General features: G+C 72.9%; 48 protein-coding genes and 2 pseudogenes (1 of these 50 cut by a window edge). 14 read left to right on the top strand and 36 right to left on the bottom strand.

Annotation, left to right across the window (positions count from 1 at the left end; all coding sequences use genetic code 11):
* Positions 1-413: 413 nt before the first annotated feature.
* From CRP52_RS27990 to CRP52_RS27970, 5 genes are all read right to left on the bottom strand, one after another.
* Entirely contained in the window at positions 414-1262 is an 849-nt protein-coding gene (locus CRP52_RS27990; RefSeq protein WP_097238925.1) for a helix-turn-helix domain-containing protein, read from the bottom strand.
* Between the two features lie 9 nt (positions 1263-1271).
* Positions 1272-1784 (bottom strand): DUF6879 family protein, encoded by a 513-nt coding sequence (locus CRP52_RS27985; RefSeq protein ID WP_097238924.1) that lies wholly within the window; start codon positions 1782-1784, stop codon positions 1272-1274.
* Between the two features lies 1 nt (position 1785).
* The gene (locus CRP52_RS27980) at positions 1786-2109 is read right to left on the bottom strand and encodes a hypothetical protein (RefSeq protein ID WP_097238923.1); all 324 of its coding nucleotides are present in this window, start codon (positions 2107-2109) and stop codon (positions 1786-1788) included.
* A gap of 80 nt (positions 2110-2189) precedes the next feature.
* Entirely contained in the window at positions 2190-3041 is an 852-nt protein-coding gene (locus CRP52_RS27975; protein WP_097238922.1) for a polysaccharide deacetylase family protein, read from the bottom strand.
* Positions 3042-3207: 166 nt separating this feature from the next.
* Entirely contained in the window at positions 3208-3810 is a 603-nt protein-coding gene (locus CRP52_RS27970; RefSeq protein ID WP_097238921.1) for a superoxide dismutase, read from the bottom strand.
* A 260-nt stretch (positions 3811-4070) separates the two neighbouring features.
* On the opposite strand from CRP52_RS27970, the gene CRP52_RS27965 reads away from it, so the two are divergent.
* A complete protein-coding gene (locus tag CRP52_RS27965; protein WP_097238920.1) occupies positions 4071-6329 on the top strand; it encodes a M9 family metallopeptidase in 2259 nt (752 codons plus the stop codon).
* A gap of 94 nt (positions 6330-6423) precedes the next feature.
* Here CRP52_RS27965 and CRP52_RS27960 read toward each other — a convergent pair whose 3' ends face one another.
* Positions 6424-8421, bottom strand: a complete 1998-nt coding sequence (locus CRP52_RS27960; protein ID WP_257032887.1) for an ATP-binding cassette domain-containing protein — start codon at positions 8419-8421, stop codon at positions 6424-6426.
* A gap of 344 nt (positions 8422-8765) precedes the next feature.
* On the opposite strand from CRP52_RS27960, the gene CRP52_RS38530 reads away from it, so the two are divergent.
* Entirely contained in the window at positions 8766-9314 is a 549-nt protein-coding gene (locus CRP52_RS38530; protein WP_097238919.1) for a hypothetical protein, read from the top strand.
* 60 nt (positions 9315-9374) lie between these two features.
* On the opposite strand, the gene CRP52_RS27950 is transcribed toward CRP52_RS38530, so the two are convergent.
* Both CRP52_RS27950 and CRP52_RS27945 read right to left on the bottom strand, forming a co-directional pair.
* Entirely contained in the window at positions 9375-11765 is a 2391-nt protein-coding gene (locus CRP52_RS27950; protein WP_097238918.1) for an ABC transporter permease, read from the bottom strand.
* The gene (locus CRP52_RS27945; RefSeq protein ID WP_097238917.1) at positions 11762-12496 is read right to left on the bottom strand and encodes an ABC transporter ATP-binding protein; all 735 of its coding nucleotides are present in this window, start codon (positions 12494-12496) and stop codon (positions 11762-11764) included. The genes CRP52_RS27950 and CRP52_RS27945 overlap by 4 nt, the downstream gene beginning before the upstream one ends.
* A gap of 224 nt (positions 12497-12720) precedes the next feature.
* Here CRP52_RS27945 and CRP52_RS27940 point away from each other — a divergent pair, with 224 nt between their 5' ends.
* Both CRP52_RS27940 and CRP52_RS27935 read left to right on the top strand, forming a co-directional pair.
* Complete coding sequence (locus CRP52_RS27940) at positions 12721-13965, top strand: sensor histidine kinase (RefSeq protein ID WP_097238916.1); 1245 nt, start codon at positions 12721-12723, stop codon at positions 13963-13965.
* Complete coding sequence (locus CRP52_RS27935; RefSeq protein WP_097238915.1) at positions 13962-14699, top strand: response regulator; 738 nt, start codon at positions 13962-13964, stop codon at positions 14697-14699. Before CRP52_RS27940 ends, CRP52_RS27935 begins: the two co-directional genes overlap by 4 nt.
* A gap of 61 nt (positions 14700-14760) precedes the next feature.
* Here CRP52_RS27935 and katG read toward each other — a convergent pair whose 3' ends face one another.
* On the bottom strand, positions 14761-16977 hold the full coding sequence (gene katG, locus CRP52_RS27930; RefSeq protein ID WP_097238914.1) for a catalase/peroxidase HPI: 2217 nt from the start codon (positions 16975-16977) through the stop codon (positions 14761-14763).
* A 213-nt stretch (positions 16978-17190) separates the two neighbouring features.
* Here katG and CRP52_RS27925 point away from each other — a divergent pair, with 213 nt between their 5' ends.
* On the top strand, positions 17191-17604 hold the full coding sequence (locus CRP52_RS27925) for a Fur family transcriptional regulator (RefSeq protein ID WP_097238913.1): 414 nt from the start codon (positions 17191-17193) through the stop codon (positions 17602-17604).
* 15 nt (positions 17605-17619) lie between these two features.
* Here CRP52_RS27925 and CRP52_RS27920 read toward each other — a convergent pair whose 3' ends face one another.
* The 6 genes from CRP52_RS27920 to stsA form a co-directional block, all read right to left on the bottom strand.
* On the bottom strand, positions 17620-18501 hold the full coding sequence (locus tag CRP52_RS27920) for an ABC transporter permease (protein WP_257032886.1): 882 nt from the start codon (positions 18499-18501) through the stop codon (positions 17620-17622).
* Complete coding sequence (locus CRP52_RS27915) at positions 18491-19435, bottom strand: ABC transporter ATP-binding protein (protein WP_097238912.1); 945 nt, start codon at positions 19433-19435, stop codon at positions 18491-18493. The genes CRP52_RS27920 and CRP52_RS27915 overlap by 11 nt, the downstream gene beginning before the upstream one ends.
* On the bottom strand, positions 19432-20379 hold the full coding sequence (locus CRP52_RS27910) for a S24/S26 family peptidase (protein ID WP_097238911.1): 948 nt from the start codon (positions 20377-20379) through the stop codon (positions 19432-19434). The genes CRP52_RS27915 and CRP52_RS27910 overlap by 4 nt, the downstream gene beginning before the upstream one ends.
* On the bottom strand, positions 20363-20653 hold the full coding sequence (locus tag CRP52_RS27905; protein ID WP_097238910.1) for a PqqD family protein: 291 nt from the start codon (positions 20651-20653) through the stop codon (positions 20363-20365). The genes CRP52_RS27910 and CRP52_RS27905 overlap by 17 nt, the downstream gene beginning before the upstream one ends.
* 12 nt (positions 20654-20665) lie before the next feature.
* On the bottom strand, positions 20666-22087 hold the full coding sequence (stsB, locus tag CRP52_RS27900; RefSeq protein WP_097238909.1) for a StsB family radical SAM/SPASM domain sactipeptide maturase: 1422 nt from the start codon (positions 22085-22087) through the stop codon (positions 20666-20668).
* Between the two features lie 199 nt (positions 22088-22286).
* Positions 22287-22406: a StsA family sactipeptide RiPP gene (stsA, locus tag CRP52_RS40900; RefSeq protein ID WP_373560528.1), complete on the bottom strand. Its 120-nt coding sequence runs from the start codon at positions 22404-22406 to the stop codon at positions 22287-22289.
* A 296-nt stretch (positions 22407-22702) separates the two neighbouring features.
* On the opposite strand from stsA, the gene CRP52_RS27895 reads away from it, so the two are divergent.
* The 3 genes from CRP52_RS27895 (at position 22703) to CRP52_RS27885 (ending at position 25116) form a co-directional block, all read left to right on the top strand.
* Positions 22703-23134: a helix-turn-helix domain-containing protein gene (locus tag CRP52_RS27895; RefSeq protein WP_097238908.1), complete on the top strand. Its 432-nt coding sequence runs from the start codon at positions 22703-22705 to the stop codon at positions 23132-23134.
* A 357-nt stretch (positions 23135-23491) separates the two neighbouring features.
* Positions 23492-23884 (top strand): hypothetical protein, encoded by a 393-nt coding sequence (locus tag CRP52_RS38525; protein ID WP_179852940.1) that lies wholly within the window; start codon positions 23492-23494, stop codon positions 23882-23884.
* Positions 23881-25116 (top strand): MAB_1171c family putative transporter, encoded by a 1236-nt coding sequence (locus CRP52_RS27885; protein ID WP_097238907.1) that lies wholly within the window; start codon positions 23881-23883, stop codon positions 25114-25116. Before CRP52_RS38525 ends, CRP52_RS27885 begins: the two co-directional genes overlap by 4 nt.
* A 4-nt stretch (positions 25117-25120) precedes the next feature.
* On the opposite strand, the gene CRP52_RS27880 is transcribed toward CRP52_RS27885, so the two are convergent.
* Complete coding sequence (locus tag CRP52_RS27880) at positions 25121-26431, bottom strand: cytochrome P450 (RefSeq protein ID WP_257032885.1); 1311 nt, start codon at positions 26429-26431, stop codon at positions 25121-25123.
* Positions 26432-26519: 88 nt separating this feature from the next.
* On the opposite strand from CRP52_RS27880, the gene CRP52_RS27875 reads away from it, so the two are divergent.
* Positions 26520-29342: a tetratricopeptide repeat protein gene (locus tag CRP52_RS27875; protein ID WP_143685838.1), complete on the top strand. Its 2823-nt coding sequence runs from the start codon at positions 26520-26522 to the stop codon at positions 29340-29342.
* A 9-nt stretch (positions 29343-29351) separates the two neighbouring features.
* On the opposite strand, the gene CRP52_RS27870 is transcribed toward CRP52_RS27875, so the two are convergent.
* A complete protein-coding gene (locus CRP52_RS27870) occupies positions 29352-30191 on the bottom strand; it encodes a helix-turn-helix transcriptional regulator (RefSeq protein ID WP_097238904.1) in 840 nt (279 codons plus the stop codon).
* A gap of 82 nt (positions 30192-30273) precedes the next feature.
* On the bottom strand, positions 30274-31053 hold the full coding sequence (locus CRP52_RS27865) for an SDR family NAD(P)-dependent oxidoreductase (RefSeq protein ID WP_097238903.1): 780 nt from the start codon (positions 31051-31053) through the stop codon (positions 30274-30276).
* On the opposite strand from CRP52_RS27865, the gene CRP52_RS27860 reads away from it, so the two are divergent.
* Positions 30938-31909 (top strand): NADPH-dependent F420 reductase, encoded by a 972-nt coding sequence (locus CRP52_RS27860; protein WP_306458893.1) that lies wholly within the window; start codon positions 30938-30940, stop codon positions 31907-31909. The genes CRP52_RS27865 and CRP52_RS27860 overlap by 116 nt on opposite strands.
* 70 nt (positions 31910-31979) lie before the next feature.
* Here CRP52_RS27860 and galK read toward each other — a convergent pair whose 3' ends face one another.
* Positions 31980-33170 carry a galactokinase gene (gene galK / locus CRP52_RS27855; protein ID WP_097238901.1) on the bottom strand — a complete coding sequence of 397 codons (1191 nt, stop codon included), beginning with the start codon at positions 33168-33170 and terminating at the stop codon, positions 31980-31982.
* On the bottom strand, positions 33167-34297 hold the full coding sequence (gene galT / locus CRP52_RS27850; RefSeq protein ID WP_097238900.1) for a galactose-1-phosphate uridylyltransferase: 1131 nt from the start codon (positions 34295-34297) through the stop codon (positions 33167-33169). The genes galK and galT overlap by 4 nt, the downstream gene beginning before the upstream one ends.
* A gap of 138 nt (positions 34298-34435) precedes the next feature.
* Here galT and CRP52_RS27845 point away from each other — a divergent pair, with 138 nt between their 5' ends.
* Complete coding sequence (locus CRP52_RS27845) at positions 34436-35245, top strand: DeoR/GlpR family DNA-binding transcription regulator (protein WP_097238899.1); 810 nt, start codon at positions 34436-34438, stop codon at positions 35243-35245.
* On the opposite strand, the gene CRP52_RS27840 is transcribed toward CRP52_RS27845, so the two are convergent.
* The 7 genes and pseudogenes from CRP52_RS27840 to CRP52_RS39910 form a co-directional block, all read right to left on the bottom strand.
* Positions 35231-36412: a LacI family DNA-binding transcriptional regulator gene (locus CRP52_RS27840; protein WP_097238898.1), complete on the bottom strand. Its 1182-nt coding sequence runs from the start codon at positions 36410-36412 to the stop codon at positions 35231-35233. The two genes, CRP52_RS27845 and CRP52_RS27840, sit on opposite strands and share 15 nt — an antisense overlap.
* Before the next feature lie 85 nt (positions 36413-36497).
* Positions 36498-38270 (bottom strand): glycoside hydrolase family 36 protein, encoded by a 1773-nt coding sequence (locus CRP52_RS27835; protein WP_097240387.1) that lies wholly within the window; start codon positions 38268-38270, stop codon positions 36498-36500.
* Positions 38271-38275: 5 nt separating this feature from the next.
* Positions 38276-39103, bottom strand: coding sequence for a carbohydrate ABC transporter permease (locus CRP52_RS27830; protein ID WP_097238897.1), 828 nt, complete (start codon positions 39101-39103; stop codon positions 38276-38278).
* On the bottom strand, positions 39100-40071 hold the full coding sequence (locus CRP52_RS27825; RefSeq protein ID WP_097238896.1) for a carbohydrate ABC transporter permease: 972 nt from the start codon (positions 40069-40071) through the stop codon (positions 39100-39102). The genes CRP52_RS27830 and CRP52_RS27825 overlap by 4 nt, the downstream gene beginning before the upstream one ends.
* Positions 40068-41411: an extracellular solute-binding protein gene (locus CRP52_RS27820; RefSeq protein WP_097238895.1), complete on the bottom strand. Its 1344-nt coding sequence runs from the start codon at positions 41409-41411 to the stop codon at positions 40068-40070. Before CRP52_RS27820 ends, CRP52_RS27825 begins: the two co-directional genes overlap by 4 nt.
* Before the next feature lie 354 nt (positions 41412-41765).
* Positions 41766-42119: a S41 family peptidase gene (locus tag CRP52_RS39915; protein ID WP_257032884.1), complete on the bottom strand. Its 354-nt coding sequence runs from the start codon at positions 42117-42119 to the stop codon at positions 41766-41768.
* A gap of 373 nt (positions 42120-42492) precedes the next feature.
* Positions 42493-42675: pseudogene (locus CRP52_RS39910) on the bottom strand (S41 family peptidase); the annotation flags it as partial.
* Positions 42676-42732: 57 nt separating this feature from the next.
* Here CRP52_RS39910 and CRP52_RS27810 point away from each other — a divergent pair.
* A complete protein-coding gene (locus CRP52_RS27810; RefSeq protein ID WP_257032883.1) occupies positions 42733-43239 on the top strand; it encodes an ArsR/SmtB family transcription factor in 507 nt (168 codons plus the stop codon).
* A 60-nt stretch (positions 43240-43299) separates the two neighbouring features.
* Here the strand turns inward: CRP52_RS27810 and CRP52_RS27805 are convergent.
* The 3 genes and pseudogenes from CRP52_RS27805 to CRP52_RS27795 all read right to left on the bottom strand — a co-directional run.
* Positions 43300-43719: pseudogene (locus CRP52_RS27805) on the bottom strand (ABC transporter substrate-binding protein); the annotation flags it as partial.
* A gap of 23 nt (positions 43720-43742) precedes the next feature.
* Positions 43743-45116: a diaminopimelate decarboxylase gene (gene lysA / locus CRP52_RS27800; RefSeq protein ID WP_097238893.1), complete on the bottom strand. Its 1374-nt coding sequence runs from the start codon at positions 45114-45116 to the stop codon at positions 43743-43745.
* Positions 45117-45153: 37 nt separating this feature from the next.
* Positions 45154-45348 (bottom strand): hypothetical protein, encoded by a 195-nt coding sequence (locus CRP52_RS27795; RefSeq protein WP_097238892.1) that lies wholly within the window; start codon positions 45346-45348, stop codon positions 45154-45156.
* A 464-nt stretch (positions 45349-45812) separates the two neighbouring features.
* Here CRP52_RS27795 and CRP52_RS27790 point away from each other — a divergent pair, with 464 nt between their 5' ends.
* Both CRP52_RS27790 and CRP52_RS38520 read left to right on the top strand, forming a co-directional pair.
* On the top strand, positions 45813-46298 hold the full coding sequence (locus CRP52_RS27790; RefSeq protein ID WP_097238891.1) for a universal stress protein: 486 nt from the start codon (positions 45813-45815) through the stop codon (positions 46296-46298).
* Positions 46299-46716: 418 nt separating this feature from the next.
* Positions 46717-47193: a hypothetical protein gene (locus CRP52_RS38520; protein WP_097238890.1), complete on the top strand. Its 477-nt coding sequence runs from the start codon at positions 46717-46719 to the stop codon at positions 47191-47193.
* A 58-nt stretch (positions 47194-47251) separates the two neighbouring features.
* Here CRP52_RS38520 and CRP52_RS27780 read toward each other — a convergent pair whose 3' ends face one another.
* From CRP52_RS27780 to CRP52_RS27755, 6 genes are all read right to left on the bottom strand, one after another.
* Positions 47252-51070 carry an HD domain-containing protein gene (locus CRP52_RS27780; protein WP_097238889.1) on the bottom strand — a complete coding sequence of 1273 codons (3819 nt, stop codon included), beginning with the start codon at positions 51068-51070 and terminating at the stop codon, positions 47252-47254.
* Between the two features lie 51 nt (positions 51071-51121).
* Positions 51122-51571, bottom strand: a complete 450-nt coding sequence (locus tag CRP52_RS27775; RefSeq protein ID WP_097238888.1) for a hypothetical protein — start codon at positions 51569-51571, stop codon at positions 51122-51124.
* Positions 51572-51722: 151 nt separating this feature from the next.
* Entirely contained in the window at positions 51723-53060 is a 1338-nt protein-coding gene (locus tag CRP52_RS27770) for a nitrate/nitrite transporter (protein ID WP_097238887.1), read from the bottom strand.
* On the bottom strand, positions 53057-53416 hold the full coding sequence (gene nirD / locus CRP52_RS27765; protein ID WP_097238886.1) for a nitrite reductase small subunit NirD: 360 nt from the start codon (positions 53414-53416) through the stop codon (positions 53057-53059). The genes CRP52_RS27770 and nirD overlap by 4 nt, the downstream gene beginning before the upstream one ends.
* Positions 53413-55968 (bottom strand): nitrite reductase large subunit NirB, encoded by a 2556-nt coding sequence (nirB, locus tag CRP52_RS27760; protein ID WP_097240386.1) that lies wholly within the window; start codon positions 55966-55968, stop codon positions 53413-53415. Before nirB ends, nirD begins: the two co-directional genes overlap by 4 nt.
* A gap of 47 nt (positions 55969-56015) precedes the next feature.
* Positions 56016-56852, bottom strand: partial view of an NAD(P)/FAD-dependent oxidoreductase gene (locus CRP52_RS27755; RefSeq protein WP_097238885.1) — the 3' portion only. It continues 408 nt past the right edge of the window; only the last 837 of its 1245 coding nucleotides appear in the window; its start codon lies beyond the right edge, outside the window; the stop codon is at positions 56016-56018.

Here is a 56852-nt window from a genome sequence, read left to right as displayed (position 1 = left end):
GCGCCCGCAGATGCCCTAGGGCCTGTCCGGCGGATCTTGTCGGATCAGCGCGCGGCTCCCCCAGCCTTCGGCCGGGAGGTACCCCCACTTCGCGCCCGTCTGGGCGTGCGCCCGAATCGCCCTCGTACTGGGTGTACTTGGACGATTCGGGCGTGCGTCCAGGCGGGATGATCCGGCGTCGTGCGCCCGGCAAGATCCGCCGGACAGGCCCTAGCCCCAGGTGTCGTCGGCAGACGACTGGGACTCGTACGCCGTGGCTCGGCTCAACTCGGCCTTGCTCGGACCGATGACGACTTGGGGGTGCGTCTCGCCATCGGTCTGTCCTCCTTCGCCGTGGCGGTGGCGGGTGCGTGATAGACCGTAGGAGTTTCAGTCAGACGCTCTCCAGCAAGTTGCACGCAGTTGCACAGCAGTCACCCGAGAGAGTCAATCGCCTCTGTGATCAGGGCACGAGCGGCAGCGCCGTGCACGGCATCTGCGGCCAGTTCCCCGAACCGGCTGACGTACATGGCTACCTCGGAGGGCTGCGTGATCTGGAGGTAGCCGGAGACGAGTTCGACGTTGGCCTGGGCCGAGTCGTAGAGCGAGAACGCTTCGACCTGCATCGAGTGACGCGAATAGCCCCGAGGAACGATTCCCAGGCTCACGTTCGCCAGGGATGCGACAGCGACCAGGTGGGCGAGTTGGTCGGCGGCTACCTCCGTGCCGCCAAGGCCGTGGTACAGGCATGCCTCTTCGATGATGAAGGCGAAGGTCTTCCCGTGGTCTCTCAGGATCTCTTGTCGCTCCATGCGCACCTGCACGGCCGCTTCCACGTCGTCCACGGCAACACGACGGCGTTGGGTGGCTTGGAGTACCGAGCGGGTGTAGTCCCGGGTCTGGAGAAGACCGTGCAGGATGCCAGGTGTGTACGCCCGGAACCGTGTGGTCCGCTCGTACAACGGCAGGACAATCTCTTGGGCGCGCTTGAGCCCGCTCCGCTCCATTCGTCGCCACTCGGTGAACATGGTCTCTACTGAGCGGAGGGAAGCCACCAGGTCCGCGGCTTGGTCGTCGGCTCCGCAGGCGCGGCACCAATCCCTGACATCCTGCTCGGACGGTGCGGTGATCGCGTTCTCGATGCGGGAGCACTTCGACTTGCTCCAGCCGCAGGCGAGGGCGAGAGCAGGCCCGGTGAGCCCGGAGTCCTTGCGGATCTCCTTGAGCCGTTCGGCTAGGGCTTTCCGGGCCTGCTGAACGCTCGATGAGCGAGAGGTACGCATCTCGTTCGGTTACTTGAGCACGTAGTCCTCGTGTGGAGTCGCCCTGTGCCACACGGTCTCGAAGGCGTTCTTCACGAGCTGAACGACGGCAGGTTCGGTCGTCCACTCCCGGTCCACCACGTCCCCGTCGCCCGAGAAGAAGGTGAACATGATCTTGGAGTCATCGAACATCCACAGGTCGGTCCCGGGCAGAGCAATGTCTGCCGCCAACCGGCGCGGAAGCCACCGAACCTGCTCGCCGATGGCCACGTTCAGGAATGTCACGTGGTGCTCGTAGCGGATGTACTCAGTGACCGGCTCGGAGACGATCCGAGCCCGGCGCATGGCCACGCCACGGTCAATCGCCTCTCCAGCGAAGTTGGTCCAGTAGTGGAACCACTCCGGCCGGTCGTTCGGGTCGTAGCGGAGACCCTCCCGATAGCGCCGGAACTGCGGGTCGTTCGGCGTGTAGTTGTCGCGCATCTCCAGGTGCACGGCGGAGAACTTGGCCTCTGCCATGGCCGTGGCGATCGGGTTGGCCACGCTACTCCTTCTCGTCCACTTGAGTGGCCAGCCTGGCGGCGAGGTCCACGATGAACTTGATCATTTCTTCCGGGAGGCGGATCACGGTCTCGTGGTCAGGCACGTCAGTCGAATGCCCGGGGACCGAACCAACCTCCTTGCAGCGGCTCAAGTCCTCTTCGCTGGCCTTGTAGGACTGGATGAGCAGATCGCCGTTCGCCGGGTCACGCCAGATCGTCGGCGAGTCAACCTCTGGCGTGTTGGAGATGATCCCGATGAACTGTAGAGGCTCCACGATGCTCCCTGTGACTCTGGGTCCGCGCAGTTGCACAACCGGTGGGCTCATCCTGGCGCGTGCACGATCGACCTGTCAGGCGTTTCCATGTCTGATGAACTGCCAGCTCGGCGGGGGCCGGGGCCGGCGCGTCAGGGGGTGGTCTGGACGGGGAAGCCGGTGGGGCGGCCTTGGGACTTCAGCCAGGTGAGGACCTGGTCGAGGGCTTCGACCGTCTGTTGGCGGTCGCCGCCGCCGTCGTGGAAGAGGATGGTCGGGCCGAGGTGCATTTCCTTCTTGACCGTGTCCACGATGGCGGCGGTGCCGGGCTTGTTGAAGTCCTTGGAGTCGACGTTCCAGCCGAGCGGGCGCATGCCGTTCGCCGCGGCGATGCGGCGGCTGTCGGGGGTGAAGGAGCCGCCGGGGGCCCGGTAGTAGAGGACCTTGGCGCCGCCCGCGGCGTCCTCGATCATCTTCTTGGCGTCCAGGATCTCCTTCTCCTGGTAGGCGACGGGCTTCTTGTCCATCGAGGTGTCGTGGTGCACGGAGTGGTCGCAGAGCCGGTGGCCGGCCGCGACGACCTGCTTGACCAGGTCGGGGTGGGCCTTGGCCTGCGGTCCGATCATGCAGAAGGTCGCCGTCACGCCGTGGCGCTTGAGGACGTCGAGGACCCTCGGGGTCCAGGTGGGGTCGGGGCCGTCGTCGATGGTGATGTTGACGGCGTTGCCTCCGCTCTCGGAGGCGTGGGCTATGCCGTCGGGTATCCCGCTCGGCTGCTGCGTGCCGCCGTCGCCGGCGCCGTCGGAGCCGTCGCCGCCCTTGCTGCCGTCGCCGCCACTGCCGTCGGAGGACGTGTCGTGCTCCTGCGCGACGTTCTGCTGCGGAGTGCCGTCCGAGTCGGTCAGGGCCGCCACTCCCCAGGCGCTCGCCGTCAGGACGACGGCCGCCACCGCGAGCGCCACCCGGCTGCCGGCCAGATTCTTCACACGTGCGTTGAGGTCCATCGGCTGTCTGCTCCCCCAGCTGTCTTCGAGCGTTCCGAGGTTCATGACGTGAACCGGCTCGAACGGGTTCCCGGATTCCCGCGTTCTTGCAGGTGGGGACGAGGGTGGGCAGGGGGCAGGCCCCGGACCGCCCGACCGGGCCGGGGCCTGCTGCACCTGACGGCTGTCAGGCGGTGGTGGCGGCCGCGAAGCGGGCCGAGACGTCCTGCCAGTTGACGACGTCCCACAGGCGGGTGACGTAGTCGGGGCGGACGTTGCGGTACTGGAGGTAGTAGGCGTGCTCCCAGGCGTCGAAGGCGAGGAGCGGGGTGGTGCCCTGGCCGACGTTGCCGTGGTGGTCGTAGACCTGCTCGACGATCAGACGCTTGCCGAGCGGCTCCCAGGAGAGGATGCCCCAGCCGGAGCCCTGGACGCCGGTGGTGGCGGTCGTGAGCTGCTTCTTGAAGGCCTCGAAGCTGCCGAAGTGCTCGGTGATGGCGTCGGCCAGCTCGCCCTCGGGGCGGTCGCCGCCCTCCGGGGAGAGGTTCTGCCAGAACAGCGAGTGCAGCACGTGGCCGGACAGGTGGAAGGCGAAGGTCTTCTGCAGGCCGACCAGGCCGCCGAACTGCTCCTTGTCGCGCGCCTCGGCGAGCTGCTCCAGGGTGTCGTTCGCGCCCTTGACGTAGGCGGCGTGGTGCTTGGAGTGGTGCAGCTCCAGGATCTCGGCGGACATGGCCCGCTCAAGCGCGGAGTAGTCGTACGGGAGGTCGGGAAGCGAGTAGGTGCCCATCAGGACACGGCCCCTTTCGGCGGGTTGAACGATGCTGATCGTGCCGGGACAACACTATTGCGTATGAGTTGCAGGAACGACCCATGGGCTCCTGCTTATTCCGCACGTCACACACATCTCGTCAGGTGATGACTTTTTCGCTCCCGGGGGCTTCCCGCGCTTGACCTTGGTGTGACATTTTACATGTCACACATTGGAGCGGCCGTGTCCCCAACCACACGGCCACTACCGGCCCCTAACGGCCCGGAGGCCCCCACCTCATGCGTCCCTTCCGGATAGCGAAGGCGCACGCGCGCAGAGTCCCTGCGCTCGGCGCCGCCTTCTTCCTCGCCCTCGGCCTCTTCGCGCCGCAGGCGCACGCGGCCGACACCCCGTCAGCCCCCGCCGCCAAGACCGTGAACACGACCGCGCCCCGGGCGATCCCCGTGCCCAAGTCGCCGGACACGCCCAAGGACGCCCGCCCGCTCGCCGCGGACCACCAGGCCAAGCCCGCCGCCCCGACGGGGGGCAGCTCCGTCGGCGCCGCCAGGACGGCGAAGCAACTCACCGCCGCCGCCTGCACCGTGTCCGCCTTCACCGGCAACTCCGGTGCCGCGCTGGTCCAGCAGGTCAAGTCGGCCGGCCTCGACTGCGTCAACTCGCTGTTCACGCTCACCGGCAACGACGCCAAGGGCGCCTTCAACGAGGCGCAGATGGTCACCGTCGCCAACGCACTGCGCGACGTCTCCGCCGCGTACCCCGGCGACGACTCCACCTCGGCCGGCCAACTGGTGCTCTTCCTGCGCGCCGGCTACTACGTCCAGTGGAACAACAAGGACGTCGTCGGCCCGTACGGCACCGCCCTGCAGACCGCCATCCGCGGTGCGCTGGACGCCTTCTACGTCGCCCCGCACAGCAGCGACGTCACCGAGGCCAACGGCGCCACCCTCGCCGAGGCCGTCACCCTGATCGACAGCGCCCAGGAGAACGCCCGCTACACCGGCGTCGTCAAGCGGCTGCTGGACGGCTACACCAGCGCCTGGACCGGCTCGATGGCCACCGCCGTCGCCAACACCGAGACCGTCATCGAGCGCGGCTACGACCTGCCGGCCTTCACCGCCGCCCTGCAGGCCGACCCGTCCTTCGCCACCAGCATGGCGGGCTTCGTCACCCGCAACAGCTCCCAGCTCACCGGCTCGGACCCGGTGACGAGCATCGGCATCCAGATCGGCAACCTGCTCGCCAACGACGCGCTGCGCGCCCAGGGCCGCCCGATCGTCAAGGACCTGATCAACCGCTACCCGCTGGTCGGCAACACCGCCCCGCTCACCATGAACCTGGTCTGGTTCGCGGAGAACAAGGACAGCGGCAACTGCGCCTACTACGGCACCTGCGACCTGCCCACCCGGCTCGTCCCGCTCGTGCTCACCGTCGACCACACCTGCAGCGCCACCCTGCGCATCCGCGCCCAGGACATGACCGCGCAGCAGCTCGCCGACACCTGCACCAGCCTGATCAACCAGGACGCGTACTTCCACCGGGTGGTCAAGGACAACGGCCCGGTCGCCGACGACGACAACACCAGCCTGGAGGTCGTCGTCTTCGACGACTACTACAACTACAGCCTCTACGCCTGGGAGATGTACCACATCGCCGTCGACAACGGCGGCATGTACGAGGAGGGCAAGCCGAACGCGGCCGGCAACCAGGCCCGCTTCATCGCCCACGAGGCCTCCTGGCTGCGCCCCCAGTTCCAGATCTGGAACCTCAACCACGAGTACACCCACTACCTCGACGGCCGCTACGACTTCTACGGCGACTTCGACGCCGGCATGACCACCCCGACCGTCTGGTGGGTCGAGGGCCTGGCCGAGTACATCTCGTACAGCTACCGCGGCGTCCACTACGACGACGCGGTCGCCCAGGCCGGCAAGGGCACGTACGCGCTGAGCACCCTGTTCGACAGCACCTACGCCAACGCCGACTCCACCCGGATCTACAACTGGGGCTACCTGGCCGTCCGTTACATGCTCCAGTCGCGCCCGCAGGACGTCGACGCGCTGCTCGCCAAGTACCGCGTGGGCGACTGGAACGGCGCCCGCGCCCTGCTGAAGAACACCATCGGCACCGCGTACGACGCCGACTTCGCCACCTGGCTCAAGGCCTGCGCCGCCGACAACTGCGGCTCGCTGCCCGCCACCCAGGCCCCGCTGTGCACCGCCGCCGACACCCGGCAGTACGACAAGAACTGCCGCCGCGACGGCGTGGCCGCCACCACCGGGAACTACAGCTACGCCTTCCTGTACCTGCCGGCCGGCGTGAAGCAGCTGACCGTCACCGCCGGCGGCGGCACCGGCAACGCCGACCTGTACTACAACGGCGGCGCCTGGGCCACCACCGGCTCGTACCTCGCCAAGTCCACCAACGGCGGCAACGGCGAGACGCTCACCATCGCCAACCCGCCGTCCGGCTGGGTGTACTTCAGCCTCTACGCCCAGCAGGGCTTCGGCGGCGTCACGGTCACCACGACCTACAACTGACCACCGGCCACTGCCCGTTCCCTCGGAGGGCCCCGCGATCCTGCGGGGCCCTCCGCCGTTCCGCCGTCGCGACAAGGCCCCGCTCAGTCCCGGGTCAGCTCTCCTCCCCCGCCGCGCGCTGGGCCGGGACGGTACGGTCGCGCTGCAGGTCGAGCAGTTCGCGGAACAGGCCGTCGGGCCGTTCCGCCAGCTCGGCCCAGGTGCCGGTCTGCACGATCCGACCCTTGTCCATCACGATCACCCGGTCCGCCACCGCCGCGTTGGCGATGTTGTGGGTGACCAGGAGGGTGATGCGCCCCGGGGCGAGGGCGCGCAGGGCGTGCAGGATGCGGTGTTCGGCGCGCGGGTCGAGGTCGGAGGTCGGCTCGTCCAGGATCAGCAGGCCCGGGCAGCGAGCCGTGCGGTACAGCGCCCGGGCGACGGCCGCGCGCTGCCAGCCGCCGCCGGACAGTTCGGCGCCACCCCACCAGCCCTGGGCGAGCAGGGTGCGCCAGCCGGAGCGCAGCCGGTCCACGATCTCGTCGAAGCCGGTCCGGGCGGCCGCCCGCTCGACGTCGGCCATCACCTGGTCGGTGAGGTGGCCGAGGTGGATGTTCTCGGCGGCGCCGAGCGGCCAGCGGGCGAACTCCTGCGGCACCCGGGCGACCCGGGACCACATGCCCTCGGCGTCCAGTTCCTCCACCGGCACGCCGTCCCAGGTGATCCGGCCGGACTGCGGCAGGTAGAGGCCGGAGAGCAGCTTGAGCAGGGTCGACTTGCCGCTGCCGTTCTGCCCGATCACGGCCACCACCTCGCCCTCCCGCAGGCTCATGCTCACCCCGCGCAGGGCGGGCTCCTGCTGCTCGCCGGGGTAGGCGTGGACCAGGTCGGTCACCTCGACCAGCCGCGGGGCGGCGGGGATCCGGTGGCCCCGACGGATCCGGTGGCCGCCGGCCTCGTCGAGGAAGGTGAAGTAGTCGTCCAGGTAGAGGCCCATCCGGTACAGCCGGGCGCCGTTGCCGACCAGGCCCTGCAGGCCGGAGGAGGCGGTGCGCAGCGCGAAGGTGGCGGTGCCGGCCGCGGCGAGGTCGATCCGGCCGCTCGCCACCAGGTAGAGCAGGGTGCCCCAGATCAGGGCGCTGCCGGCGCCGGTGCCGAGCGCGGCCAGCAGGGACACCTTCGCCGCCTCCCGGGTCGCCCGGTCGGTGGCGGCGACGATCTTGGCTTCGGCGCGGCGGTACTTGGCCATCAGGAAGGGCGTGACCTGGTCCGAACGGACCTGGTCGGCGCGGGTCTTGTCGATCAGGAACCAGCGGTACACGCGCAACGCCCCGCGGTCCTCGTTGGTGGTGACGGCCGCCAGGTAGTGGATCCGGGCGGTCCGGACGGCGGCCACCGCGGTCGGCACCGAGCCGAGCAGCAGCAGCGGTACGAGCCAGGGGTGCAGAGCCGCCAGGACGCCCGCGGCGGCGGCGAGCGAGACGGTGGAGGCGATCACGTCCTGGGCGTTGGAGAGCAGGTCGGGCGTGGTCGAGGCGCCCCGGTCGGCGGCCTCCCACTGCTCGTTGTAGGTGGGCTCGTCGTACGCCTTCAGCTCGGCGGCGCACCCGGCCGCGATCAGCGCCAGCTCCGCCTCCCGGGTGATCCGCGGCGACACCCGGCCGGACAGGCCGACCACGGCGATGCCCAGGACGGCGCGCAGGGCGGCCGAGAGGGTCAGCAGGAGCAGCGAGGGCGCGGCGGTGCGCAGGTGCTCGGTGACCGGGCCGGGGACCAGCAGCGCGGCCAGCGTGCCGGTGGTGGCGTACAGCGCGAGCGCCCCGAACACCCCCGCCAGCGCCTGGCAGACCAGCAGCAGCACGGTGGAGGTCCGGTCCGCCGCCCAGGCCAGCGTCATCGCCCGGCGCACCAGGTGGGGCAGGCGGCGCAGCATGGCACTCGCGGACATCGACGCGCCGGCCTGGGCGCGGCGGTCGCCGGGGAAGCGGAGCCGCAGTTCCTCGTCGTGCTCCTGCTCGGGGTGCTCGTCGTACTGCTCGCGGTGCTCCCGCTCGGGGTGCTCGTCGTCGGGGGTGGTGGCGGGTTTCCCGGGTTCCACGACCTGCTCGGACACAGTGCTCCCTGTTCCCTGGTAGGGCGGCCCCGCGGCCGCGGTGGTTCCGCGCCCGGGCAGCCCTCGACGCCGGGTGGGCGTGCGGGGTCGACAGCGGTGCCTGCGGACCCTGCGCGGGGTCGGCCTGCCGGTGCGGACCCCGATCCTGGCAGCGGCCCGCGGGGCTCTCCGGCGTGTCCCGGCGGGTCTCACTCGATCCGGGCAATTCCGTGTCGGCGACGGCGAGTTGGTGGCGAACGATCACCGCGGGAGTACGCGATGTCCGGTTCTCCTGTGGCAGTGCCCTGCGGCGCGGGTCAGGATGAAAGCCCGGCCGACGCCGGTCCCGGCCCGATCGGAGTGCGATGAGCGAGCAGCACAACGCCGTCCTGCTGACCTTTCCCGGCCCCGCCGGCTGGCGCCCCGCCTTCGACGAGGCGGAGCACCTGCCGGGTCTGCGGGTGGCGGCCGCGCTGGAGCGCGGCACGGACGGCGTGCTGGAGGTCAAGGACACCTTCACCCGGGGCGCGGGCGTGGCCACCGTCGGCTCCGGCGTGCTCGGCGGACTGGTCGGGCTGGTCGGCGGGCCGATCGGCGTCCTGCTGGGCTTCACCGCGGGGGCGGCCCTCGGCAACGCGGCGGAGGAGCGCTTCGCGAGCGAGGCCGGCGCCGCGCTGATCGTGCTCTCGGCCCGGGTGCCGGACGGCGGCGCGCTGATCGCCCTGGACGTCCGGGAGGCCTCCCCCGACCCGGCCGACGAGCTGGCCGCCCGGCACGGCGCGACGGTCGAGCGGATCGACGCGCACACCTTCACCGAGCAGGTCCGGGCGGCGGAGAAGAAGGCCGAGGAGCGCACGGGCGAGGAGCCGACCGCGGCGGAGCGGATGGCCGCGGGGCCGGACGGCGAGGCCTGAGCCGCGTCGTCCGGCCCCGCGCGGAACCCCCGCGCCGCAGCCCCCGCCCTCACTCCGCCGTCACTCCGCCCGCAGGGCGTCCACCGTCCGCGAGCGCGCCGCCCGTACGGCCGGGAGGAGCGCGCCGAGGACCGCGATCAGCACCCCGCCGAGCCCGAGCAACACCAGCGCCGGGGTGCCGAGGACGTCCACCGCCGGGGCGGGGAAGTGCAGCCCTGCGGCCCGGCCCATCGCGGGCACCGTCGCCCGGTGCAGCAGCACCCCCACCGGCAGTCCGGCCGCGCCGCCGGCCGCACCGACCAGCAGGACGGAGGCGAGCACCACGCCGACCGACTGCGCCGGGGTCATGCCGATCGCCTTGGCGACGCCGGTGTCCCGCCGCCGCTCGCGGATCTCCAGGACGACGGTGTTGAGCACCCCCAGCCCGGCGACCGCCACCAGCAGCCCGGTCAGCGTCGCGGTGAGCGACCGCAGCGCGAGGATCGTGCCGCTGCTGCCCTGCGGCTCGGCGGACCGGGCGATCAGGTGTGCCGGGGCGAGCGCGGCACCGAGGGCGGCGGTGTAGCCGGTGCGGTCGGTGCCGGGCTTCAGCCTGACGGTCCAGGAGTCCGGCCGCGGGGCCGTGCCGGGCGGGTAGCCGGCGGCGTCGGTGAGGAGTTCATTGGTCTGCACGTGCGGGTCGAAGACCTCGCCGACGATCCGGACGGTGACCTCCTGCCCGTGGCTGGTGAAGGTCACCCGGTCACCGACCGCGATCGAGGCTTCGGTCAGGAAGGTGGCGGGGGCGACGGCCTCGCCCGGGCCCCGGTACCAGCGCCCGGAGACCATCCGGTAGCCCGCCCAGGAGGAGTCGCCGTCGAAGGCGGTCACCGTGGTGCTCCCGGACACTCCGGGGACGGTGACCTCCTCGGTGCCGGTGCCGAAGTACGCGGCGGTGCCCGGCTGCGCGTCCAGCGCGGCGGTCACCTCGGCCCGGTCGGCCCGGTCGGCCCGGTCGGGCCCGGCCGCGGGGCCCGCCGGGGGCGGGCCGTCCGGGCGCGCCGGGTGCACCACGACGTCCCCGGCCCGGTGGGCCTTGGCCTCCTGCGCCCAGGTCATCGTCCCGCCGATGCCGACCGCGAAGACCGCCGCCGCCGTGCCGAACAGCACCGCCGCGAACATGCCGGCGGCCCGGGCCGGGCGGGCGAAGGGCTGGGCGAGGCCGAGGCTCAGCGGCCGGGGCAGCGGCAGCCGGGCGGCCAGGGCGGCGGCGCGGGCGGCGAGGGCGTCCCGCCGGGTGGTGCCGGCCGTGCGGCCGACGGCCAGCGCGTCCACGGTGCGCAGCCGTCCGGCGCGGGCGGCGGCCGCCCACGCGACCAGGGCGACGGCGGCCGGCGTGCCGCCGGCCACCGCGACGTCCACCCAGGGTGCGAGGCCGGAACTGCTGGTGCCGTAGAGCTGCCCGGTGGTGGCGAGCACGGGGACGGTCAGCAGGTTACCGACGAGCACGCCGAGCAGGGTGCCGGCGGTGGCCGGGATCAGCGCCTGGGCGACGTACGCCCGCATCACCTGGGCGGGGGTGCACCCGAGCGCCTTGAGCACGCCGATCCGCCGGGTCGCGGTGCCGACCGCGCCGGCCACGACGGTCCCGGTGACCAGGACCGACAGCGCGATGCCGAGCAGTCCGAAGGCGACCAGGAAGGGCAGGAACAGCGCGGTGTTGCGGTCCGAACCCTGCTCGGCGGTGAGCCAGGACTGGACACCGGTCAGCGCGTCGGCCGGGACGGCGGCGGCCAGGGCGGCCCGGTCGGCGGCCACCTCGTCGGCGCTGCCGGCCCGGGCGAAGCGGTAGAGCATCCGGTAGCCGGGGGTGCTCCCGGGCGCGGTGAGGGCGTCGATGGCGTCGGGCGTCACCCAGGCGTCGGAGGTACGGCTGACGGACCGGGCGGAGCCGACGACCTTCAGCGTCGGCGCTCCCGGCAGACCGGGCAGGCGCAGGGCGCCGCCGACCCCCACCTCCTGGTCGTGGTAGCCGGAGTCGAGCACCACCTCGTCCGGGTGGGCCGGCCAGCTCCCCCGCAGCAGTTCGACGGCGTCGACGCCATCGGCGGCCGGTACGCGCCCGGTGACGGTCATCGGCGCCATGGTCACCCCGGCCGGGGCGTCCGAGCCCGGGCCCGGCTCCGGGTCGACGGTGACGGTCCGGAACGGTCCGGCGGCCGCCGTCACGCCCGGGAGGTGCGCGGTGGCGGCGAGCCGGTCGGCGCTCGCCCGGGTGCCGTCGTAGCGCGCCGTCAGGTGTGCGCCGTGCTGCCGGGCGAAGGCCTGGTCGAAGGGCGCCCGGGAGGCGACCAGGAGCGACCCGCCGAGGACGGAACAGGTGGTGGCCACCAGCGCGGCCAGCCCGATCGCGACCGACTGCGTCCGGCGCCTGCGGACGCCTGCCCGTACCACGCTTCCGAGCGAGGTCATGCCGCCACCGCCGAGTCCGCCTCGATCCGGCCGTCCCGCATCCGGACCGTGCGGGTGGCGCAGTCCTCGGCCAGCCGCAGGTCGTGGGTGACGATCAGGACGGTCTGGCCGTCCCGGTGCAGCTCCCGGAACAGCTCCTTGACGTCCTCGCCGGAGGCCGAGTCCAGCGCACCGGTCGGCTCGTCGGCCAGCAGCAATGTCGGCCGGTTCATCAACGCCCGTGCCACGGCTACACGTTGACGCTCGCCGCCGGAGAGCCGGCCGGGGTGGGCACGGGCGTGCCGGTCGATGCCGAGCGCCGCCAGCAGCTCGGCGGCCCGCCGCCGGGCCTCGGCGCGCGGGGCTCCGGCCAACTCCCCCGCCAGCACCACGTTGTCGACCACGGTGAGGTCGTCCAGCAGGTTGAAGAACTGGAACACCATGCCGATCGTGCCGCGCCGGTAGCGGGCCGAGCCCGCCTCACCGAGCCGGTCCACCCGCACCCCGGCCACGGTGACCGTCCCCTCGCTCGGCCGGTCCAGCCCGGCCACCAGGTTCAGCAGTGTGGACTTCCCGCTGCCGGAAGGGCCGAGCACGGCCACCGACTCCCCCGTCCGCACGCTCAGCGTCACCCCGTCCAGCGCCGCCCGGGCGCCCTCGTAGCGGCGGCTCACCCCGCTCAGCTCGACCACCGGTTCTCCGCCCGTCCCCGCGCCGTTCGTTCCCGCGCTGTCGATCCCCGCGATGCTCATCCCCGCTCCTCGCGCCTCGTCGGCCGTTCCCGACCGCCCCCGTCTGGTGGACGGCACGACGGTACGGACGGGCCGCGTGCCCCGGCGTCCGCCGCCCGCGGCAACTTCCGTACCGCGCCGGGAGGACGGCCGTCGGCGTCATCCTTCCGAGGTAGTCGCCGGGTGTACCGGCCGCCGCCGCCCGCGGGCTGTCCCGCCGGGCGGCTGGGCCCCACAATGTCCCGGTGATCAACCATCCGACGGTGCGTCGGCTTCGCGCGGCGGCGACCCGGCCGGGCGCGGGGCCCGACGCCGCTCCCCCGTCCCGGCCGACCCGGCGCGGCCAGGCCTTCGACCTGGCATTGGCCCTTCTCCTGGCCTTCGTCTGCGGCCGCTACGCCACCCTCGCCGACACCCTCGACACTTCCGCCCCGCACGGGCTGTTGCCGCTCGTCCCGCTCGTCCCGCTGCCGCTGGCGCTGCGCCGCCGCCACCCGCTGGCGGTGCTGTGGACGGTGCTGCCGGCCGCGCTGCTGGTCCGGCACCTGTCGCAGGACATCGCGTACGGGGCCGGCGTGGCGGTGGTCGTCGCCGCGTACAGCGCGGCCGCGTACGGGCGGCGGCCGCGGGCCGTACTGCTGAGCCTGCCGGCCGCGACCGCCGCGCTGGTGCTGCTGTTCACCGAGGCGAAGCTGCCGCACTTCCCCAACGGGGTGATCGCCGTGCTGGTCCTGGTGCCGGTGTTCGCGGTCGCCTACGAGCTGCGGATGTGGCGCCGCCGGGTGGACGAGGGCCGCGAGCGGCTCTCCGCCCTGGAGCGGGAGCAGCTGGCCGCGCTCGACCGCGCGGTGGAGCTCGAACGGGCCCGCATCGCCCGGGAGCTGCACGACGTCGTGACCCACAACGTGAGCATGATGACGATCCAGGCCGGGGCCGCCCGCAAGATCCTGGACACCGCCCCGGACAAGGCCCGCGAGGCGATGGCCGCGGTGGAGTCCGGCGGGCGCGCGGCGATGACCGAACTGCGGCACGTCATGGGCCTGTTGACCATCGACTCGGAGAGCGGCGAGGACCCGGCCGGCGGGGCCGACCTCAGTCCGCAGCCCGGCCTCGGCCGGCTGGACGCGCTGGTCGAGGGCGTGCGGCGGGCCGGACTGCCGGTCGAACTGAGCGTCCGCGGTGAACGCCGGGCCGTGCCGCCGGGGGTCGAGCTGGCCGCCTACCGGGTCGTCCAGGAGGCGCTCACCAACACCGTCAAGCACGCGGGCGGCGCCGACGCCGCGGTGACCGTCGAGTACGCCCCGGACCACCTGCGGGTGGACGTCACCGACACCGGCGGGCGCCCCACCGGCGCCGCCGCCACCGGCGACGGACGCGGGCTGCTCGGCCTGCGCGAGCGCCTGGCCGTCTACGGCGGCACCCTGCAGACCGGCCCCCGGCCGCGCGGCGGCTACCGCGTCACGGCCCTGATACCGCTGGAGAGTTCATGAACGCGCAGCCCGTGCGGGTGGTGGTCGCCGACGACCAGGCCCTGGTCCGCACCGGGTTCCGGCTGATCCTGGAGTCCGAGGGAATCGAGGTGGTCGCCGAGGCGGAGGACGGCGAGCAGGCCGTCGCCGCCGTCCGCCGGACGGTGCCGGACGTCGTCCTGATGGACATCCGGATGCCCGGTCTGGACGGGCTGGAGGCGGCCCGCCGGATCCTCGCCGCCGACCCGACGCCGCAGGCGCAGTCGCCGTCGCCGCCGCCGCCGTCGCAGCCGCAGCCGCAGCGGCCGCGGATCATCATGCTGACCACCTTCGACCTCGACCACTACGTCTACGCGGCGATGGCCGCCGGGGCGAGCGGCTTCCTGCTGAAGGACGTCACGCCGGAGCACCTGGCCGCCGCCGTCCGGCTGGTCCGCACCGGGGACGCGCTGCTCGCGCCCGCCATCACCCGCCGCCTGGTCGAGCGCTTCGCCCGCCCGGACGCGCCCTCGGCGGCGGCGCCGCACCGCGAGCTGGGCACGCTCACCCCGCGCGAGCTGGAGGTGATGGCGTTGCTCGCCCGCGGGCTCAGCAACGCCGAACTCGCCGCCCGGCTGGGGCTGTCCGAGGCGACCGTGAAGACGCACGTGGCCCGGATCCTCGGCAAGCTGGGCCTGCGGGACCGGGCCCAGGTGGTGGTCGCGGCGTACGAGACCGGGCTGGTCAGCGTGGGGTCCACCCCTCAGGTGCCGTGACGACTGGCGGGAGCCCGGGGGTTGACGCCCCCGGGCTCCCGCTCTCACCAGCAGATACGGATCAGACCAGGTCGAAGCGGTCCGCGTTCATGACCTTGACCCAGGCCGCGACGAAGTCCGTCACGAACTTCTCCTTGGCGTCGTCGCTCGCGTACACCTCGGCGACGGCCCGCAGTTCGGCGTTGGAGCCGAAGACCAGGTCGGCCCGGGTGCCGGTCCAGGTGACCTTGCCGGCGGCGTCCCGCGCCTCGAAGGTGTGCGAGTCCTCCGAGGTGGGCGCCCAACGGGTGTCCAGGTCCAGCAGGTTGACGAAGAAGTCGTTCGTCAGCACGCCGGGGGTCGCGGTGAGCACGCCGTGCGTGGACCCGCCGTGGTTGGCGCCGAGCACGCGCAGGCCGCCGACCAGGACGGTCAGCTCGGGGGCGCTCAGGCCCAGCAGGTTCGCCTTGTCGAGCAGCAGGTACTCGGCCGGCAGCCGGTTGCCCTTGCCGACCCAGTTGCGGAAGCCGTCGGCCTTCGGCTCCAGCGCGGCGAAGGACTCGGTGTCGGTCTGCTCCTGCGAGGCGTCCACCCGGCCGGGCGCGAACGGCACCTCGACGGCGAGGCCGGCCGCCTTGGCCGCCTGCTCGACGCCGACGCCGCCGGCCAGCACCACGAGGTCGGCCAGCGAGACCTGCTTGCCACCGCCCTGCGCGTTGAAGTCCTTCTGCACGCCCTCCAGGGTGCGCAGCACCGAGGCGAGCCGGTCGGGCTCGTTGACCTCCCAGCCGATCTGCGGCTGCAGCCGGATGCGGCCGCCGTTGGCGCCGCCGCGCTTGTCGCTGGAGCGGAAGGAGGAGGCCGCCGCCCAGGCGGTGGAGACCAGTTCGGCCACCGACAGGCCGGTGGCGCTGATCCGCCGCTTGAGGTCGGCGACGTCGGCCGCCTCGACCTGCTGGTAGGAGGCCTGCGGCAGCGGGTCCTGCCAGAGAAGGTGCTCGCTCGGGACCTCGGGGCCGAGGTAGCGGACGACCGGGCCCATGTCGCGGTGGGTGAGCTTGTACCAGGCGCGGGCGAAGGCGTCCGCGAACTGGTCCGGGTTCTCCAGGAAGCGCCGGGAGATCGGCTCGTAGACCGGGTCGAACCGCAGCGACAGGTCGGTGGTCAGCATGATCGGGACGTGCCGCTTGCTCGGGTCGTGGGCGTCCGGGACGGTGCCCTCGCCGGCGCCGTCCTTCGGCTTCCACTGGTGGGCACCGGCCGGGCTCTTGGTGAGCTCCCACTCGTAGCCGAACAGGGTCTCGAAGAAGCTGTTGTCCCAGGTGACCGGGGTGGGCGTCCAGGCGCCCTCCAGGCCGCTGGTGATCGCGTCGACACCGACGCCGGTGCCGAAGGCGCTCTTCCAGCCGAGGCCCTGCTGCTCGATCGGGGCGGCCTCCGGGTCCGGGCCGACGTTGTCGGCCGGGCCGGCGCCGTGGGTCTTGCCGAACGTGTGGCCGCCGGCGATCAGCGCGACGGTCTCCTCGTCGTTCATCGCCATCCGGTAGAAGGTCTCGCGGATGTCGCGGGCGGCGGCGATCGGGTCCGGGTTGCCGTTGGGGCCCTCGGGGTTGACGTAGATGAGGCCCATCTGGACGGCGGCGAGCGGGTTCTCCAGCTCGCGGTCGCCGGTGTAGCGCTCGTCGCCGAGCCAGGTGGTCTCCGGGCCCCAGTAGACGTCCTCGTCGGGCTCCCACTCGTCGACCCGGCCGCCGCCGAACCCGAAGGTCCGGAAGCCCATGCCCTCCAGGGCGACGTTGCCGGCGAGGATCATCAGGTCGGCCCAGGAGAGGCTGCGGCCGTACTTCTTCTTCACCGGCCACAGCAGGCGGCGGGCCTTGTCCAGGCTGGCGTTGTCGGGCCAGCTGTTCAGCGGGGCGAAGCGCTGCTGGCCGCCGCCGGCGCCGCCGCGGCCGTCGCTGATCCGGTAGGTGCCGGCACTGTGCCAGGCCATCCGGATCATGAACGGGCCGTAGTTGCCGTAGTCGGCCGGCCACCAGTCCTGGGAGCTGGTGAGGACCTCCTGGATGTCCCGCTTGACGGCGGGGAGGTCGAGCGCGCTGAAGGCCGCCGCGTAGTCGAAGTCCGCACCGAGCGGATTGGCCACGGCGGGGTTCTTGGCAAGGATCTTCAGGTTGAGCCGTTCCGGCCACCACTGGCGGTTCCCGCCGCCCTGGGTGGGGTGCGGCGCACGCCCGTGGTTCACCGGGCAGCCCTCCGCCTTCGCCTCTACGCCAGTTGCATCGTGGATGTCAGACATGGGAATCCTTCCCTCACAAGGCGGATCACGGTGTCTTCTGTGCTACCTACGGCATGTCGTGCTGGTACCTAGGCTAGCGCCGGAGCCGATCCTACGATGGACCGAATCCAAGTCAAGAAAGACACCAAACCCATATCCGATCGGGATCCGGATACCTCAGGATGTGTATTGGTAAACTCCGGTCTTCCCCTTGACCTGAATAGGTGAACCGATATGAGTGACCTGCTGGAGCGGCTGCGCGGGCGCGGCTGGCGCCTCACGTCCCAGCGGCGTGTCGTGGCCGAGGTCCTGGACGGCGAGCACGTGCACCTGACCGCGGACGAGGTGCACGCCCGGGCGGCCGAGCGCCTCCCGGAGATCTCCCGGGCGACGGTCTACAACACCCTCGGCGAGCTGGTCACGCTCGGCGAGGTCATCGAGGTCTCCACCGACGGCCGCGCCAAGCGCTACGACCCCAACGCCCACCGCCCGCACCAGCACCTGATCTGCACCGGCTGCGGCGCCATCCGGGACGTCCACCCGCTCGGCAACCCGCTCGCCGACCTCCCGGCGGAGCAGCGCTTCGGATTCACCGTCTCGCAGGCCGAGGTCACCTACCGGGGGCTCTGCCCGCGCTGCGCGGGCTGACCGCGGGGGCCGGAGTCAGAGGCGGCGGGCCTGCCGCACCATCGAACGGGTGATCAGCGCACCGGTGGCCAGCGCGATGCCGGCCAGCACCAGCATCCACGGCCAGGCCGTCCCGAACCCGAACAGGGCCGCGTCCCGCAGGCAGCGGATGCCGTAGGTGACCGGGTCGGCCCAGGACAGCCAGCGCAGCAGCGGGGCCATCTGTTCCACCGGGTAGAACGACGGGGCGGCGAAGAGCAGGACGGGCGCCAGGACGTTGATGGTGACCGTGAACCGCTGGAAGTCCTTGAAGGCCGTCGCCAGCAGGAGGTAGAGACCGTTGAAGGCGACCGAGGCCAGCACGGTCGCCAGCAGCAGCGCCGCCCAGTGGTCGGCCGGCCAGCGGAAGGAGAACAGGACACCGGCCAGGGCCAGCGCCGCCAGGGTCTGGGCCAGGACGAGCACGGCTCCGGCCGTGAGTTTGGCCGTGATGTAGCTGCCGCGCCGCAGCGGGTACGACCACAGCTCGACGTCCATGTTCCCCATCCGCTCCTGGAACAGCGAGGCACCGGCCGTGGTCGCCGCGGCCAGCATCGAGGAGAGCAGCAGGGCCGGGACGGTGAACTCGGCGTAGCCGAAGGGCCGCCCCTGGTACCGGACGTCGCCGATCAGCCGCGACAGCGAGGTGGCGAACAGCAGCAGGTAGACGGCGCTGGGGGTGATGGCGAGGAGCAGGTTGGTCCGGTTGCGGGTGAGCAGGCAGTACTCCCGGTAGAGCACCGCGAGGACGTCGTGCTGCCAGGTCCTCCGCCCCGCCTCGGCCTGCCGTGCTACGGCGGTGGCGGGAGCGTCCTTGGTGGTCGCAGCAGCGTCAGGGGTCTCGGCGGTCTCGGCGGTCTCAGGGATCTCAACGGTCACGGCGGTTCTCCACGAGCTCCAGGAAGGCGTCTTCCAGCGACGGTGTGCGGAACTCCACCGGGGCGCTCCGGCCCTCCGGCGAACCGAGCCGGGCCATGACACCCGGCAGCAGGTCGCGGACCCCGCGCCCGGTGATCCGCACCGCGCCGTCCGCGGCGACGGCCCTGAGTCCGGCCTGTTCGGCCAGGCCGGCCAGGCGCGCCGAGTCCTCCGGATCGACGGGCCGCACCAGGGCCGTCTGGTGGCCGAAGCGCTCGGCGAGGTCCGCCGGTGAGCCGTGCTCCAGCAGTCGGCCACGGTCGACGATCAGCACCCGGGCGCAGTTGCGCTCCAGTTCCTCGACGTAGTGGCTGGTCCACAGCACGGTCGTGCCGTCCTGCTCCCGCAGTTCGCGCAGCAGTTCCCAGATCCGGCGGCGGCCGCTGACGTCCAGTCCGGCGGAGGGTTCGTCGAGCAGCAGCAGCCGGGGGCGGCCGAGCAGGGCCCGGACGACCTGGAGCCGGCGCTTCTCTCCGCCGGAGAGGGTGAAGACCAGCTGGGAGAGCGCGTCCTTGAGGCCGAGGGCGTCGAGCAGTTCGTAGCAGGCCGGTCGGGCGTTGCGCCAGCGAACGCCCTTGAGGACGGCGGCGATCCGCAGGTTGTCCAGGACGGTCAGCATCATGTCGAAGGGCGCGGACTGGTGGACGACCCCGATGTCGAGCTTGGCCCGCCCGCCGTGCGCCGAGGGCCCGGCACCGAACACGGTGATCCGGCCCCCGGTGGGGACGGCGGCGCCGCAGAGCAGCTTGGTGAGCGTGGTCTTCCCCGCGCCGTTCGGTCCGAGGAGTCCGACGACCTCCCCCGGTTCGATGCTGAAGGAGAGTCCGTCGACGGCGTTGCGCTGCATGCCCTCGTACCGCTTGACGAGGTTCTCGGCGTGTACGGCGGCGGTCATCGGGGGCACCCTCCGTGGGTGTCGGTCAGCGGGGTGGCGGCGGCCAGCGCGGCAGCGGCGGTCCGGGCGGCCGAGGCCAGCGCGGCGGCGACCGGCGGGGCGGCGACCGGCGGCGTGGTCGCGGCCGGCCGGGCGACGGCAGGCGGGGCGACGGCAGGCGGGGTGGGCCGCAGGGCGCGGACGCGGTCGGCCGCGAAGTCCAGCGTGGCGGCCAGGCCGGGCGGGTCGAGCGGGCTGCCGAAGCGGACGTGCAGGTCGGCGCTGTCGGGCGGCAGCAGCGGCCGTCCGCCGTCGGCCGCCTGCGGGTAGCCGAAGGAGTACCCCACCAGGAGGGTGAGGTCGCGCCCTCCGGCGGCGCGCAGCACGGTGTCCAGCGCCTCGGGCGGCAGGGCGCCGAACGGGGAGATCCCGATCACCGGCCCGGCGAGGCACCCGGGGCGCTCGGGGCGCTCGGGGCGCTCGCACTGTCGGACGTCCAGGCCCGTCGACCGGTGTCCGGCCACCGGGCCGGGGACCAACAGCCGGGTACGGCCCGGGCCGTCGTCGTGCTGGTGGTCGCGGTGGTGGTCGCGCGGAGGCGGCCCGAGCGCCGAGAGGTCGGGCTGCCGCGGCGGCACCGCGGCGCGGTACTCGGGCACCACGCCCAGGTAGCCGTCCGGCCCCACCACGGGGTCGAGCAGCGGAAGGTTGTCGCCCGCGGTCAGCAGGACGTCCGGGGCGGTCGCCACCACCCGGTGCACGATGATCCGTGCGCCGACGGCGGCGGCGACCACGTCGCCCGGGACGACCCGGGGCAGCGGCAGGGCTTCCACGGTGACGACCGTCCCCGGCACGATGGCCGGCAGCATGCTCTCGCCGCGGGTCCGCAGTCTCGCCCTCCCGGCGGCGGCGAGCACGGCGCGCAGCACGATCGCCTCCGACGGTCCCTCAGGCGTGTGCCGCACCGGACTCCTCCTGGACCAGCCCCTCCGCGACCAGCCGGCCCACGAACTCCTGGATGTCACGGGTGATCAGTGCCTGCTGCGCGGGGCTGGTGGCGCCGTACCGCCGGATGAGTTCGGCGGTGGCATCCTCCGCCGAGCGGTCCTCGGAGAGCAGGATCCAGATCTCGGCGGCAGTGCTGTTGAGGGTCTGGAACTCGCCGATCCGGGCGGAGTAGAGCCGCACTTCGCCGTCGGAGGGGGTCCACACGACCTCGGGGTCGATCCGGTAACGCATCGGTCGGTCCTCTCAGTTGGCGAGCGGCAGCAGGCGGCGCTCTGCGGTCTTCCAGTCGTCGTGCACGGGGTGGACGGAGTCGTCCAGGACCAGCCGGGGGGTCATCATCGTTTCCTGCTCGGCCTTCAGCCGTGCTCCGGGGACGCCGGTGGACTCCCAGATGCTGGCGATCATGGACCGGCGCAGGATCCGGCAGAGGTGGCGGCCGTTGCGGTGGATGTCCCCGGTCTCCGCCATGTGGTACGCGCGGCAGCCGCCGCCGCAGGCGCCCCGGATGTAGCAGCGGCGGCAGTCCTGGAGGTTCTCGCCCGCGTAGACGCTGTTGCGCCGCAGGTCGGCGAGGACGGGCGCCGCGAAGATCTCCGCGAGCGGCTTGCGGCGGACGTTGCCGGCCAGGTGCTGCTTCTCGGTGACGAGCTTGCAGGGGTACACGTTGCCCAGCGAGTTGATGTAGATCTCGTTGCCGCCCATGCCGCAGTTGCCCCTGATCGAGCAGGGCTTGCTCGCCTTCGGGCCCTCCGGCAGCAGGTTCTTGGTGAGCGGGTTGGTCCACATGAAGTCGAGGATCTTCTGGTACTCGCCCCAGCCGAAGTCGTAGCCGTCGGTCGCGGCCCGGCCGAGGTCGGAGTGGTTCATCAGCCGTACCCGGGCGATGTCGAGGCCGCCGACGAACTCGGCGAGCCGGTCGAGCAGGTCGACGTTCTCCGGGGTGACCACGTGGTTGATCACCGGCACGACACCGGCTTCGTTCAGCAGCCGCAGTCCGTTGGCGGTGCGGGCGAACGTGCCCTTCCCGCGGGTGCGTTCGTGCATCTCCGCGGTGCCGCCGTCGACGCTGACGGTGACCAGGTTGAAGAGCTCGGCGATCTGCCGGGCGGTCTCCGGGCGGCGGATGACCGTCCCGTTGGTGATCATGTTGACGGCCAGCCCGCGGTCCCGCGCGTGGCGGGCGATCTGGAACAGGTCCTTGCGCAGCATCGGCTCGCCGCCGGTGAAGATCAGGTGCCCGACCTTCATGTCGGCGATCTGGTCGACCAGATCGAGCGACTCGGCGGTGTCGAGCTCCCCGGGCAGCGCCTTCTCGGAGGAGGCGTAGCAGTAGGGGCAGCGCAGGTTGCAGCCGTCCGTGATGGCGTAGTACACGGTGGTCAGCGGCGGCTCGGGCTCGCGGATCGCGGGCCGTCTGCCGGGGAGGTAGACCAGCCAGTTGAGCACCAGCTTGGCCAGGGCCCGTTCCGCCGCGTCGGTGTCCTCGGTGGCCGGCGCGGGCCGGGGCCGGCGGCGGGCCAGCGCCTGGAGCACCCGGGTCTCCAGCTCGGAGAGGATGCACCAGGCCGCCAGCTCGGGGTTGGTGACCAACCGGTCCCCGTCGTTCGCGAAGTACACCAGGTCGTCGGGGACGAGGAGGTCGTCCCACAGGTCCAGCAGCTTCATCCTTGACCTCGCCAGTGAGTGAGGGGTGGTGCCCGAGCAGGAGCCCCGGGCACCACCTGGTGTTCTGATGGCGGAGCAGCCGGCGGCGGACCCCGGCGTTCAGGCCTCGGCCGGCTGCGGACCCCGGCGTTCAGGCCTCGGCCGGTGGCGGACCCCGGCGTTCAGGCCTCGGCCGGTGGCGGACCCGGCCGGCCGGCGGTCAGGAGTCGGACTGGCCGCTGCCGGAACCGGCCAGGGCGCCGCAGGCGCAGGCGCAGCCCATCTCCGCGTCGAAGTCGACCGGGGCGATCTCCGGCTTGATCCAGGCGCTCTCGTGCATGGTGCTTCCCTTCTGTCGGTGGAACGCGGACACAACCGGGACGAAGGACGGGGGGTCATTCATCTCAGCTGATGCGGAGGAATCTATCTCAACTGAAATGCATGTCAATGGAATGCGCGGAACGCCCAGGCCGCGCGAGGACACCCCGCGGGCGTCGCCGTGGTCATCGCCGTGGTCATCGCCGTGGACGTCGCCGTGGACGTCGCCGAAGCTTCCGGGCCGGACCGGGCCCGCCGTCACCGCCCCGTCCGGCGCACTACGATGGCCGTCCACGACATTCCGACCGAGGAGGCGCAGTGGCACCCGAGCCGGGCGCACCCGCACCGACGCTCGCCGAACGGATCGACCGGCTGTTCCAGACCATCCGCCGGCCCAGCCACGAGCCGTACAGCAACGAAGAGGTCGCGCGGGCCTGCCGGGAGGCCAGCGGGGAGAGCTTTTCGGCCACCTACCTGTGGCAGCTGCGCACCGGGCGGCGGGACAACCCGACCAAGCGTCATCTCGAAGCGCTGGCACAGTTCTTCCAGGTCCCGCCCGCGTACTTCTTCGACGACGGGCTGAGCGAGCAGATCGCGGAGGAGCTGGCGCTGCTCGGCGCGCTCCGCGACGCCGGGGTGCGCGAGGTCGCGCTGCGGGCCGTCACGCTGTCGCCCGAAGGGCTCGGCACGATCAGCGACATGATCGAGGCGATCGCACGCAGAGAGGCCAGATCCCAGCGTTCTGACTGATTCCGCCGGCGTGCCGCGCCCCTCTACGATCTAGCGATCAACAGCGGACCGGACGGCGGATCCGGCGGACGAGGGGGCAGCGCTCGTGGTTGTTGGCTGGCAGCGCACGGTCGGTGGCCGACAGCAGCGGGAGCTGTGGCGGCGATGTCGCAGCATCGCGGCCACCCTGCCCGTCCGGGAGACCTTCGACCCGGACGCCCTCGCGGCCGACCTGTCGGCCCGGCTCGGACGGCCGGTGGAACTCCTGCCGCTGGCCTGGCCCCCCACCTCCGGGCCCTGCGGGCTGCTGGTGAGCACCGACCGGGCGGACTACATCGGCTACCCCCGCGACACCACCCCCTGCACCAGCGGCACATCGTGCTGCACGAGGTCGGGCACCTGCTCTGCGGCCACCGCGGCGGGCCGGACGGGCTCGCCGGGGCGACCGCCGAAACCCTGCTGCCGAGCCTGTCGGGCGAGCTGATCAGACGGGTGCTCGGCAGGACGGGGTACACCGAGACCGAGGAACGCGAGGCAGAACTGTTCGCGTCCCTGGTGCTCCACCGGGCGGCCCGGCAGGAGCGGGCACCCTCGGCCGCCGCCGGTGGTCCGGAGGCCTCGGAGACCGCCGCCCGGCTCGGTTCCGTCTTCGGCGCCACCGCAGCGGGGAACGCTCCGGCGGCAGGGAACGCCCCCGCGGCCGGGAGCTCCGTGGCAGACCGTGCGGCACCGACAAGACCCGTGGCCGCCCCCGGGCGCGGCCCCCGGTGACCGAGCTCGTGGCCTACCTGGCCGGCGCGGTCGCCCTCCTCAGCGCGGGCCACCGGATCCGGCTGATCTGGGGACACCGGGCGGATGCCGGGGCCCGGTACCTGATCGGCCTCGGACTCAGCGTCGGCCTGTCCCTGGTCCTCCTCTCGCGCTCGGCCTCCCAGGCGGTCCGGCCGCCGCTGACCGACCTGCTCCCCCTGCTCGGCGGAGAGGCGAAGCTCGCCGCCGCGTACTTCCTCGCCCTCATGGCGCACTCGGTGCGGCCGGGAGACCGGGCCCGGCAGTGGGCGCGCCGCCAGAGCGCCCTCTCGCTCACGGTGATGGTGACCGCCGCGGCGGCGTACCTGGCGGCCGGAGTACGGGCCGGCGACGGCGAGTTCACCGTGTCCGACAGCGGACGGGCCGCGCTCACCGTCTACAACGCCCTCTTCACCGCGCACAGCCTCGCCTGCGTGGGCCTGTTCACGGTGGTCGTCCACCGGTCCGCCCGGCACGTCGGGCCCGGCCTGCTCAGGACCGGCCTGCGGGTGGTCGTGGCGGGCGGCGTCTCGGCCTTCGTGTGGTCGGCACTCGGCCTGTTCCCGCTGGTCGTCGCACTCAGGACCGGCCACCGGGCGACCGCCGAGGCGTCCTGGTCGGTTCCCTTCGCCCTGCTCTCGTCCGCGCTCGGCATCGGCGGCGCCACCCTGCCCGGCTGGGGCGCCCGGCTCGCCGGGCCCGCGCGGCGGCTGCGCGCCTGGCGCAGCTACCGCAGGATCGGACCGCTCTGGTCGGCCCTGCACGCCGCCCACCCGCAGATCGCGCTCGACGCCGGCACACCCGGCGGGATGCTCTCCGTCCCGCTGCGCAACGCCGAGTTCGCGCTCTACCGCCGGGTCATCGAGATCCACGACGGCCGGCTCGCGCTGCGGGCGCACGTCCACCCGCAGGTGCCGGACTGGGCCGCCGCGGCCTGCGCGGGCCTGCCGGCCGGCCCCCCGCGGGCCGCGACCGTCGAGGCCGCCGTCATCGCCGCAGCCATCGAGGCCGCCGCGGCCGGCCGCCGCTTCCGGGTTCCCGCCGTCAGCCCCGCCCCGCACCCGGACCCGTGCGACCTGGCGGCCGAGGTCGGCTGGCTGACCGACGTCTCGGACGCCTTCGCCCGCTCCGCCGCCGTCGAACGGATCCGCCGCCGGGTCCGTACGGACCTCTGCGGGAACCTGCCCGCCGGGGATGCCGCGCCCGCGGATTGACGGGTCAGCTGCGCGGCCGCCAGCGGACGTGCAGGTGCTTGAGGCCGTTCTGGAAGTTCGACACCAGGCGGTCGGGCGCCGCGCCGGGAACCAGGGCCAGCCCCGGCAGTTCGGCGAGGACCCGGCGGAGCATCGCCGTCATCTGCAGGCGCGCCAGCTGGGCGCCGACGCAGAAGTGCGGGCCGAAGCCGAAGCTGACGTGGTCGTTCGGGGTCCGCGTCACGTCGAAACGGTCCGGGTCCGGGAACACGGTCTCGTCCCGATTGGCGGAGGCGTGGTAGACCACCACCTTCTCCCCCCGGCGGATCAGCCGGCCGCCCAACTCCACGTCCTGGGCGGCGGTCCGCCGGAAGTCCACCACGGGCGGCCAGTAGCGCAACATCTCCTCCACCGCCGAAGGCACCAACTCCGGCCGCTCGCACAGCAGTCGGTACTGCTCGGGATGGCTGAGCAGCGCAAGCACGCCGCCCGGCAGGGCGTTGCGCACCGTCTCGTTGCCGGCGACCGCGAAGAGGAAGAACATCGTCTCGAACTCCGCGGTGTCCAGGCCGCCCTCCCGCATCCGGGCCAACATGCTGCCGGGGCGCGGCCGTTCGGCGAGCGCGTGGGCGTAGGCGAACATGTCGGCGAGGGCGGCCCGCGAGCGCGGATTCACCGGACGGCCGTCCGCGGTGGTCCGGGCGGTGGGTCGGTGGGCGAGCGCCGCCCGGCCGATGTCGCTGAGGCCGGCCGGGCCGGCTGTGCCGGAGTGGGCGTAGTCGGCGTCCTGGTAGCCGATCACCCGGTTCGCCCAGTCCTGCAGCAACTGCCGGTCCTGCTCCGGCACTCCCATGATCCAGGCCAGCGTCCGCACCGGCAGATCCGCGACCAGCCCGACGAAGTCCGCCTCCCCCCGCGCCCGTACCTCCCGGACCGCGTCCGCGGCATGCCGCTCGATGCCCGCCGCCAACTCCCCCAGCGCACGCGGCGTGAACGCCCCCGCGACGATCCGGCGCAGCCGCGAGTGGTCCGGCGGATCCTGGTTGAGCATCATCGCCCGCGCGAACTCCAGGTCCGCGGCCGAATCCGGATCCCGGATCTGCGTCGCCCCCGACTGCGAGGAGAACACGGCCGGATTGCGCAGTACGTGCTTCACATCACCGTGCCACAACACCGCCCAATAGCCGGGCCCGGACGGCCACTCCCCCACCGCCGGCTCCTCCACCCACCACACCGGCGCCGTCGCCCGTAACTCCCGGAAGATCCCGTACGGGACGCCGCCGGCATAGGTGGCCGGCAGGAAGATCTGGTTCACGTAGGCCTGGTCGAGGGTCACGTGGAGGGACGCTACGGCAGAGCCTCCGAGTTGTCCGGCGGTTCCATAATGGAGGCCATTCGACACGCCGGGTGGTGGGGGCGCACAGGTGCAGGAACAGCAGGGCCGGCTGGTCAGGAACGGCATCGACAACAGTACGGTCAACGGCAACACCTTCCAGGCGGGCGAGATGACCGTCAACCTGCCGCCGGCTCCGGCCGGTACGCAGTGGCCGGTGGTGGTCGGGCGGATCCCGCCCAGGGCGAGCGCCTTCCAGCCGCGCGCGGAACTGCGGCAGGCGATCGACGCGGCCCGGGAGCAGTACGGCACGGTCGTGCTCAGCCAGGTGCTGGCGGGCGGCGGAGGCGTCGGGAAGTCCCAGCTGGCCGCCCACTACGCACGGGAAGCCCTCGCTGCGGGGACCGAGTTGGTGGCGTGGGTGAACGCCGCCGAGCCCGCCGCCGTCACCGACGCCTACGCGAGGGCCGCCGCGCTGGTGCGGGTGCCGGGGGCGAGCGGCGCAGTCGCGGACGTCGAACGGGACGCGGAGCGGTTCCTGGACTGGCTCGCGGCCACCGGGCGGTCCTGGCTGATCGTCCTCGACAACACCACCGACGCGACCCCCGAGGACCTGTGGCCGACCGCCTCCCAGAGCGGCCGCGGGCGGGTCATCGCCACCACCCGGCACCGGGGCGCCGCGAGCACCGGCAGCGACCGGGCCCTGGTGGACGTCAGCACGTACTCCCCCGCCGAGTCCGCCGCCTACCTGCGGGAGCGGATGGACCGCGCCGGCTGCGCCCACCTCCTCGACGAGCACGCCGTCGAACTCGCCGACGCCCTCGGCCGTCTCCCGCTGGCGCTGGCCCACGCCGCCGCCTACATGATCAACACGCGGCGCAGCAGCGGCCGTTACCTCGAACTCCTCCGCAACCGCAGTCGCACGCTCGATCAGGTGCTGCCCGCACGATCCGGCGCCGACGGCTACCGGGGCCCGGTGGCGACGGCCCTGCTGCTCTCGGTGGACGCCGCTCAGCAGGAGGATCCGGTCGGGCTCGCCCTGCCCGCCCTGCGGCTCGTCGCGCTGCTCGACCCGGCGGGCCACCCGCAGGACCTCTGGGCGACCGAGTCCGTACTGGGCCGGCTCAGCGCCGCGGCCGGCACACCGGTCGAGGCGGACGATGCCCGGGACGCCCTCGCCGTCCTGCACGCGTACAACCTGGTCACCCTGACCGAGGCCCCGCACCGGGAGGTGACCGTCCACGCCCTCACCGCCCGGGCCGCGCGCGACGCCACGCCCGAGGACGAGCGCCCGCACCGGACGGCCGCCGACGCCCTGATCGAGCTGTGGCCCGAGGAGGAGCACACCGACCGGGAGCTCGCGGCCGTACTCCGCGGCAACGGTGCCGTGCTGGCCGAACACGCGGGGGACGAACTGCTGGACCCTGCCGGCGGATCCCACCCCCTGCTCCACCAGCTCGGCATCAGCTTCCTCGCGGCGGGTCTCCACACGGCCGCCCTCCGGCACTGGGAGCAGTTGGCCTCCTGCTGCGAGCGCGTCGCCGGCGCCCACCACCGCGACACCCTCGCCGCCCGCAACAGCCTCGCGGCCGGCTACCACTCCGAAGGTCGCTACAACGAGGCCCTCGGCCTCCTGGAAGTCGTCGTCGCCGATCACGAACGCGTCCTCGGCTCCGACCACCCCACCACGCTGCTGCCCCGGGCCAACCTCGCTGCCTGTTACCGGGAAACGGGACGCACGGCAGAGGCCATCTCCCTCGGCGAGCGTGTGCTCGCCGACTTCGAACGTCTCCTCGGCCCGGACAGCCGCAATGCCCTCACCACCTGCGCCAACCTGGCCGGGGCCTACCAGGAGGCCGGACGCACCGAGGAGGCCATCCGGCTGCGTGAACGCGTGCTCGCCGCCCGCGAGCGCCTGCTGGCACCGGACCACCCCGACACGCTGCTCGCCCGCTCCGAACTGGCCATCTCCTACTCCAAGGGCGGGCTCGTCAACAAGGTGATCGACATCGAGGAGAAGGTCCTTGCCGACACCGAGCGCACCCTCGGCAGCGACCACCCGCGGACCCTCACGGCCCGTGCCAACCTCGCCGCCTCCTACACCGAGGTGGGGCGCACCGGGGAGGCCATCTCCCTGTTGGAACTGCTCGACACGGATGCCGAACGCATCCTCGGCCCGGACCACCCCAAGAGTGTCAACATCCGTGCCCAACTCGCCATCGCCTACCTGGATGCCGCCCGTACCCGTGAGGCCATCGAACTGAACAAGCGCGTCCTCGCCGACCGCACCCGCCTCCTCGGCCCGGACCACCCCGACACCCTGACCGTCCGGTCCCACCTCGCGAACTGCTACTGGTACGCGGGGCGCACCGCCGCAGCCACGCAGCTCCACGAGCGCGTCCTCGCCGACCGCGAACGCATCCTCGGCCCCGACCACCCCGACACCCACACCGCTCGCTCGAACATCGCCGGCTGCTACCGGGTGACGGGCCGGGTCCACGAAGCCGTCGCCATCGAGGAGCAGACGCTCGCCGACCGTCTGCGCCTGTTGGGCCCGCACCACCAGGACACCGTCGTCACCCGGATCAACCTCTCCGCCGGTTACCGCGACACCGGGCGGCTCAACGAGGCGATCACGGTCCTGGAGCAGGTCGGGACCAAGACCGAGCGCCGCCTCGGTCGTGATCACCCGTACCTCGTGATGGCCCGGGGTTGTCTCGCCACCCTGTACCGGATCGCCGGGCGGCGGGCGGATGCGCAGCGTCTGATGCGGGCGGCCCTGGCCGACCACGTGCGCGTCTTCGGGCCCGACCATCCGACCACGGTCGCCCTCCGGGAGACCTCCGTGCGGTTGGCGATCGAGCCGGGGGCGCCGGCCCCGTCGCAGCGGCCTCAGCAGCGCGGGCGCCGCTGAGGCCGGTGGTCAGCGCGAGGCGGACCAGGACAGCAGCAGGCGGAGGGCGTCGTCGGAGGGGGTTCCGGGGTCTGCGGTGTAGGTGATGAGGGCTTGGCCGGGGTCGTCGGCGGGGCGGAGGGTGTCGTAGGCGAGGTCGATGGGGCCGGCCAGGGGGTGGTGGAAGAGTTTGCGTCCCGAGGTCTTGTCGGCGACCGGGTGTTCGGCCCAGAAGTGCTGGAACTCCGGGCTGGTGATGCAGAGTTGGCCGACGAGTTCGGCGAGCAGGGGGTCGTCGGGGCGGCGGCCCGCCTCCAGGTGGAGGAAGGCGACGTTCTCGCGTGCGCAGTCGGCCCAGTCACCGTAGAGGTCGCGTGAGGCGGGGTCGAGGAAGGTGATGCGGGCGATGTTGCGTTCTTCGAGGGGCAGGGCGCCGTAGTCGCCGAACAGGGCGGTGGCGGCGCGGTTCCAGGCGAGGATGTCCATGCGGTGGCCCATCACCACGGCCGGGGTGTGGTCGAGTCGGTCGAGCAGGCGCAGCAGGGAGGGACGGGGCTGCTGGCGGGTGGTGGGGCGGCGGCGGGGGCGGTCTGCGGGGCGGGCGAGGCGGTGGAGGTGGCCGGATTCGTCGGGGGCGAGGCGCAGGGCGCGGGCGACGGCGTCGAGGACGGTTTCGGAGGGGTTGCCGACGCGGCCCTGTTCGAGGCGGGTGTAGTAGTCGACGCTGACGCCGGCGAGGTGGGCGAGTTCCTCGCGGCGCAGGCCGGCCACGCGGCGGCGGCCGCCGTAGTCGGGGAGGTCGACGTCCTCGGGCTGCAGCCGGGCTCGGCGGGTGCGGAGGAATTCGCTCAGGGCGCTGCTCGGGTTCACGGAGGGGATTCTCACCCGAAGGGGTGTGTTCGTGCCTGGTCCTGGCAGGACCAGGCACGAGTGCACGGGGAGGTGTGGAGGTTCAGCCGGTGAGGGAGGGGAAGGCCGGGACGAGCCCGCCGTCGATGGCGAGGTCCTGTCCGGTGATGTAGGCGGCCCGCTCGGAGAGCAGGAAGGCCACGGTCTCGGCGACGTCCTGCGCCGTGCCGAGGCGGCCGAGCGGGACGCCGGCGCGGATCGGTTCGTGGTCGGCCGGGTCCGGGATGGCGGCGTGGAACATCTCGGTGACGATGTAGCCGGGGCTGACGGAGTTGACCCGGATGCCGCGCCCGGCGAGTTCGGCGCCGAGGGTGCGGGCGAGGCTGAGGACGGCCGCCTTGGTGGCCGCGTAGACGGCGGCGCCGGGCAGGCCCCGGTGCGGGGTCCAGGAGGCGTTGAGGACGACGGATCCGCCGCCGGCGGCGTCCAGCAGGGGCAGGGTGTGCCGGACGGTGAAGAGGACGCCCTTGAGGTTGACGCCCACGGTCCGGTCGAACTCGGCCTCGGTGACCGCCTCCAGCGGCTGGAAGCTCGCCACGCCGGCGTTGGCGAAGACGCCGTCGAGTTTGCCGTACCGCTCGCGCACGGTTTCGGCGAGGCGGACGAGGTCGGCGGGGAGGGCGGCGTCGGCGCGGACGGTGAGCAGTCGGTCGCCGGCGTCGAGCTGCCGGGCGGCGTGGGCAAGGCGGGTGTCGTCGCGGCCGGTGATGACGACCCGGGTGCCGGCGGCGAGGAGGCAGTGGGCGGTGGCGAGGCCCATGCCGCTGGTGCCGCCGGTGATGAGGACGGTGCGGTCGGAGGAGGGCGCGTGGTGCGTGTTCATGCGCCCCACCTTCGCGGCGCGCGCCGGGGCGGTACCAGGCCTGCCTCGACCCTGGGTCCGGGAGGACCATCCTGCGTTCGGGAGGACCGCCCTGCGGCGGGAATCGATGCGCTCCGGGTGTGGTTGGGCCAAGGCGACGAGCCATTTGGCGACGAGCCATTTGCAGCAGCACTCGCAGACGAGGGGCTTTCACATGAAGATCGGCATCATCGGCGCGGGCAACATCGGCGGCAACCTGACCCGCCGGCTGACGGCGCTGGGGCACGAGGTCTCGGTGGCCAACTCGCGTGGCCCGGAGACGCTCAAGGCCCTGGTGGAGGAGACCGGCGCGAAGGCGGTGACGGTCTCCGAGGCGGCGCGCGGCGCGCAGGTCGTGGTGGTGACCGTCCCGCTGAAGAACGTGCCGGACCTGCCCGCCGGGCTGTTCGACGAGGCCGCGGAGGGCGTGGCCGTGATCGACACCGGCAACTACTACCCGAAGGAGCGGGACGGGCGGATCGACGCGATCGAGGACGGCGGCCTCACCGAGAGCCGCTGGACGGAGCAGCACCTCGGGCACCCGGTGGTGAAGGTGTTCAACGGCACCTACGCGCAGGACCTGTTGGACCGCCCGCTGCCGGCGGGAGACCCGGCGCGGCTCGCCGTGCCGGTGGCGGGGGACGACGAGGCGGCCAAGCGGGTGGTGCGGGCGCTGGTGGACGAGTTGGGCTTCGACACGGTGGACGCGGGCGGGATCGACGAGTCCTGGCGCCAGCAGCCGGCCACCCCGGTGTACGGGCTGCGCGCCGGGGTGGCGGCCGTGACCCGGGCGCTCGCGGAGGCGTCCCCGGAGCGCCCGGAGGCCCATCGGGCGTGATCAGCGGACTTCGAGCCGGATTCCGAGCCGGATTCCGAGCAGCGTGGCCGGCGGATGCCGAGCGGTGTGATCAGCCGATCCGGCGCGCCCCCTCGGCCGGGACGGCGGTGAGGGTGCGCGGCTTGGCGTAGCCGGCGGTGCGGAACGCGGCGGTGACCTCGGCGGCGACGTGTTCGGCCTCGGCGGCGTCGACCAGGGCGATGACGGAGCCGCCGAAGCCGCCGCCGGTCATCCGCGCGCCGTGGGCCCCGGCGGCGACGGCGGCTTCGACGGCCAGGTCGGTCTCCGGGCAGGAGACCCGGAAGTCGTCGCGCAGCGAGGCGTGGCCGGCGGTGAGGATCGGGCCGAGCGCGGGGAGGTCGCCGGCGTCCAGGTGGGCGACGGCGGCCTCGACGCGTGCGTTCTCGGTGACGACGTGGCGCACCAAGGGGCGTAGCTCCGTGGGGAGTCGGTCCAGGGCGGCGGCAAGCCCGGAGAGGTCCAGCGAGCGGAGTGCGGGCAGCCCGAGCAGCGCGGCCGCCCGTTCGCAGCCGGCCCGCAGGGCGGCGTACGCGCCGTCTCCGAGGTCGTGCTTCACCCGGGTGTCCAGGACGAGCAGCGCGAGGCCCGCGCCCGCGAGGTCGACCGGTACCTGACGAGACGTCAGGTCACGGCTGTCCAGGAACAGGGCGGCGCCCGGGCGGCAGCACATCGAGGCCATCTGGTCCATGATTCCGCACGGCACGCCGACGAAGGCGTTCTCGGCGCGCTGCGCGAGCAGGGCGAGTTCCGGTGCGGTGCGGCCCAGTTCGTACAGGTCGTTGTACGCGGCGGCGACGACGCACTCCAGGGCCGCGGAGGAGGAGAGCCCGGCGCCGCTGGGGACGTCGCTGTCCAGGCGGATGTCCGCGCCGCCGACCCGGTGTCCGGCTTCGCGCAGCGCCCAGACCACGCCGGCCGGGTAGCCGGCCCAGCCGGGGACCGTGCCCGGAGCCAACTCCTCGACCCGGAGCACTTCCAGCTCCCGGCCCTGGGCGGACCAGAGCCGCAGCAGCCCGTCCTCGCGCCGGGCCGCCTGGGCGCGGACGGTCTGCGGCAGGGCGATCGGCAGCACGAATCCCAGGTTGTAGTCGGTGTGTTCACCGATCAGGTTCACCCGGCCGGGGGCGGCCCACTCCCCGTCGTACGGACGGCCGTAGAGCTCGGTGAAACCGGAGGCCACGGCGAGCTCGGCGGACTCGGCGGGCTCGGCGGACCGGGGCGACTCGGAGAAGGTGTTCATGCGGCGGCCTCCCGCAGCCGGCGGGCCGCGTCCTCGGGGGTGATGTCGTTGACGAAGGCGTCCATGCCGGATTCCACGCCGGCCAGGTACTTGAGCTTGTCGGCGGCGCGCCGGATGGTGAACAGCTGCAGGTGCAGGGCGAGTTCGTCCCGGTGTCCGGCGGGCGCCTGGTGCCAGGCGGAGATGTACGGGGTGCGGCCGGCGGGGCCGAAGAGCCGGTCGAAGCGGCGCAGCAAGTCCAGGTAGAGGGTGGGGAACTCGGCGCGCTGCGCTTCGTCCAGGGCGGTCAGGTCGGGCACCCTGCGGTGCGGATGGAGGTGGACCTCGTACGGCCAGCGGGCGGCGAAGGGGACGAAGGCCGTCCAGTGTTCGCCGGCGAGCACGATCCTTTCGCCGTGGGCGCGTTCGGCGGCGAGGAGGCCCTCGAAGAGGTTGCGGCCGGTGGCGGCGCGGTGTTCGGTGGCGCGGGCGGCCATCCGGGCGGTGCGCGGGGTGGTGAAGGGGAAGGCGTAGATCTGGCCGTGCGGGTGGGCGAGGGTGACGCCGATCTCGGCGCCCCGGTTCTCGAAGCAGTAGACCTGCTCGACGCCGGGCAGGGCGGAGAGTTCGGCGGTGCGGTCGGTCCAGGCGTCCAGGACGAGGCGGGCCCGTTCGGGGGTGAGGTCGGCGAAGGAGGCGTCGTGGTCGGCGGTGAAGCAGACCACCTCGCAGCGGCCGGCACCGGGCCCGCTGGTCCAGAGGCCGGCGGCCTCCCCGGTGAGCGTGGCGGCTTCCCCGGTGCGCGTGGCGGGCGGGCCGGCCAGCGAGGGGAAGCGGTTCTCGAAGACGGCGACCTGGTAGTCCTCGGCGGGGATCTCGCTGAGCCGGCCGTCGCGGGACGGGCAGAGCGGGCATTCCTCGGCCGGGGGCTGGTAGGTGCGGGCCTGCCGGTGGGCGGCGATGGTGACCCAGTCGCCGGTGGCGGGGTCGAGCCGGATCCGGGAACCGGGTGCCTGCGCGTCGAGGGGGCGCTGGTCGACGGCGGTGCGGGGGGTAGCGGTGCCGCGGTCGTAGTAGATCAGCTGTCGATCGTCCGCGAGGGTGGTCACTGTCCTGACGGTGGGCTGGGTCAGGGTCGTCCCGGGCATGGCGTTCTTCCTCTGAGTGGCGTCATGTGAGTGGCGTCATTGGAATCAACAGAAAGCTACAATCTCAAACATTATCCACCAGCATTCCACATCCAGAGCCAAGCACCCACCCCCGAGGTGGTCGAAGGAGGCCTCCCGATGGCTGACAGCGCCCAACCGCTGGCCGAACAGCGCCGCGTGCTGATCCTGGAGCAGGTCCGCGCCCGCGGCGGAGTCCGGGTGACCGAGCTGGTCAGGGACCTCGACGTGTCCGACATGACGGTCCGCCGCGACCTGGACGCGCTGGCCCGCCGCGGCCTGGTGCAGAAGGTGCACGGCGGTGCGGTCCGGGTCGAGGCGCCGTCCAGCGGCGAACCCGGCTTCGAGACCAAGGCGACCTGGGAGCTGCCGGCCAAGCAGGTCATCGCCCGGGCGGCCGCCGCGCTGGTGCCGCCCGGCTCGGCGGTCGGACTTTCCGCCGGGACGACCACCTACGCCGTCGCCCGGCACCTGCGCGCGGTCGAGGGCCTGACCGTGGTGACCAACTCGCTGCGGATCGCCGACCTGCTCGAACAGCCCGACGAGGACGGCACCCCCGCCACGGCGACGGTGATCCGCACCGGCGGCGTCCGGACGCCCTCGGACGCCCTGGTCGGACCGGTCGCCGACCAGGCCATCCGCTCGCTGCACGTCAACCTGCTGATCCTCGGCTGCCACGGCCTCTCCCCCGAGACCGGGCTGACCACGCCCAACCTCGCCGAGGCCGAGACCAACCGCACCTTCCTGCAGTCAGCTCGCCGGGTCGTCGCGGTGGCCGACCACACCAAGTGGAACGCGGTCGGCCTGGCCTCCTTCGCCGCCCTGGCGCAGCTGGACGTCCTGGTCACCGACGACGCCCTGCCCGCCGAGCACCGGGCGGCGGCGGCCGGACTGGTCGGCGAGCTGATCGTCGCGTCATCCGGCGACTGAGTCGGGTCCGAGGCCGGGCGGTCCGCTGCTCGGCTGCCCGCTGCCCGGCTGTCCGCCACCGGGTTGCCCGCTGCTGGCCCGTACCACCAGCTCCGTCGGCAGCTCGGCCCCGGCCGTCGGCGCCGCCTCCCCGCGCACCTGGGCGAGCAGCCGGGCGAGCAGCACGGCGGCGATCGGCCGCAGCGGCAGCCGGACGGAGGTGAGCGCGGGGTGCAGGTGGCGGCAGAGCGGCGTGTCGTGGAAGCCGGTGACGGCCACCCCGCCCGGGCCGACCGTGAGCCCTTCGGCCCGGACCGCCTCGTACACGTCCAGCGCCAGCAGGTCGCTGCCCGCCGCGAAGGCGGTCGGCCGGTCGGGGCCGCGCAGCAGCGCCCGGACGGCGTCGACGGCCGTGCTCGGCGGGGCACCGGCCGAACCGACGGCCGTACCCGCCGTAACGGCCGTACCCGCCCCACCCGCCGTGACCGCCGTGACGGCCGTGAGTCCCAGCCGGCGGGACTCGGCGAGGAAGCCCGCCCGGCGCGCCGCCATCCACGGCAGCTCCTCGGCGGCCCCGAGGTAGCCGATCCGGCGGTGGCCGAGCGCCGCGAGGTGCCGCACCACCGTGGCCATCGCCGCGTCGTTGGCGATGTCCACCCAGTGCTGCGGCTCCCCCGGCCCGGTGCGGCCGAAGCTGACGAAGGGGACGCCGAGCCGGGCGACGTGCGCGATCCGGGCGTCCTCGGCCAGCACGTCCGCGAGCACCAGGCCGTCCACCTGACGGGCCGCCACCAGCTCGTCGATCGCGGCCGTCGCGGCCGCCGCGTCCCCCGAGGTCGCCGAGGTCGCCGAGGGCCGGAACAGCAGCACCCGCTGGCCCTCGGCCCCGGCCGCGTCGACCAGGGCCTCCAGGAAGCCGGCCATCAGCGGGTTGGGGTCGAGCGGGTCGTCCACCGGGGCGAGGTAGCCGATCGTGCGCCGGGCCCCGCTGCGCAGGGAGCGGGCCGACTGGTCGGGCTGGTAGCCGAGTCCGCGGATCGCGGCGGTGACGCGCTCCAAGGTGTCCGGGCGGACCCGGTGCGGGGCGTTGAGCGCATTGGAGACGGTCTGCCGGGAGACCCCGGCCGCGCGGGCGACCTCCTCGATCGTGGCGGCGCCGCGGCGCGGTCGGTGTGGCCCCTCGGGCATCCGGTCCTCCAAGCGTGGTCGGGGGCGGCTCGTGGTCGGGCGACTCGGAGCCGCCCGTCGGCGGTGACCCGTCAACGACAGCCCGTCAGGGGCGGCGCAGGGTGAGCAGCCCGCCGCGCGGGACCGGGATCACGTCCGCCCCGGCCAGCTCGACCTCGCCCTGCCGGACGATACGCCCTCGGGCGTCCTGCACGGTCACCGAGGCCGTGCCCCGGCCGCCGGTGAGCCGGACGTCCGGGTCGGCGTCGGCGTTGGCGACCAGCAGGGTGCGCCAGCCGTCGCCGGAGGCGTTCACCGGCAGCGCGGCGTAGCGGGCGACGGCGACGACGTCGGCGCCGCGGGCGGTGACCATCGGGTAGCCGAGGTCCGGGCGGGCGGGCAGCAGTTCGCCGAGTTGCAGGGTGGCGGTGTGCTCGCGGAAGACGCCGAGCCAGAAGGCGATGGCCTCGCGCTGCCCGGCGTCCTGCGCGGCGAGGTCGACGGAGATCTGCGGGACCGAGAACAACACGTTGATCAGGTGGCAGGCGATCTGCTCCGGCGGTTCGGCCGGGTGCCACATCAGCATGTCGGCGTGGACCGGGACGGGCCCGGCGGCGAGCCGCACGTCGATCGTCCGCTGGCGGTTCTCCTGCGGGCTGAGCGGGCAGTCGGTGGCGCGGATCATGGTGACGTACGGCCACAGGCCCGGGCTGACGTACGGCTGGCGGTGCTCGATCATCGCCTCCGGGTCGGCAGCGGTGATCCGGCGGCGGATCTCGGCGAGCAGCCGTTCCACGCCCTCATCCACGCTCGTGCAGTCCGCCTCGGGCCCGGCCTCCGGGGTGTCGGCGGCGGCGCGGGCGAACCAGTCGACGAAGTCGACCTTGAGGCCGTCCATGCCCCACTCCTCGACGGCGCGGGCGAGCCGGTCGGTGAGGAAGGCGCGGACCTCGGGGTAGCGCGGGTCGGCGACGATCGCCCCCATGTGGGCGGCGTCGGCGAGGGCGTAGCGGCCGATCCGCTCGTACGCGGCGCTGTCCTTGCCGATGAACGGCAGTGCGTACCAGAGCAGGTAGCGCATGCCGAGGTCGTGGACGCGGCGCACGTGGGCGGCCGTGTCGGGCAGCGAGATCGGCTCCCAGTCGCCGCAGTGGGCGTAGCCGCGGGTGCGGTCGGCGGTCATCCAGCCGTCGTCCACGATGATGACGTCCATGCCGAGCTGCTCGCCGAGCGCGGCCTGGGTCTCGACGGCCTTCGGCGAGATGTCCTGGTGCATCGAGTACCAGGTGGAGTAGGCGGGGCGGCGGGCGGCCTCGGGGATGGCGATCGTACGGCCGGAGGCGGCGTGGCCGGAGGCGGCGTGACCGGACGCCGTGTGGCCGGTGCACCACCAGTCGGCGAGGTCGGCGAGGCTGCGGGCGTAGTGCCGGCGCGAGGTGTCGATGCGCACGGTGAGCCGGTCGGCGGCCTGGGCCCAGCAGCGGAACTCGCCGGTCTCCTCGACCACTCCGGCGCCGGCCAGGACGTCCGGGCGCCCGGCGGCGAAGGCGCAGAGCGCGACGTCCCCGGTGCCGACGAGGGCGGCGATCGGGGCACCGACGGTGAGGCCGGTGCGGCGCGGGGCGCTCCAGGCGGCGGGCAGCCAGCCGGTGCCGCGCGGTTCGGGCGTCCAGAAGGCGGTGGCGTCGGTGCAGGGCACCCGCCACTCGATCCGCACCTCGCCCGTGCCCTCGGCGCTCACCTCCACCACCCCGTCGGCGAGTTCCCGGACGGTGGCCGTGCCGCTCGCCCGCAGGTCCAGCTCGCCCGGCCCGGGTGCGTGCAGTGGGCGCAGGGCGCCGGTGGCGGTGGGGGCGTGCGGCTCCCAGATGTCGGTCACGGTCGTCATCCCTTCGTGGCGCCGGCCAGCAGGCCGGAGATGAACTGCCGTTGGAGGACCAGGAAGAGGACCATCATCGGCAGGGTGGACAGCGCGGTGCCGGAGAGGATCGCGCCGTAGTCGGTGGTGCTCTGGTTGCCGTGCAGGGTGGCCAGGGCGACGGGCAGGGTGTGCATCCCGGGGCTGCGCAGGGCGATCAGCGGCCAGACGAACTGGTTCCAGGAGCCCAGGAAGAGGAAGATCGAGAGGGCTGCCAACACGGGCCGCATGACCGGCACGACGACGCTCCACAGCACCCGGAACTCGCCGGCGCCGTCGACCCTTGCCGCGTCCAGGAGTTCGTCCGGCAGGCCGGCCAGCGACTGGCGCATCAGGAAGATCGCGAAGGGCACGCACAGGCCGGGCAGGATGAGCGCCTGGTAGGTGTCCAGCAGGCCGAAGCTCATCATCATCTTGAACAGCGGTACCAGCATGACCTGTTCGGGCACCACCAGGGTGGAGAGCAGCAGCGCGAAGAGCAGGGTCCGGCCGCGGAAGCGGAACTTGGCGAAGGCGTAGCCCGCGAGCAGCGCGACGACGAGGGCGCCCAGCGTCTGGATCCCCGCCACCAGCAGGGAGTTGCCGACCACCCGGAGCAGGCCGATCCTCCGGTCGAGCCGGTCGAGGTTGTCCCCGAGGTGTCCGCCGGGCAGCAGCGACGGCGGCCAGTCGAAGATCTCGGTGTCCTTGCGGGTGGTGGCCATCACCAGCCAGTAGAACGGGCCGACGGAGAGCCCGGTGATCGCGGCGAGCAGGAAGGTCAGCGGCCAGCCGCGCAGCTTCTTGAGGTTCATCGGTCACGCTCCCCCATCAGGCGCATCTGCACCGCACCGAGCACCGACACCAGCAGGGTGAGCGCGTAGGCGATGGCGGAGGCGTAGCCGAAGTCGAAGTACCGGAAGCCGTTCTGGTACAGGTACATGGAGACGGTCAGGGTCGCGTTGTCCGGGCCGCCGCCGGTCAACACGTAGGGCTCGTCGAAGAGTTGCAGCGTGCCGATGGTGGACAGCACGATCGTGAACAGCAGCACCGGGCGCAGCGCGGGGACGGTGATCGCGGTGAAGCGGCGGACGGGGCCGGCGCCGTCGACCATCGCGGCCTCGTACAACTCCTTGGGGATGGACTGAAGTCCGGCGAGGTAGATGACGGCGTTGTAGCCGGTGTAGTGCCAGGTGAGCACCAGGACGACGGCCATCCGGGCCCAGAACGGCTGCCCGAGCCAGTCGACGCCGGACAGACCGACCGCCTGCAGCAGCCGGTTGACCGCGCCGTTGTCGGTGTTGAGCAGGAAGCTGAACATCACGCCGGTGGCGACCAGGCCGGTGACGGCGGGCATGAAGACGCCGAGCCGCCACACCGTACGCCAGCGCACGAGTGCCGAGTTGATGCCGACGGCCATCAGCAGGGCCAGTCCGAGCATCAGCGGGACCTGCACGACCAGGATCTCGCCGGTGTTGCGCAGGGCCGTCCAGAACAGCGGATCGTCCAGCAGGCGGCGGTAGTTGGCGAGTCCGGCGGCGCGGGTGGCGGTGCCGGAGCCGGTGGTGAAGGAGAGCAGCAGGGAGGAGACGACGGGGTAGGCCTTGAAGATCCCGAAGGTGATCAGGGCGGGGGCGAGCAGCAGGTACGGCAGGGCGGTGCGGCGCCGGCGGGAACGGCGGGGGGCGGAGCGGCGGGCTCGTACGGTGGCGGACTTGACGAAGGTCGGCCCCGGGGCGGCGGCGGATGGTCCTGCGGTGGACGGGGTGGTGGCGGCGGTCATGCGATCGTGCGTCCGGTCTGCTGGGCGAGCTGCTTGGCGGCGTCCTGGAGGACGGCGGCCGGGTCGCCGTCCTTGAGGAAGACCTTGGTCTGGGCGTCGCTGGCGAGCTTGAGGGCACGGGCGTAGTCGCCGGAGTAGTTGGTGGGGTCGCCGCCGTCGGTGGCGAGTTCGGCGAAGGTCTTCAGCGGGGAGTCGCCGCCGAAGTAGGCGCTGGGCTTGGCGTACGTCGGGTCGGTGTAGGCCGCGGTGAGGGCGGGGAAGACGCCGCCGGCGGTGAACATGGCGTTGACGGAGGCGGGGCGGGTGAGGGCGTACTCGACGAACTTCCAGGCGGCGCGGCGGCGCGGGCTGGAGGCGGCGACGGCCAGGTGGGTGGAGTTGACCAGGGCGGTGCGCTTGCCGCCGGGGGTGACGGCCGGGGGCTTGGTGAGACGCCAGTTGCCGCTCTGGTCGGCGAACTTGGTCTCCAGGTAGTGCGCGGCCCAGGCGGGCATCGGGGCGACGGCGAGCTTGCCGGCCTTCATCAGGTTGCGCCAGCCCTGGTCGCCGGAGGCGTCGCCGACCAGTCCGGCCTCGTGCAGGCGCTTGACGATGGTCAGGGCGCGCACGTCCGGCTCGGAGGCGAGGGTGACCTTCCCCTGGAGGTCGAAGTAGAAGGCGCCCTGGAGCTGCATCAGGGACTGCAGGAAGTCGAGGTCGGGGTCGGGGTTGGCGGTCTTGTTGATGCCGATGAGGTAGGTGCCGGGGTTGGCGGCCTTGAACCGGTCGGCGGCGGCGATCAGGTCGTCCCAGGTGGCGAGGGAGGCGGGGTCGATGCCCGCCTTGTCGAAGTAGTCCTTGCGGTAGAAGAAGCCGAGCGGGTTGACCTCCCAGGGCAGGGCGTAGGCGTGGCCGTCCTTGCCGGTGACGACCGGCCACAGGCCCTTGGCGAACTTGTCCTTGTGGGCGTCGGCACCGAGCGCGGAGAGGTCGGCCAGGCCTCCCGGGAACTTCTCCAGGTAGCCGGGCAGGTAGTCGCAGCCGATGTGCAGGACGTCGCCGAGGCCCTGGCCGCCGGCCGCCAGACCGACGGTGATCTTGTCCCAGATGGCCGGGTTGCCGATGTCCTGGACGTCGATCTTGATGCCGGGGTTGTCCTGCTCGAAGGCCGGGACGATCCCGCGCAGGGCCTCGGCGGCCGTCGCCCAGGACCAGACGGTGACCGTCCCGGTCTCGGCGTCCCCGCCCGAGGCGCCGCCGGAGCCGGAGTCGCCGCAGGCCGCGAGGGTGCCGCCGGCGGCGAGGGCCAGCAGGCCGGCTCCGGAGGCGCGGAGCAGGTCGCGTCGGGAAAGGTGTGACATTGCATTCCTCTCGATGGGGCGGTGGCGCTGGCGGGCTTGAGGGGCGCGGGCGCTGGGGTCGGCGTCGTTTTGAACGTTCAAATACACAAAACAAACCAGAACCAAACAGGTTCCAACGAGCGGGACACAGCAAACGCCCGTCCTCCTCGTGCCGTCAAGACCTGGGCACGGGAAGGACGGGCGCCGCAACCGTTCCGTTATCCGGCAGCCACGACCGGCGTGCCCGTCAGGTCCACGCCCGGGGCTGCCGTCCGCCTGAACAGCACTGCGCGAGAAGTCGGCCGGACCGACTTCTCGCGCTTCACACCGCCGGCATCCTCGTCCGGTCAGCCCGTTGGACGCCGAGGAGGCACCTCAGGCCCGGCGCGCCACGGCCAGCTCCAGCGCGCGGTCGAGTGCCGCCCCGGCGTCGCACGGGACGTCGGGGCGGACGCCGGTACCCTCCCAGTTGGTGCCCGAGACCGGGTTGACCGCGCGGGCGACGGGCACGCTGAGCTCCAGGTGCGGGTGCACCGTCCAGCCCTCGCGCGGGTGGGCGCCGCCCCGGGTGGGCTCTCCGACGATCTCGGCGCGGCCGAGCTGCTGCAGGTCGTACGCGAGTTCCTCGCCCGCGGAGAAGGTGGTTCCGCTGGTCAGCACGTAGACCGGCTTGTCCGCGCCGAAGCGGGCACCCGGGACGAACGGGGGCGTCCAGGACTGCTCGGCCACCTCCCCTGCCGCGAGACCAGGGTGTTGAGGTGGGTGCGGCCGGCCAGCAGGTACCCGCAGATGAAGGCCACCGTGTTCGGATCGCCACCGGCGTTGCGGCGCAGGTCCAGGATGAGGGCTCGGGCGGGGCCACCAGGGAGAGCGCCGCGGCCAGCGGCTGCGCCGCCCAGTCCAGCGGGAACGTCTTGGGCCCGATCTCCAGGACCGCGACGCCGCCGTCGAGGAGTTCCACCCGCGGCACACCGCCCAGCGAGGCATCGAACTCCCTGCGCATCGCGGCGAGCACCGCCGCGCCCCGCTCGCTCGGCACCGGCACCTCGTGGTGCTTCAGAGCCAGGTGCAGATCGCCGTTGACGGACCGCAGGTCGGCCGTGACCGCATCGGCCAACTCCTGCGCGGACTCGGTCCGGTAGGAGCCCTCGGCGCTGCGGCGCCGCAGCAGGTCGGCCAGCTGCCGGGCGGCATCGGGGAAGACGTAGTTCTCGCAGACCAGGTCGGCGATCGAGTCGACAACGACGGCGGCGTCCAGCGCGGAGGGCGATGTGGTGGAAGTCATGGGAGGGAGTAGACCAGCGACTTGCCAAAGCGTCAACCGTACTTAACGCTTGATCAGGTGAGTCATCAACCAGACGAAGACGTGCAGCGGATCAGCACGCCGCTGCAGCACACTGCACTCGCCCACCCGGTGCGCCAGCGCCTGCTCTTCGCCCTGAGCGCCCGGCCGTCCACGATCAGCCGACTCGCCGCACAGCTGGGGGTGAACAAGGGCAGCGTGTCCCACCACCTGAAGGTGCTGTGCGAGGCCGGGCTGGTCCAGGACGCGGGAACGCGAACGGTGCGCGGCGGCACCGAGAAATACTACCGGCGGACCGCCGAACGACTCCTCGTCCCCGAACCGCAGGCCGAGGGCACGGCCGCGCTGTTCGGCGCCATCGCCCAGGAGTTGGACCGCTCACCCGTCGACCACCTCCTGGCGCTGCGCCACGTCCGGCTCAGCCCGGCCAAGGCGGCGCGGCTCGCCGAGGCGCTGGCCGCACTGGTCGACGAGACGGAGGAGGATCCGGAGGGCGAGCCGGTGCACGGCCTGCTGGTGACGCTCTACCAGCAGGCCGGCGCGTAGTGGGTCCGGCGCGAACCGCGGGCACGACGGCGTGGGAGCGCGCCGCTTCAGGAAGGCGGCTCAGCCGTTCCAGAGGCTCCGGAAGCGGTCGGGGGCCGCCGGATCGCGGGCGGCCACCTGGACCGGTGGCCAGGCCCACTGCCGGACGCTGGTGCCCGGCACGCGGGAGAACCGGATCGTGCCCCGGGTGCCTTCGACCGCGATGCTCGGCCAGGCCTCGGCGATGCGACCCCGGTCCACGCCCTGTGAGCGCAGCGCCTCGGCGAGGACGGCGATCGTGTCGTAGCCCTCGAAGGCGACGAACGACGGCGCTGCGGCCAGCCGTTCGCGCAGTGCCGCCTCGACGCGTGCGCCGAGGGGGTCGAGGCGTTCGGGCAGGTAGCGCAGGAAGGGGATCGCGGCGCCGTCGCGGCCCAGCAGCGACGCCCACTCGGTGAACTCCGGCTGCCCGGCCGGGGCGCCGACCAGGACCCCGGCGAGATTGACCGTTCGTGCGTGCCGACCTACCGGCCGACCTCCCGCAGGCGGAGGTCCTCGACCGTCTCCCGCCTGATCAGCAGCCGGGCCCGACCGTCCCGCACCGCCGCCACCGCCGGGCGGCCGACCAGGTTGTAGCCGGAGGCCATCGAGAGCTGGTACGCCCCGGCCGCCGGCACGGCCAGCAGGTCGCCAGGTCGCAGGTCGGCGGGCAGGGCGGCACCGCGCACCAGGACGTCGCCGGCCTCGCAGTGCCGGCCGACCACGTCCACCCGGGCCGAGCCCGCCTCCGACCGCCGGCCCACCAGGCGGACGCTGTACGGCGATCCGTACAGCGCCGGGCGCGGGTTGTCGCTCATCCCGCCGTCCACGGCAACGAAGCAGCGGCCGTCCGCCGTGTGCTTGACCGACAGCACCCGGTACACCGCCACCGCCGACGGGCCGGCCACCGCGCGGCCGGGCTCCACCACCAGGCGCGGCACCGCCAGCCCGGTCTCGGCGCAGCGCACCGCCAGCCGGTCGGTGACCCGGACGGCGAACTCGGCGAGGTCCAGCTCCTCGTCGTCGGGCAGGTACTTGATGCCGTGGCCGCCGCCGAGGTCCAGCTCGGGCAGCTCGACGCCGTGCCGATCCCGGACCTGCGCCAGCAGGCCGACCAGCGCGTCCACCGCCCGTAGGTACGGCTCCACCTGGGTGATCTGTGATCCCAAGTGGCAGTGCAGACCGGCGAGTTCGAGGCCCGGCTGATCGAGCACCCGGGCGATGGCGTCCGCGGCGTCGCCGCCCTCGATCGGGAAGCCGAACTTCTGTCCGCCGACGCCGGTCCGCACCGCCGCGTGGTGCCCGGCCGCGATGCCCGGGACGACCCGCACCAGCACCTTCTGCGGGGTGTCGGCAGCCACCAGCGCGGCCAGCCGGGCGATCTCCGCCGGGCCGTCGATGACGATCCGCCCGACCCGCAGCCGCCGGGCCAGCCGCAGCTCCTCCGGGGACTTGGCGTTGCCGTGCAGCAGGATCCGCTGCGCCGGGAAGCCCGCCGAGACGGCCAGCCGGAGTTCGCCGGCGGAGCAGACGTCCAGGCCAAGGCCCTCGTCGGCCACCCAGTCGGCCATGGCGCTGCACAGGAAGGCCTTGGCCGCGTACAGCACGTCGGCGTGCGGCAGTGCCCGCCGGTAGGCCCGGGCGCGGGCCCGGACCTCGCCCTCGTCCAGCACGTACAGCGGGGTGCCGAACCGCTCGGCGGCCTCGGCCAGCCCGACCCCGCCGACCAGCAGGTCGCCGCTCCGGCCGGGCCGCGCCGAGGCCGGCCAGGGGCCGCCGAGCACGTCGGCGGGGGCGTCGGCCGCGGGGGCATCAGTGGTCGGGGTTGCGGTGGCGGGGCGGGCGATGAGCTGGGACATGGGGTGCTCCTGGGAAGGGGTCGGGGCGGCGGCCGGTTCAGTCCTCGAAGTGCATCGCGGTGCGGCAGTGCGCCGGGCGGGTGCGGATGCGGTCGCGGTCGGCCGGGGCCGGTTCCGGCGGCTCCGCGTGGGCGGTCCGCGACAGCAGACGGATCGTCCGCACCGGCGATTCGTCGGCCTCGACGGCCCCGTTGACGCCGAGAACGCCGATGGCGGTGGTGGCACTGGTCATGGCGGGGATCCCTTCGGGCGGCGGGCCGTACGGCCGGACCCCTCCAGTGGAGACCCTGCGCACACCGACCGCACCCGTCCTTGACGCATGGCCTACGCCCCCGCTCCCGTCCTTGACGCCCCCCTGACAGCGGCCCGTTGACGGTGTCAGGGAGTCGTCAAGGACGGCCCGCACGCCGCCAAGGCCTCGTCAATGCGGGCATGGCGCGCCGGGCCCGGTGGTGTTCGTGCCGGGGCCGGGCTGCGCGGCATCCGCGCGCCGTCGGCGGACCGCCACGGCTGTCAGCAGGCCGTCAAGATGCGTCCCGGAGCCGTCATGACGGCGTCATGACGGCTCCGGCGGCGGTACGGACGGACCGGTTCCGGGGTTCACTGGAGTCATCCGAAGCAAGGAGTGCCTGACCGGGAGAACTCCACCGGGAGACCGCCGGGGAGACCCCACCCGAGAAACGGAGGCGAACGGCCATGACCGGGACCACCCGAGTGATCGTCGGCCTGAGCGGATCACTGAGCAGTCTGGCCGCCCTCTACCACGCCGTCGGCGAAGCGGCCCGGTACCGGGCGGTGCTGGTACCCGTCGCAGCCTGGAGCGCCGACGGGCGGGACGACCTGCGCCCGCTCTCCGAACTGGAGCACGCCGCTCGCCGGCGCCTGGACATCGCCTTCGAGCAGGCCTACGGCGGCTACCCGTCCGGCCTGGTCATCCACCCGCTGGTGGTCAACACCGACCCCGGGCCCGCCCTGGTCGGCGCCGTCACCGGCCCGGACGACCTGCTCGTCCTCGGCGCCGCCACCCGCCGCCGCCTGGACCGGCTGCGCCACGGCTCGGTCGCCCGGCACTGCCGCCACCGGGCCGGCTGCCGCGTGGTCGAGGTCTCCCCCTCCGCCCTCCTCACCCGCCTCGAACTCACCGCCCGCACCGGCGCCCCGCTGCCCCTCCTGGCGCGCTGAGACCGACTGAGCCCCGCTGAGACCGACTGAGGCCCGCTGAGGCCGGCTGCCGCCCCACGACCCGTGCCCCACGGCTCCCCGGCTGCCAACTTCGACAGGACTGTCGAAGTTGGCATGCTCAGGCTATGCTGGTACGAGGTCCGACCCCTCCGAACCCGAGCTCCCCACCCCGTCGACGAACGTGCCCCACGGCACGCCCGACCGGAAGGAGGCGAGACCCGAGGCGTCCGCGTGGCGACCAATCAGCCGACCAATCAGCCGACCAAGCAAGTCATCTGACGGTACGTCAACTCCGATCCGGCGTTTCACCGCCCGGCCCGCCCAAGCGTGCCCCGGACCGCCCGCCGCCGTTGTACGGAAGGTGAATCGCCGCACCCGCCCCGAAGCCCCGGCCACCCCGCCGAGGAAGAGGTTCCGCATGACGACGTCCCGGCTCCACCCGCGCCCCGGCGAGGCCGCGGTCCTCCTCACCGTGCTCGGCCTGCTCGTCCTGGAGGAAATCGCCCTGGGCATGGCCGAGGAGGACGACCGCCCCGTCATCGGCGGCATCCTGATCGGCGCCTCCGGCACCGGCCTGCTCGTCGTCGGCGCCGTCCTCCTCAGCCGCTGGCTCGACACCCGCCGCCCGCTCCCGCTGCCCCCGGTCGGCCCCAACGGCCGCGAATACAGCGCCCGCGCCCTCGAAGGCTTCCCGATGGAAGCCGTCCGCCCGCTGCTGCTCACCGAGAACGCACCTCAACTCGGCCAGCTCTACTCCGCGTGGATGCTCGCCTGCGCCGGCCGCCCCGCCCCCTGGATCGCCCGCCGCCTCGACATCCCGCTCGACGCCGCCCACCTCCTCGCCGACGCCGCCCGCTCACGGAAACCCGACCCCAGACTCGATCAACGCCACTGACCCGCCGCCGCGCCCCCGACGCCCGCTCCCGCGCCGGCACATCCACCGGAATCCGCGCCTACGAGGGATCCTCCACCGGCACCCGGGCGAGGGCGGCACGGACGACGTCCGCAAGGTCTCGATCGACCACGCCCCACTCATGAAGCCACGAGTGGATCTGCCGGGCGGACCTTCCGAGTCGATCTTCCTCTCTCAGCAACAGGGCCAACGAGGACGGCCTACTGGACGATCTCGCGAAGGACCGAACCAAATCCTCCGCCTCCCGCAGGGAGACATCGGCCGGGAGCGTCTCCGTCGACACCGGGATCCCGCACGCCTTGAGGCGAGCCACGAGCTCTTCCGGGTTCCGCCCCGTCGCGCTCGCCGCCATGATCAGGTCGGCGAACGGCACGACACTGCCGACCTCCGTGTTCGGCCACTTCATCGGGCCGTGGCCGGAGAGCAGTTGGAAGTCCAGGAGGGAATTCACCTCCGGCGCATTCATGGGAACGTGGAATCCATAGGTCCGATACCGATCGATCGCCTCCTGCAGCGTGAACACACCACGTCCGACAACCGCGAAGAGGCGTCCATAGGAAAGGCTGTCAAACCACCGGAACCCGCCCGCCTTGTCCCTGAAGAGCTCCACGTCCTCGGCACTGGCGTCCGCGGGCAACGACGGAACCGGGATTCCCACAGCCGTCAGCCGATCGATGACGTCAGCCACACCGATCGACTCGGTCGCCGCGGCTTGCAGCACGTGGACCACGGACGCCGTCTTCGAGCGGTTGAGCCAGGGGCTCGTGCCGTTGAGGCGTACGCTCAGCGACCTCACGTCATCACTGGACGGGAAGTCCGGAAGTCCTGTGGCATCAGCCGCGATTCCGTACTTGGCAAAGGCAGCACAGGCCTCGGAAGTCGAAATCCCGAGCACCGAACTCGCTTTTGCCAGATACCCTGGCGCAACCGAGCCATCCCGCTCGAACGGCGTGCCGAACGTTGACAGGCCCTTTCCTCCAAGCAGAAGCACCGGATCGGCCACCATCGCTGCAGCCGTCTTCGACACCTCGGCGGAAACGACCACGCCACGGCTGGTCAGACGTTCGACGACAGCCTCCATCGGCTCCCTTCCGAACTTCCAGATCTCGAACAGCTCGGCTACACCGATCGGCAGAGCGGCTTCGCCACCACCGGACGGTGACACTCTCTCGTCGTCAGCTTCGAGCCCGAGCGCAGCAGCCCGTTCACGCACCTGCTCATGAGTCAGGCCCAACTCGGCGGCCACCTCGGCGAGCCAGCTCTCGGATACCGACTCCCTCCAGGTCCGTGCCTGGCGGCGAGAACCTCGCGTGATCAGGAGGGCCGAGTCGGAAGGCTTCGCCAATCGGATGTCTCGGGTTGCGAGAGCCATTGCGGACACACCAGCCAACCGTTCCAGTCGGTCTGTCCTCCCGTGCGCCATCAGCCTCCAGAGGAGCACGTGATCCGATGGCGTCGCGCTCTCCTGGTTCCTCCGGTTCTCCTCCGGGTCGAGTCCGATCCCGATGTAGCCAAGAATCCTCCGGTCTGCGGGGAAGAGTCCCGCTCTTCCCAGGTCGAATGCGATCCCTTGTGACGTCAGCCGGCAGCCCTGACGTACCGCCTCCGCTGCCACCAGATCGGCGAGCTGAATGCAGTCGTCAGTGAGCCGACCGACCCATTCCATTCCGAACAGTCCCGAATCGGACCTGACGAGTTCACCGGCCCCTTCGGCCAACAACGCGCCGACCGTTCCCGACGTGTCGTCGATGACCCGTCGCCGATCCACCGACATCTTCCCCGGCGCGAAGCGGCCCGAGAGGTTCACCACGGCACCCGCAAGGCTGTCTTTCCACGGCGAGAAAACTCCTCGCCTCACCTCCGGTTCGACCAGCAGGCCGTCGACCAACAGCGCTCCGCCTTCCTCGCACCAGACCACGTGCGCACCGTCCGGAGCGTCCTTCCACGAAACCGTCACGCCGTGCGCGTCGAGGCCGAAGGTCTCGCTCTCAGGCGCCGACCGGGGCCTGAACACTCCCGGTTCCCAGACCGATCCGCGCTCGCCATGGGCGACGGTGGTACGGAACTCCGCTACTCCCAGCAGGCGTTCGAGGACGTCGAGGGCGGACCAGGTCTCCTCCAGGTCGATGTCGTCCCGCAGGTACAGGCGGACGGTGGTGCCGGGCTTGCGGCAGCTGTCCTCGCGTTCGGTGATGCGGAAGAGGTGGCTGGGGCCGTAGATGGAGACCTCCAGCCGCGGGCCGATCCGGCCGGTGGCGTCCATGCGGCAGGTGGTGACCTGGATCTCGTCCGCGAGCATGAAGTAGCTCAGCACGCCGATGCCGAAGCGGCTGTTGGGGTACAGCTCGACGGGCGGATCAGCCTTCCGCCATTCGGCACGTTCGAGTTTGAAGTCCAGTTGCTCCGCGAAGCGGGCGCCGGCATTCGAGAACACTCCCCGCAGCTCGGATTCGCCCATGCCGACGCCGTTGTCCTCGCACTCCAGGTAGGCGCGGCCGTCATGGTCCACACTCTGGCGGAAGTCGATGCGGCCGTCGTAGGTGAACCTGGCGCCGAGGGTGTTGGTGCGGTCCAGGTACTCCGTCCTGGCCCGGCGGTAGCGGCAGGCGTCGAGGGCATTCTGGTAGAGCTCGCGGACGGCCAGGTCCCGGTCCCGGTAGAGCTCCACGCCCATCAGCAGGCTGCGTACCCGGCGTTCGTCCAACCGGAACCTCGCCCAGCCGGTGAAGGCACCGGCGGCGGGGGCGGCCTCGTCGGAGGTGAGACGGGTGGGGAGCGGGTGCCCCACCAGCACGCGGCGGACGGCGTGGAGGAGTTCGTCGGCCCTGGCCGTGTACTCGCGCAGGCCTTCGACCACCGCCTCGTGCCGGCACTCCGCTCGCAGCACCGGCAGGTCGTAGGAGCCGCCCCAGACCGCCAGTTCGAGGGTCTCCCGCAGGTCGGCGAGGTCGACTTCGTGCGGGATGCCGAGGTGTTCGGCGACGATGTCGGGCAGGGCCGTCGTCTCGATGGCGGTGCCGTAGGCAAGGGCGAGAATGAGCGCCAACCTCGGTTCCCGGACGTGCTGTTCGCCGGGGGCGCGCAGGTGGTCGTCCTCGCGGAGGCCCGCGAGGTAGTCGCGGTTGGTGACGTCGGGGCCTCGGCGGAGGCCGTGCAGGAGGGCGCAGATCCGCTTGAGCGCGAAGGTCTCGCCGAGTTCGTCCAGCACCGGCAGCCGGTCGAGGATTTCGCGGACACCCTCGGGATCGGCCAGGTCCTCGTGCTGGTCGAGCCAGCGGTGGTAGAGCCACCAGCCGATGGGGGCGGCGGAGTCGGGGCGGGTGCGGGTGCGGTGGGTGAGCAGGTCGTAGGACTCGATGAACTGCTCGTACGCCGCCCGGTCGCCCTCGGGGGCCGCCGTGGGCCGGAGGTCGGTCGGGCGTACGGTCGTCCGGGCGGCGGCCAGCTGCAGGGAGCGGACCCGGTAGAGGAAGGGGACGACCGCCAGCAGCGCCGCCTCGGCCGGGTAGAGGTCGAGCGAGCCGTCCCCGAGCAGCCAGCCGACGCGCGAGGCGAAGCGGACGGCGATCCCGGGGTCCTGCCAGGGGTCGTCCGCGAGGTCGTCCGCCCGGTCCACCGCGTCGCGCAGCCGGGCGAGTCGGCGGACGGCCGCGAGTGCGGCCCGCCGGTACGTCTCGGCATCCCGACCGGCCCGTACGTGCTGCCAGGCGCGGGATTCCGCGGCGATGCGCACCCACGGGTCGTCCCCGTCCTTCACGGCCGGCGGACGCCGCCCGTCCAGGTAGACGTTGCCGATGTACCCGGCCTGGACGGCGTCCCCGTGCACGGTGCCGTTCATCGTGTTCGAGCTGTCGACCACCGCTCGTGCCCCTCCCCGCGTGCAGGGCACGAGCGTAGGGCAAACCCGGGGTCAGGGTGCGGTGGTGAGCGTGACCCGCTTGGCGTCGGCCGCGGCCGACGGGGTGGCGCCGATATTGGTGACGGTGGCGGTCAGGACGGCATCGGTGTCGGGGATCCAGTTGAAGGTCTTGGACTGGACGATGAACTGCCGTTGCTGCGGCGTCCCGTCGCAGATCACGTCCTTCTCGGCGGTCCGGCTGGAGCCGAAGCCGATCGCGGAGGAGTCCTGCGGGTCCTTCTGCTCGACGGAGACGGTGAGGGAGCGGGCTTCGGCCGCCACCGTGCAGAGGTAGCTGACGTCGACGCGGACCCTCCCCGGCTGTTTCGGGTCGATCTTGGCGCCACCGAGCGTCACCGTGGTGGTGGCGGGGGCGGGGTCGGTGGTGCCGGCGGCCCCGGCGGGGGCGGCGAGGCCGGCGAGGGACGAGGTGAGTACCGTCAGGACGATCCAACGATGCACTGCAGCCTCCCTGAACCGAGGACGTGGTGCGGCCGACGCTAATCGCCCGGCCGGACCACCGCGCGCCGAGGACGTCCGGCCGTCATACCAACAGCCGAGTCCCGCGTCCCCCAGCCGGGCGCCGCACCCTCGCCACCTCACCCCCGCCACCTCACCTCCGCCGCAGCCAGACCGCCCAGGTCAGCACCGAGCAGAGCACGTACGCCCCCAGGAACCCCAGGTACGCCGCGTCCCCGTTGTGGCTGGCGAGGAAGGACTGCCGGAAGGCCAGGTTCACCAGCACCCCGCCGAACGCCCCGATCGCCCCCGCGAGCCCGATCAGCGCGGCTGACCGGCGGCGGGAGTCGGCCTCGGCGGTCGCCGGGTCGGCGCCGGCCGCGACCGCCGAGCGGGCGAGGGCCTGGTAGTGCGCCGGGATCATCTTGTACGTGGAGCCGTTGCCGATGCCGCTGAGCACGAAGAGGGCGATGAAGCCGGCCAGGAACAGCGGCAGCGAGCCCGCCCGGGACGCGGCCAGGACGACGGCCGTCCCGGCGCCCATGGCGAGGAAGGTGCCCAGGGTGACGACCGCCCCGCCGTAGCGGTCGGCGAGCCGTCCGCCGACCGGCCGCAGCAGCGAGCCGAGCAGCGGCCCGAGGAAGGTGAGCGCCGCCGCCTTGACCGGGGTGTCGAAGCGCTCGTGGAACTGCACCTGGAGTACCTGCCCGAAGGCGAAGCCGAAGCCGATGAACGAGCCGAAGGTCCCGATGTACAGCGTGGAGACGGCCCACGCGTACGGGTCGCGGGCGACCTCGCGCAGCGCCCGCCCCTCCCCCGAACGGGGGCCCGCCACCGCCAGGTTGTCCATCCGCCGCCACGCCCCGGCCGCCGCGAGCACGATCAGCGGCAGGTAGAGCAGCGGCAGCAGCCGGGGGTGGGTGGCGCCGGCGGTGGCCAGCACCAGCAGGCCCAGCAGTTGCACGGCCGGGACGCCGAGGTTGCCGCCGCCCGCGTTGATGCCGAGTGCCCAGCCCTTGAGCCGGTGCGGGTAGAAGGCGTTGATGTTGGCCATCGAGGAGGCGAAGTTGCCGCCGCCGACGCCCGCCACGCAGGCCACGGCCAGCAACGTCCCGTACGGGACCCCGGGTTGCAGCACGAGGGCCGCGAGCCCGGTGGGGACGAGCAGCAGCAGGGCGCTGATCACCGTCCAGGTGCGGCCGCCGAAGCGGGCGACGGCGAAGGTGTACGGCAGGCGCAGCAGGGCGCCGAGGGCGGTCGGCAGGGCGGTGAGGGTGAACTTGCCCGCGGTGTCGATGTGGTACTCGGGGCCGAGGAAGAGGACGAGCACCGACCAGAGGCTCCACACCGAGAAGCCGATGTGTTCGGAGAGCACGGAGAAGACCAGGTTGCGGCGGGCGACCCGGGCGCCGGTGCGCTCCCAGAACTCCTCGTCCTCCGGGTCCCAACTCTCCAGCGGGGAGGGCGTTCTCGTGTCGAGGACGGTGGTCATGCGGCGCTCTCCTCGGGGTGGATCCGGACCGGCCAGCGCCGGAGCACGGCGGGGGTGCCGTCGTGGGTGGTGTCCTCGTCCAGGCAGCGTCCGTCGGTGAGGTCGTAGACCTGCTTGTACATGGGGGAGATGAGGGTGGGCCGGTCGCCGCGGTTGCCGAGCAGGCCTCGGGAGAGGACGGGGGCGCCGCTGAACGGGTCGAGGTTGTCGACGGCGTGGAGGGTTCCGGCGCGGTCGCGGAACAGCGCGACCTGGTCGTGGTCGGGCAGCAACACGGCGACGCCGCGGCCGGGTTGGAGGTCGGCGAGGGTGCAGACGGTCTGCCAGTCGCTGCCGTCGTGGATCTGTACGGTCACGGGGTGAGCACCTCCGGTCGGGCCCCGGCGACGAGCACCGGGGAGGCGAGGGTGTGGCCGGCCTCGCCGGGGCGGGCGGGGCGGATCTGGCCGCGTTCGGGGACGAAGGTCACGGCGGGGTCGGGGGTCCCGGGCGCGTTGACGAAGGAGGCGAAGCGGCGCAGCCGTTCGGGGTCGGTGAGGGTTTCGGCCCATTCGTCCCGATAGCCACCGATGTGACGTTCCATCAGGTCGTCGAGCTCGGCGGCGATGCCGAGGGAGTCGTCCAGGACTACGGCCCGCAGGTGGTCCAGGCCGCCCTCCAGCCGCTCCAGCCAGACCGAGGTGCGCTCCAGGCGGTCGGCGGTGCGGATGTAGAACATCAGGTAGCGGTCGATGGTGCGGATGAGGGTGTCGCGGTCGAGGTCGGCGGCGAGCAGGTCGGCGTGGCGGGGGGTCATGCCGCCGTTGCCGCCCACGTAGAGGTTCCAGCCGGCCGAGGTGGCGATGATGCCGAAGTCCTTGCTCTGTGCCTCGGCGCACTCGCGGGCGCAGCCGGAGACGGCGGCCTTGAGCTTGTGCGGGGAGCGCAGTCCCCGGTAGCGCAGCTCCAGTTCGATGGCGAGGGTGGTGGAGTCCTGGACGCCGAAGCGGCACCAGGTCTCGCCGACGCAGGACTTCACGGTGCGCAGCGACTTGCCGTAGGCGTGTCCGGACTCGAAGCCGGCGTCGACCAACCTGCGCCAGATGGCCGGGAGTTGGTCGACGGTCGCGCCGAACATGTCGATCCGCTGGCCGCCGGTGATCTTGGTGTAGAGGCCGTGGTCGCGGGCGATCTCGCCGATGGTGATCAGGCCCGCGGGGGTGATCTCGCCGCCGGGCACCCGGGGGACGACCGAGTAGGAGCCGTTGCGCTGGAGGTTGGCGAGGAAGTGGTCGTTGGAGTCCTGCAGCGCGCCCTGTTCGCCGTCCAGGATGTGGCCGTTGCCGAGGCTGGCCAGGATGGAGGCGACGGTCGGCTTGCAGATCTCGCAGCCCTCGCCGCCGGTGCCGTACCGGGCGAGCAGTTCGGAGAAGCCGGCCACCCCGGTCACCCGGACGATCTCGTACAACTCGGCCCGGGTGTGCGTGAAGTGCTCGCACAGGCCGGTGCTGGTGCTGACTCCGGCGGCCGCCAACTCCTCCTTCACGACGGTGCCGAGCTGTTTGAGGCAGCTGCCGCAGCCGGTGCCGGCCCGGGTGCACTTCTTGACGGCGGCGACGCTGTCGGCGCCCTGGTCGCGGACGGCGGCGCGCACCGCGCCCTGGGTGACGTTGTGGCAGGAGCAGAGCACCGCGTCGTCGGGCAGGACGACCGGTCCGGCGATCCCCGCGAATCCGGCGGGCAGGACGAGCTGTTCGGGGGCGACGGTGAGCGGCTTGCCGGCGACGGCGAGCGGGCGCAGGGTGCCGTAGCCCTCGGTGTCGCCGACCAGGACGCCGCCGAGCAGGGCGCCGTCGGCGCCGATGACGAGCTTGCGGTAGACGCCGCTGCGGCTGTCGCTGTAGAGCACGTCGAGGGCGCCTTCGGCGGTGCCGTGCGGGTCGCCGAAGCTGGCGACGTCCACGCCGAGCAGCTTGAGCTTGGTGGAGGTGTCGGCGCCGGTGAAGCCTTCGCCCCCCGGGGTGGCTCCGTCGGGCAGCGCGATGGTGCGGGCCGCCGTCTCGGCCATCTGGTAGCCGGGGGCGACCAGGCCGTAGACCCGGCCATCGGCGGCCTGGGCGCACTCGCCGATGGCGAGGATCGCCGGGTCCTCGGTGCGGCAGTGCGCGTCGACCACCACGCCGCCGCGCGGGCCGACGGGCAGTGCGCAGTCCCGGGCCAGCTGGTCGCGGGCGCGCACGCCGGCCGAGAACACCACGAGGTCGGCGGGGAGTTCACGTCCGTCGGAGAGCGCGAGTGCGCGGACCCGGCCGTCCGGGCCGGTGAGCACGCCGCCGGCACCGGCGCCGGTGTGGACGCTGACGCCCAGGTCCTCGACCTTGCGGCGCAGCGCCGCGCCGCCACCGTCGTCGACCTGGACGGCCATCAGCCGGGGCGCGAACTCCACGACGTGGGTGTCCAGTCCGCCGGCCCGCAGGGCGCCGGCCGCCTCCAGGCCGAGCAGTCCGCCGCCGACCACCACGCCCGTTCGGGCGGTCTCGGCCTGGGCGCGGATGGCGTCGACGTCCTCGATGGTCCGGTAGACGTGGCAGCCAGGGGCGTCCGCGCCGGGCACCGGCGGCACGAAGGGCACCGAACCGGTGGCCAGCACCAGGACGTCGTACCGGACGTGGGAGCCGGACCGGGTGCGCACCAGCTGCCGCTCCCGGTCGATCGCGGTGGCCGGGTCGCCCAGGCGCAGGTCGATGCCGTGCTCGGCGAGGAAGCCGTCCGGGCAGAGCGCGAGGTCGTCGGCGGTGCTGCCGGAGAACAGTGCGCTGAGGTGGACCCGGTCGTAGGCGGGCCGGGGTTCCTCGGCGAGGACGGTGACCCGCCAGCCGCGGGCGGCCGGCTGTTCGGTCCAGGCCTCCAGGAAGCGCTGGCCGACCATGCCGTGGCCGACCAGGACGAGGTCCCGGGTACTGCGGTGGTCAGTGGTCAACGCATGTCTCCAGTCATCGCAGTTCCTTGGGTGAGCAGGTGCAGGGGGTGGCCGGCGAGTGCGCCGTCGTCGGCGAAGGCGCCGGCCAGCGCGTCCACGGTGGCCAGGTCGCCGAGCAGGATGGCGCCGACCAGGCGGTCGCCGCGCAGGACGAGCTTCTTGTAGCTGCCGCGGGTGGCGTCGGTGAGCCGCAGCACGTCCAGGCCCGGGTCGAGGGTTTCGTCCACGGTGCCGAAGGCCGCGTACTCCAGGCCGCCGGTGCTGAGCCGGGCGCGCGGGCGGGTGCCGGGGTAGCGGGCGTCCGGTTCGGCGCCGGAGAGGCGGCGGGCGAGGACGTCGGCCTGTTCCCAGGCGGGGCCGGCCAATCCGTGGACGGTGCCGCGGTGTTCGGCGCAGTCACCGACGGCGTGCACGTGCGGGGCGACCGCCAGGGCGTCGTCCACCAGCACGCCGGTGGCGACGGGCAGTCCGGCGGCGTGCGCGAGCGCGGTGCGCGGGCGGGTGCCGCAGGCCAGCACGACCAGGTCGCAGTCGAGCCGGTAGCCGCCGGCCAGCTCCACCGCCCCGACCCTCTCGCCGCCGTGGACGGCCCGGGCCCGGTTGCCGGTGTAGCACTCGACGCCGAGCGCCCGCAGCCGCTCCCGCAGCACCTCGGCCGCCTCACCGTCGAGTTGACCTTCGATCAGATGCGGTGCCTGGTGGACGATTTCGGTGCGCACGCCGAGCGCCGCCAGCGCCCGGGCGGCGCTCACCCCGAGCACCCCGCCGCCGATCACCACGGCCCGCTTGGCGCCGACGGCCTCCTCGGCGAGGCGGGCGCAGTCCTCCACGGT

It is taken from the genome of Streptomyces sp. 1331.2 (assembly GCF_900199205.1).
Classification (GTDB): domain Bacteria; phylum Actinomycetota; class Actinomycetes; order Streptomycetales; family Streptomycetaceae; genus Kitasatospora.
Note: the sequence above shows the minus strand (reverse complement) of the source record. Positions and strands in the feature narration are given on the sequence as shown.

Excerpts from the sequence above, each read along its gene's own strand:
- galT (WP_097238900.1), bottom strand. The coding sequence starts at position 34,297 with ATGCCCGGGACGACCCTGACCCAGCCCACCGTCAGGACAGTGACCACC.
- CRP52_RS27945 (WP_097238917.1), bottom strand. The coding sequence starts at position 12,496 with ATGAGCATCGCGGGGATCGACAGCGCGGGAACGAACGGCGCGGGGACG.
- CRP52_RS27965 (WP_097238920.1), top strand. The coding sequence starts at position 4,071 with ATGCGTCCCTTCCGGATAGCGAAGGCGCACGCGCGCAGAGTCCCTGCG.
- CRP52_RS27990 (WP_097238925.1), bottom strand. The coding sequence starts at position 1,262 with ATGCGTACCTCTCGCTCATCGAGCGTTCAGCAGGCCCGGAAAGCCCTA.
- galK (WP_097238901.1), bottom strand. The coding sequence starts at position 33,170 with ATGAACACCTTCTCCGAGTCGCCCCGGTCCGCCGAGCCCGCCGAGTCC.
- CRP52_RS38520 (WP_097238890.1), top strand. The coding sequence starts at position 46,717 with ATGACGACGTCCCGGCTCCACCCGCGCCCCGGCGAGGCCGCGGTCCTC.
- katG (WP_097238914.1), bottom strand. The coding sequence starts at position 16,977 with ATGTCTGACATCCACGATGCAACTGGCGTAGAGGCGAAGGCGGAGGGC.
- CRP52_RS27925 (WP_097238913.1), top strand. The coding sequence starts at position 17,191 with ATGAGTGACCTGCTGGAGCGGCTGCGCGGGCGCGGCTGGCGCCTCACG.
- CRP52_RS27935 (WP_097238915.1), top strand. The coding sequence starts at position 13,962 with ATGAACGCGCAGCCCGTGCGGGTGGTGGTCGCCGACGACCAGGCCCTG.
- CRP52_RS27865 (WP_097238903.1), bottom strand. The coding sequence starts at position 31,053 with ATGAACACGCACCACGCGCCCTCCTCCGACCGCACCGTCCTCATCACC.
- CRP52_RS27905 (WP_097238910.1), bottom strand. The coding sequence starts at position 20,653 with ATGCGTTACCGGATCGACCCCGAGGTCGTGTGGACCCCCTCCGACGGC.
- CRP52_RS27860 (WP_306458893.1), top strand. The coding sequence starts at position 30,938 with ATGACGACCCGGGTGCCGGCGGCGAGGAGGCAGTGGGCGGTGGCGAGG.
- CRP52_RS27915 (WP_097238912.1), bottom strand. The coding sequence starts at position 19,435 with ATGACCGCCGCCGTACACGCCGAGAACCTCGTCAAGCGGTACGAGGGC.
- CRP52_RS27830 (WP_097238897.1), bottom strand. The coding sequence starts at position 39,103 with ATGAACCTCAAGAAGCTGCGCGGCTGGCCGCTGACCTTCCTGCTCGCC.
- stsA (WP_373560528.1), bottom strand. The coding sequence starts at position 22,406 with ATGCACGAGAGCGCCTGGATCAAGCCGGAGATCGCCCCGGTCGACTTC.
- CRP52_RS27795 (WP_097238892.1), bottom strand. The coding sequence starts at position 45,348 with ATGACCAGTGCCACCACCGCCATCGGCGTTCTCGGCGTCAACGGGGCC.
- lysA (WP_097238893.1), bottom strand. The coding sequence starts at position 45,116 with ATGTCCCAGCTCATCGCCCGCCCCGCCACCGCAACCCCGACCACTGAT.
- stsB (WP_097238909.1), bottom strand. The coding sequence starts at position 22,087 with ATGAAGCTGCTGGACCTGTGGGACGACCTCCTCGTCCCCGACGACCTG.
- CRP52_RS27820 (WP_097238895.1), bottom strand. The coding sequence starts at position 41,411 with ATGTCACACCTTTCCCGACGCGACCTGCTCCGCGCCTCCGGAGCCGGC.
- CRP52_RS38530 (WP_097238919.1), top strand. The coding sequence starts at position 8,766 with ATGAGCGAGCAGCACAACGCCGTCCTGCTGACCTTTCCCGGCCCCGCC.
- CRP52_RS27790 (WP_097238891.1), top strand. The coding sequence starts at position 45,813 with ATGACCGGGACCACCCGAGTGATCGTCGGCCTGAGCGGATCACTGAGC.
- CRP52_RS27840 (WP_097238898.1), bottom strand. The coding sequence starts at position 36,412 with ATGCCCGAGGGGCCACACCGACCGCGCCGCGGCGCCGCCACGATCGAG.
- nirB (WP_097240386.1), bottom strand. The coding sequence starts at position 55,968 with ATGGTCGGCCAGCGCTTCCTGGAGGCCTGGACCGAACAGCCGGCCGCC.
- CRP52_RS27970 (WP_097238921.1), bottom strand. The coding sequence starts at position 3,810 with ATGGGCACCTACTCGCTTCCCGACCTCCCGTACGACTACTCCGCGCTT.
- CRP52_RS27975 (WP_097238922.1), bottom strand. The coding sequence starts at position 3,041 with ATGGACCTCAACGCACGTGTGAAGAATCTGGCCGGCAGCCGGGTGGCG.
- CRP52_RS27980 (WP_097238923.1), bottom strand. The coding sequence starts at position 2,109 with ATGAGCCCACCGGTTGTGCAACTGCGCGGACCCAGAGTCACAGGGAGC.
- CRP52_RS27845 (WP_097238899.1), top strand. The coding sequence starts at position 34,436 with ATGGCTGACAGCGCCCAACCGCTGGCCGAACAGCGCCGCGTGCTGATC.
- CRP52_RS27770 (WP_097238887.1), bottom strand. The coding sequence starts at position 53,060 with ATGACCACCGTCCTCGACACGAGAACGCCCTCCCCGCTGGAGAGTTGG.
- CRP52_RS27825 (WP_097238896.1), bottom strand. The coding sequence starts at position 40,071 with ATGACCGCCGCCACCACCCCGTCCACCGCAGGACCATCCGCCGCCGCC.
- CRP52_RS27950 (WP_097238918.1), bottom strand. The coding sequence starts at position 11,765 with ATGACCTCGCTCGGAAGCGTGGTACGGGCAGGCGTCCGCAGGCGCCGG.